This window comes from Streptomyces sp. WAC 04229 (assembly GCF_003947455.1).
In the GTDB taxonomy this organism is placed as follows: domain Bacteria; phylum Actinomycetota; class Actinomycetes; order Streptomycetales; family Streptomycetaceae; genus Streptomyces.
This window is the reverse complement of sequence record NZ_QHJH01000040.1, coordinates 1-47,361: the sequence shown is the minus strand read 5'-3', so window position 1 is coordinate 47,361 and position 47,361 is coordinate 1. Positions and strand designations below refer to the sequence as shown.

45 protein-coding genes, 2 tRNA genes and 1 riboswitch are annotated in these 47,361 nt (G+C 70.7%); of the genes, 19 read left to right on the top strand and 28 right to left on the bottom strand.

The window, feature by feature from the left end; translation table 11 throughout:
* A partial coding sequence (locus tag DMH12_RS14290; RefSeq protein WP_125491945.1) for a type III effector protein occupies nucleotides 1–558 on the bottom strand: 558 nt, incomplete at its 3' end.
* A 128-nt stretch (nucleotides 559–686) separates the two neighbouring features.
* Here DMH12_RS14290 and DMH12_RS14285 point away from each other — a divergent pair.
* The gene (locus DMH12_RS14285) at nucleotides 687–1,118 is read left to right on the top strand and encodes an Hsp20/alpha crystallin family protein (RefSeq protein ID WP_125491944.1); all 432 of its coding nucleotides are present in this window, start codon (nucleotides 687–689) and stop codon (nucleotides 1,116–1,118) included.
* 257 nt (nucleotides 1,119–1,375) lie between these two features.
* Nucleotides 1,376–1,819, top strand: a complete 444-nt coding sequence (locus tag DMH12_RS14280) for a DUF2267 domain-containing protein (RefSeq protein ID WP_125491943.1) — start codon at nucleotides 1,376–1,378, stop codon at nucleotides 1,817–1,819.
* Nucleotides 1,820–1,870: 51 nt separating this feature from the next.
* Here DMH12_RS14280 and DMH12_RS14275 read toward each other — a convergent pair whose 3' ends face one another.
* The 4 genes from DMH12_RS14275 to DMH12_RS14260 all read right to left on the bottom strand — a co-directional run bounded on the left by DMH12_RS14275 (nucleotide 1,871) and on the right by DMH12_RS14260 (nucleotide 6,549).
* The gene (locus DMH12_RS14275; RefSeq protein WP_125491942.1) at nucleotides 1,871–3,361 is read right to left on the bottom strand and encodes a glycoside hydrolase family 3 protein; all 1,491 of its coding nucleotides are present in this window, start codon (nucleotides 3,359–3,361) and stop codon (nucleotides 1,871–1,873) included.
* A 9-nt stretch (nucleotides 3,362–3,370) separates the two neighbouring features.
* The gene (locus tag DMH12_RS14270; protein ID WP_125491941.1) at nucleotides 3,371–4,201 is read right to left on the bottom strand and encodes a carbohydrate ABC transporter permease; all 831 of its coding nucleotides are present in this window, start codon (nucleotides 4,199–4,201) and stop codon (nucleotides 3,371–3,373) included.
* The gene (locus DMH12_RS14265) at nucleotides 4,198–5,184 is read right to left on the bottom strand and encodes a carbohydrate ABC transporter permease (protein WP_125491940.1); all 987 of its coding nucleotides are present in this window, start codon (nucleotides 5,182–5,184) and stop codon (nucleotides 4,198–4,200) included. The genes DMH12_RS14270 and DMH12_RS14265 overlap by 4 nt, the downstream gene beginning before the upstream one ends.
* A gap of 96 nt (nucleotides 5,185–5,280) precedes the next feature.
* A complete protein-coding gene (locus DMH12_RS14260) occupies nucleotides 5,281–6,549 on the bottom strand; it encodes an extracellular solute-binding protein (protein WP_125491939.1) in 1,269 nt (422 codons plus the stop codon).
* A 453-nt stretch (nucleotides 6,550–7,002) separates the two neighbouring features.
* Here DMH12_RS14260 and DMH12_RS14255 point away from each other — a divergent pair, with 453 nt between their 5' ends.
* The 7 genes from DMH12_RS14255 to DMH12_RS14220 all read left to right on the top strand — a co-directional run bounded on the left by DMH12_RS14255 (nucleotide 7,003) and on the right by DMH12_RS14220 (nucleotide 15,348).
* Nucleotides 7,003–7,767 (top strand): GntR family transcriptional regulator, encoded by a 765-nt coding sequence (locus tag DMH12_RS14255; protein WP_003973740.1) that lies wholly within the window; start codon nucleotides 7,003–7,005, stop codon nucleotides 7,765–7,767.
* Nucleotides 7,768–7,913: 146 nt separating this feature from the next.
* Nucleotides 7,914–8,171, top strand: coding sequence for a DUF3311 domain-containing protein (locus tag DMH12_RS14250; protein WP_122616150.1), 258 nt, complete (start codon nucleotides 7,914–7,916; stop codon nucleotides 8,169–8,171).
* Nucleotides 8,168–9,778, top strand: a complete 1,611-nt coding sequence (gene mctP / locus DMH12_RS14245; RefSeq protein ID WP_125491938.1) for a monocarboxylate uptake permease MctP — start codon at nucleotides 8,168–8,170, stop codon at nucleotides 9,776–9,778. The genes DMH12_RS14250 and mctP overlap by 4 nt, the downstream gene beginning before the upstream one ends.
* Nucleotides 9,779–9,889: 111 nt before the next feature.
* Entirely contained in the window at nucleotides 9,890–10,396 is a 507-nt protein-coding gene (locus DMH12_RS14240; RefSeq protein WP_125491937.1) for a GNAT family N-acetyltransferase, read from the top strand.
* Between the two features lie 47 nt (nucleotides 10,397–10,443).
* Nucleotides 10,444–10,605, top strand: a riboswitch (cobalamin riboswitch).
* A gap of 123 nt (nucleotides 10,606–10,728) precedes the next feature.
* The gene (locus DMH12_RS14235) at nucleotides 10,729–13,116 is read left to right on the top strand and encodes a ribonucleoside-diphosphate reductase subunit alpha (RefSeq protein WP_125491936.1); all 2,388 of its coding nucleotides are present in this window, start codon (nucleotides 10,729–10,731) and stop codon (nucleotides 13,114–13,116) included.
* Nucleotides 13,116–14,129 carry a ribonucleotide-diphosphate reductase subunit beta gene (locus tag DMH12_RS14230; RefSeq protein WP_125491935.1) on the top strand — a complete coding sequence of 338 codons (1,014 nt, stop codon included), beginning with the start codon at nucleotides 13,116–13,118 and terminating at the stop codon, nucleotides 14,127–14,129. The genes DMH12_RS14235 and DMH12_RS14230 overlap by 1 nt, the downstream gene beginning before the upstream one ends.
* Nucleotides 14,130–14,379: 250 nt before the next feature.
* Nucleotides 14,380–15,348, top strand: a complete 969-nt coding sequence (locus DMH12_RS14220) for a GlxA family transcriptional regulator (protein WP_125491933.1) — start codon at nucleotides 14,380–14,382, stop codon at nucleotides 15,346–15,348.
* A 3-nt stretch (nucleotides 15,349–15,351) separates the two neighbouring features.
* On the opposite strand, the gene DMH12_RS14215 is transcribed toward DMH12_RS14220, so the two are convergent.
* The 10 genes from DMH12_RS14215 to DMH12_RS14170 form a co-directional block, all read right to left on the bottom strand.
* On the bottom strand, nucleotides 15,352–16,728 hold the full coding sequence (locus tag DMH12_RS14215) for a cytochrome P450 (RefSeq protein WP_125491932.1): 1,377 nt from the start codon (nucleotides 16,726–16,728) through the stop codon (nucleotides 15,352–15,354).
* The gene (gene cyc1, locus DMH12_RS14210; protein ID WP_125491949.1) at nucleotides 16,725–17,810 is read right to left on the bottom strand and encodes an epi-isozizaene synthase; all 1,086 of its coding nucleotides are present in this window, start codon (nucleotides 17,808–17,810) and stop codon (nucleotides 16,725–16,727) included. The genes DMH12_RS14215 and cyc1 overlap by 4 nt, the downstream gene beginning before the upstream one ends.
* A 259-nt stretch (nucleotides 17,811–18,069) precedes the next feature.
* Nucleotides 18,070–18,720: a peptide deformylase gene (def, locus tag DMH12_RS14205; RefSeq protein ID WP_125491931.1), complete on the bottom strand. Its 651-nt coding sequence runs from the start codon at nucleotides 18,718–18,720 to the stop codon at nucleotides 18,070–18,072.
* A gap of 150 nt (nucleotides 18,721–18,870) precedes the next feature.
* Nucleotides 18,871–19,851, bottom strand: a complete 981-nt coding sequence (locus DMH12_RS14200) for a hypothetical protein (protein WP_122616143.1) — start codon at nucleotides 19,849–19,851, stop codon at nucleotides 18,871–18,873.
* 113 nt (nucleotides 19,852–19,964) lie between these two features.
* Nucleotides 19,965–21,284, bottom strand: a complete 1,320-nt coding sequence (locus DMH12_RS14195; protein ID WP_399187291.1) for an HD domain-containing protein — start codon at nucleotides 21,282–21,284, stop codon at nucleotides 19,965–19,967.
* Complete coding sequence (locus tag DMH12_RS14190; RefSeq protein ID WP_125491930.1) at nucleotides 21,281–22,615, bottom strand: HD-GYP domain-containing protein; 1,335 nt, start codon at nucleotides 22,613–22,615, stop codon at nucleotides 21,281–21,283. Before DMH12_RS14190 ends, DMH12_RS14195 begins: the two co-directional genes overlap by 4 nt.
* A gap of 107 nt (nucleotides 22,616–22,722) precedes the next feature.
* The gene (gene rsrA / locus DMH12_RS14185; protein WP_125491929.1) at nucleotides 22,723–23,034 is read right to left on the bottom strand and encodes a mycothiol system anti-sigma-R factor; all 312 of its coding nucleotides are present in this window, start codon (nucleotides 23,032–23,034) and stop codon (nucleotides 22,723–22,725) included.
* Nucleotides 23,031–23,714 carry an RNA polymerase sigma factor SigR gene (sigR, locus tag DMH12_RS14180; protein ID WP_003973756.1) on the bottom strand — a complete coding sequence of 228 codons (684 nt, stop codon included), beginning with the start codon at nucleotides 23,712–23,714 and terminating at the stop codon, nucleotides 23,031–23,033. The genes rsrA and sigR overlap by 4 nt, the downstream gene beginning before the upstream one ends.
* 257 nt (nucleotides 23,715–23,971) lie before the next feature.
* Entirely contained in the window at nucleotides 23,972–24,568 is a 597-nt protein-coding gene (locus DMH12_RS14175; RefSeq protein WP_125491947.1) for an alpha/beta family hydrolase, read from the bottom strand.
* Between the two features lie 79 nt (nucleotides 24,569–24,647).
* On the bottom strand, nucleotides 24,648–25,463 hold the full coding sequence (locus DMH12_RS14170; RefSeq protein ID WP_125491928.1) for an SOS response-associated peptidase: 816 nt from the start codon (nucleotides 25,461–25,463) through the stop codon (nucleotides 24,648–24,650).
* A gap of 50 nt (nucleotides 25,464–25,513) precedes the next feature.
* Here DMH12_RS14170 and DMH12_RS14165 point away from each other — a divergent pair, with 50 nt between their 5' ends.
* From DMH12_RS14165 to DMH12_RS14150, 4 genes are all read left to right on the top strand, one after another.
* Entirely contained in the window at nucleotides 25,514–26,236 is a 723-nt protein-coding gene (locus DMH12_RS14165; RefSeq protein WP_125491927.1) for a M50 family metallopeptidase, read from the top strand.
* Nucleotides 26,237–26,369: 133 nt separating this feature from the next.
* The gene (gene aroA / locus DMH12_RS14160; RefSeq protein WP_122616138.1) at nucleotides 26,370–27,686 is read left to right on the top strand and encodes a 3-phosphoshikimate 1-carboxyvinyltransferase; all 1,317 of its coding nucleotides are present in this window, start codon (nucleotides 26,370–26,372) and stop codon (nucleotides 27,684–27,686) included.
* Nucleotides 27,687–27,698: 12 nt separating this feature from the next.
* Complete coding sequence (rsgA, locus tag DMH12_RS14155) at nucleotides 27,699–28,712, top strand: ribosome small subunit-dependent GTPase A (protein ID WP_125491926.1); 1,014 nt, start codon at nucleotides 27,699–27,701, stop codon at nucleotides 28,710–28,712.
* A 160-nt stretch (nucleotides 28,713–28,872) separates the two neighbouring features.
* A complete protein-coding gene (locus tag DMH12_RS14150; RefSeq protein ID WP_064729742.1) occupies nucleotides 28,873–29,196 on the top strand; it encodes a multidrug efflux SMR transporter in 324 nt (107 codons plus the stop codon).
* Nucleotides 29,197–29,203: 7 nt separating this feature from the next.
* On the opposite strand, the gene DMH12_RS14145 is transcribed toward DMH12_RS14150, so the two are convergent.
* A complete protein-coding gene (locus DMH12_RS14145; RefSeq protein WP_125491925.1) occupies nucleotides 29,204–29,815 on the bottom strand; it encodes a TetR/AcrR family transcriptional regulator in 612 nt (203 codons plus the stop codon).
* A gap of 189 nt (nucleotides 29,816–30,004) precedes the next feature.
* On the opposite strand from DMH12_RS14145, the gene hisN reads away from it, so the two are divergent.
* Together hisN and DMH12_RS14135 are read left to right on the top strand one after the other, a co-directional pair.
* Nucleotides 30,005–30,805, top strand: coding sequence for a histidinol-phosphatase (gene hisN / locus DMH12_RS14140; protein WP_122616134.1), 801 nt, complete (start codon nucleotides 30,005–30,007; stop codon nucleotides 30,803–30,805).
* A 133-nt stretch (nucleotides 30,806–30,938) separates the two neighbouring features.
* Nucleotides 30,939–31,346 (top strand): cyclic nucleotide-binding/CBS domain-containing protein, encoded by a 408-nt coding sequence (locus DMH12_RS14135; RefSeq protein WP_125491924.1) that lies wholly within the window; start codon nucleotides 30,939–30,941, stop codon nucleotides 31,344–31,346.
* A gap of 113 nt (nucleotides 31,347–31,459) precedes the next feature.
* On the opposite strand, the gene DMH12_RS14130 is transcribed toward DMH12_RS14135, so the two are convergent.
* Entirely contained in the window at nucleotides 31,460–32,911 is a 1,452-nt protein-coding gene (locus DMH12_RS14130; RefSeq protein ID WP_125491923.1) for a catalase, read from the bottom strand.
* A gap of 143 nt (nucleotides 32,912–33,054) precedes the next feature.
* Between DMH12_RS14130 and DMH12_RS14125 the strand changes: the two genes are divergently transcribed.
* Complete coding sequence (locus DMH12_RS14125) at nucleotides 33,055–33,471, top strand: Fur family transcriptional regulator (protein WP_125491922.1); 417 nt, start codon at nucleotides 33,055–33,057, stop codon at nucleotides 33,469–33,471.
* A 136-nt stretch (nucleotides 33,472–33,607) separates the two neighbouring features.
* On the opposite strand, the gene DMH12_RS14120 is transcribed toward DMH12_RS14125, so the two are convergent.
* The 4 genes from DMH12_RS14120 to DMH12_RS14105 all read right to left on the bottom strand — a co-directional run bounded on the left by DMH12_RS14120 (nucleotide 33,608) and on the right by DMH12_RS14105 (nucleotide 38,935).
* Nucleotides 33,608–33,681, bottom strand: a tRNA-Met gene (locus tag DMH12_RS14120).
* A 76-nt stretch (nucleotides 33,682–33,757) separates the two neighbouring features.
* Entirely contained in the window at nucleotides 33,758–35,569 is a 1,812-nt protein-coding gene (locus DMH12_RS14115; protein ID WP_125491921.1) for a tetratricopeptide repeat protein, read from the bottom strand.
* Between the two features lie 240 nt (nucleotides 35,570–35,809).
* A tRNA-Met gene (locus DMH12_RS14110) sits at nucleotides 35,810–35,883 on the bottom strand.
* A gap of 82 nt (nucleotides 35,884–35,965) precedes the next feature.
* Nucleotides 35,966–38,935, bottom strand: coding sequence for a UPF0182 family protein (locus DMH12_RS14105; RefSeq protein ID WP_125491946.1), 2,970 nt, complete (start codon nucleotides 38,933–38,935; stop codon nucleotides 35,966–35,968).
* Nucleotides 38,936–39,099: 164 nt separating this feature from the next.
* On the opposite strand from DMH12_RS14105, the gene DMH12_RS14100 reads away from it, so the two are divergent.
* On the top strand, nucleotides 39,100–39,642 hold the full coding sequence (locus DMH12_RS14100) for a PPA1309 family protein (protein WP_125491920.1): 543 nt from the start codon (nucleotides 39,100–39,102) through the stop codon (nucleotides 39,640–39,642).
* A 29-nt stretch (nucleotides 39,643–39,671) separates the two neighbouring features.
* Here the strand turns inward: DMH12_RS14100 and DMH12_RS14095 are convergent, their stop codons facing one another.
* The 4 genes from DMH12_RS14095 to DMH12_RS14085 form a co-directional block, all read right to left on the bottom strand.
* Entirely contained in the window at nucleotides 39,672–40,766 is a 1,095-nt protein-coding gene (locus tag DMH12_RS14095) for a PDZ domain-containing protein (protein WP_125491919.1), read from the bottom strand.
* A 51-nt stretch (nucleotides 40,767–40,817) separates the two neighbouring features.
* Entirely contained in the window at nucleotides 40,818–40,982 is a 165-nt protein-coding gene (locus DMH12_RS39060) for a hypothetical protein (protein WP_007444545.1), read from the bottom strand.
* A 148-nt stretch (nucleotides 40,983–41,130) separates the two neighbouring features.
* The gene (locus DMH12_RS14090; RefSeq protein ID WP_125491918.1) at nucleotides 41,131–41,589 is read right to left on the bottom strand and encodes a molybdenum cofactor biosynthesis protein MoaE; all 459 of its coding nucleotides are present in this window, start codon (nucleotides 41,587–41,589) and stop codon (nucleotides 41,131–41,133) included.
* Nucleotides 41,590–41,730: 141 nt separating this feature from the next.
* Nucleotides 41,731–42,852 carry an SDR family oxidoreductase gene (locus tag DMH12_RS14085; RefSeq protein WP_125491917.1) on the bottom strand — a complete coding sequence of 374 codons (1,122 nt, stop codon included), beginning with the start codon at nucleotides 42,850–42,852 and terminating at the stop codon, nucleotides 41,731–41,733.
* Nucleotides 42,853–43,044: 192 nt separating this feature from the next.
* Here DMH12_RS14085 and DMH12_RS14080 point away from each other — a divergent pair, with 192 nt between their 5' ends.
* The gene (locus DMH12_RS14080) at nucleotides 43,045–44,517 is read left to right on the top strand and encodes a zinc-dependent metalloprotease (protein WP_125491916.1); all 1,473 of its coding nucleotides are present in this window, start codon (nucleotides 43,045–43,047) and stop codon (nucleotides 44,515–44,517) included.
* On the top strand, nucleotides 44,514–45,029 hold the full coding sequence (locus tag DMH12_RS14075; protein ID WP_125491915.1) for an NUDIX hydrolase: 516 nt from the start codon (nucleotides 44,514–44,516) through the stop codon (nucleotides 45,027–45,029). Before DMH12_RS14080 ends, DMH12_RS14075 begins: the two co-directional genes overlap by 4 nt.
* 111 nt (nucleotides 45,030–45,140) lie before the next feature.
* On the opposite strand, the gene DMH12_RS14070 is transcribed toward DMH12_RS14075, so the two are convergent.
* The 3 genes from DMH12_RS14070 to DMH12_RS14060 all read right to left on the bottom strand — a co-directional run.
* The gene (locus tag DMH12_RS14070; protein WP_125491914.1) at nucleotides 45,141–45,896 is read right to left on the bottom strand and encodes an AIM24 family protein; all 756 of its coding nucleotides are present in this window, start codon (nucleotides 45,894–45,896) and stop codon (nucleotides 45,141–45,143) included.
* A 15-nt stretch (nucleotides 45,897–45,911) separates the two neighbouring features.
* The gene (locus tag DMH12_RS14065) at nucleotides 45,912–46,592 is read right to left on the bottom strand and encodes an AIM24 family protein (RefSeq protein WP_122616121.1); all 681 of its coding nucleotides are present in this window, start codon (nucleotides 46,590–46,592) and stop codon (nucleotides 45,912–45,914) included.
* 13 nt (nucleotides 46,593–46,605) lie between these two features.
* A partial coding sequence (locus DMH12_RS14060) for an AIM24 family protein (RefSeq protein ID WP_148107524.1) occupies nucleotides 46,606–47,361 on the bottom strand: 756 nt, incomplete at its 5' end.

Sequence of the window (47,361 nt, the reverse complement as noted above, 5' to 3'; positions counted from 1 at the left end):
CAACGGGGCGATGAGGTCGACGGGGTCGTCGTGGGCGAGGGCCGCGTGGAGCTCGCCGAGCGGGCCGCGGGCGGCGGGGGAAAGATCGGTGAGTGCGGTGATCTGGCCGGCGAGACGGCGCAGGTCTGCCGCGTTGCTGCGGGCCCAGGTGGCGACGCTCCGTTCGGCGGCCCGGGCCTGGCGGGTGGCGGTCACACGCTCTTCGCCGGTGGTTCCGGCGGGGCCGGGGCGGCCGCGCAGGTAGCGGCGCTCGGCGGCCTGGCGGCTGGCGACGCCGAGGGGGTGGGCGAGGTCGGCCCAGCTGGCTCCCGCGTCGCGGGCCGTTTCGATCAGCCCGGTCTCCCATCCGGCGAGCCGCTCGCGTACCTGACCCAGCAGCATCAGGGAGGCCAGCGCCTGCTCCGGCCCGGGACCGGGGGTGTCTGGAACGTCCTCGGCCGCTCGCTGGGCGTCGCGCAGGACGGTGTCTATGGCATCAAGGGCCGCCGCGGCGGCAAGGAACGACGCCGGGCTGTGGGCGTCGGTGCGGGACGGGGACGGCTGGTCGGCCGAGGTCACGGGCACCTCCTCGGGTTTGTCATTGAGAAGATGACATCGCGTTTGTCATCCATTGGATGACATGCTACAACAGTGTCAGTGAAGCGCATTGGCAGCAACTGCCTGAACCTGCTGGAGGTGTACTCACGATGTTGATGCGCACTGACCCCTTCCGTGAGCTGGACCGGCTGACGCAGCAGCTGATGGGCCCGGGCACCTGGTCTAGGCCGTCGGCGATGCCGATGGACGCCTACCGCGAGGGCGACGAGTACGTGGTGGCCTTCGACCTGCCCGGCGTCAGCGCGGACGCGATCGACATCAACGTCGAGCGGAACATGCTGACGGTCAAGGCCGAGCGCCGACCGGTGGCGAAGGCCGACGACGTGCAGATGGAACTGTCCGAGCGGCCGCTGGGCGTCTTCTCCCGCCAGATCGTGCTCGCCGACACCCTCGACACCGAGCGCATCCAGGCCGACTACGACGCGGGCGTGCTCACCCTGCGCATCCCGATCGCCGAGCGCGCCAAGCCCCGCAAGATCTCCATCGGCGTCGGCTCCGGCCGCCGGGAGATCTCCGGCTGACACGGCCGGGCATGCGGAGGGCGGGCACCCGGTCTCCCCCCTTCATCCCGCCCTCCGCACCCCCTGCGCAGTCCGGCGTGCGCGAGCCGGGCGCGGACCTCGCCCCTGCGCTACCCGCTGCGGCGCGCCGAACCACCACCCGGACGGTCCGTCCGCCTCCCCGTCGGCCACGGCCTCCTCTTCGGCAGCCCCCAGCCCATCCGACCCTTACCTCGGTGCCACACACCCGCACCCCTCCACGAAAGGCATGCACCGCAGTGATCACCGACGTGCGCGTACCGTCCGAGCACCAGCAGCCGTACGGGGCGGCGTACGAGCAGATGCTGGAGAAGGTCCGCTACGAAGGGGCCTACCCCACCCTCGAGAGAGCCGACGAAGCCGTCCGCCTGGTCCTCTCGGGGCTGGGACGCCGACTGACCGGCGACGAACGCGTCGACCTGGCCGCCTGCCTGCCCCAGGAGGCCGCGCGTGTCCTGACCGCGCAGATCCCCGACACACGGCCGCTGACCGGATGGGCCTTCGTCAAGGACCTCGCCACCCGCGCCGGGGCCTCGCCGGCCACCACGCGCTGGGACACCGGCTCCGTCTTCGCCGCGGTCGCCGCCCATGCCGGCCCCGACCTCATCACCCGCATCCTGCACCAGCTCCCCACCGGCTACGCGCTGCTGTTCGGCCGAGCCGAGCTCAAGCGCGCCGCGTAGACCGGGAGGATTCTCCGAACCCCCGATCGCAACGCACACCGGCGGGTGTCGTCAGATTCCGGCGACCGCCTCCGCCGCCGCCCGGCCGCAGACGCGGGCCGCGCCGTAGGTGGCCAGGTGGAGGGAGCCGCGGGGTTCGGCTCGGGGGACGCCCATCTCGACGACGACCGTGTCGGGCCGGGCCGCCAGCAGGGTGTCGAGGGCCGCCGCCATCCAGGGGTGGCGGTGCTCGTCGCGGACGACGGCGACGACCCGGCGGGTGCCCGCCGCGGCCAGTGCCTCGTGCCCGGCGTCGGGTCCGGTGAAGCTGCCGGTCTCCGTGCCCGGGAGCAGACGGCGGAGTTCGGCGGCGACGCCCCAGGGGGTCTCGTCGCCGACCGCGATGTTCGCGACCGGGGTGAAGGCGGCCACGAACGGCGGCGCCGTGAGCGGACCGAAGCCCTCGGTCGCGGTGACGCGCAGGGCACGGCGGGCCGCGCGCAGGCCCACCTCCTCGTCCGGGGCACCGGCGGTGCGGGCATCCGGGCGGTTCGCCGCGGTCCAGCGGGACAGCGCGCGGACCCGGTCGGCCGCGTCGGCCAGCCGCTCCTCGGGCAGTTCGCCGGAGCGGACCGCCTCGACCAGGGCGTCGGACAGCCGCCGCACGGTGTCCTCGTCGCAGAGGCCCCCGCCCACGCAGATCGCGTCGGCGCCCGCCGCGATGGCCAGGGCGCTGCCGCGTTCGATGCCGTAGGTGCCGGAGATGGCCCGCATCTCGATGCCGTCGGTGACGATGAGGCCGTCGTAGCCCAGCTCTCCGCGGAGCAGGTCGGTCAGGATGCGGCGGGAGAGCGTGGCCGGGCGGTCCGGGTCCAGCGCCGGGGCCAGGATGTGGGCGCTCATCACCGCGCGGCTGCCTGCGGCGATGGCCGCGCGGAACGGGACCAGGTCGCGCTCGGCCAGCACCGACGCGTCCACGTCGATGCGCGGCACGGCGTGGTGGGAGTCGATACCCGTGTCCCCGTGGCCCGGGAAGTGCTTGGTGCAGGTGGCGACGCCCGCCGACTGCATGCCGGTGACGTAGGCGGCGGTGTGCCGGGCGACCAGGTCGGTGCCGGCGCCGAAGGAGCGGACGCCGATGACGGGGTTGTCCGGGTTGGAGTTCACGTCGGCGGACGGGGCCCAGTTGAAGTTGACGCCGCAGTCCGCGAGCCGGCGGCCCAGTTCGGCGGCGACCTCGCGCGTGAGGCCCACGTCGTCCACCGCACCGAGGGCGTGGTTGCCGGGGAAGGAGGAGCCGGTGCGCACCTCGAGGCGGGTGACGTCGCCGCCCTCCTCGTCGATGGCGACCAGCACGTCCTCGCGTTCGGCGCGGAGCTGCGCGGTCAGGGCGGCCACCTGGTCGGGCGTCCTGACGTTCCGCCCGAACAGGGCGACGGAGGCCAGCCCCTCCCCGAGGCGGCGCAGCAGCCAGTCGGGGGCGGTGGTGCCGGAGAAGCCGGGCTGGAGAACGGTGAGCGCGTTCTGCGTGAGTGTGTCGGTGCCGCTGGCGATGGTCGTCATCGGGTGGCGTTATCCCTTCACGGCGCCGGCGGTCAGGCCGCTGACGGCCTTGCGCTGGAGGAAGACGAAGAGGATCAGGATCGGGATGGCGAAGAGGGACGACGCGGCCATGGTCGCACCCCAGTCGTCGCCGAACTGGGTCTGGAAGCTGGACAGCCACAGCGGCAGCGTCTTGGCCTCGGTGTCCTTGTTGAGGACCAGGACGAGGGCGAACTCGTTCCAGGCGGTGATGAAGCCGAACAGCGAGGTGGACATCAGGCCCGGCGCGAGCAGCGGCAGGATGACCCGGCGGAAGGCCTGGGCGCGGGTGCAGCCGTCGACCATCGCGGACTCCTCCAGCTCCTTGGGCACCGCGGCGACGAAGCCGCGCAGCGTCAGGATGGTGAAGGGGAGGATCATCATCATGTAGAAGAGCGTCAGCGGCACGAGGCTGTTCAGCATCGACGCGTCCCGCACGATCATGTACATCGCGATGACCATGACTTCCCAGGGCGCCATCTGGGCCAGCATGAAGCCGATGATGAAGCCGCGCCGCCCCTTGAACCGCATCCGCGCCAGGGCGAAGGACCCGGCCAGCGCGAGGATCAGGGAGAAGACGACCGCGCAGATCGTCACCGTGAGCGAGTTGGTGACGTACGTCCAGAAGTGGTCGGCGCCCGTCGCGGTCTCGAAGTGCTCGAAGGTGATGTCGGTCGGGAACCAGACCGGGTTGTCGGCGAGGATGTCGCCCCGCGGCTTGAGGGCCGTGGCGAACATCCAGTACACGGGGAAGACGAAGCCGATGAACAGGACGACCGCCGTGGCGTTGGGCCAGACGCGGCCGAAGAGCGAGCGCTTCACAGCTCGTCCTCCTCTTGCTTGAGCACGATCCTGAGGTAGTAGGCGGTCAGGCCGAGCAGGATCAGGATGGTCAGGACGGCGATCGCCGCGCCCATGCCGTAGTGCTGGTTGCCGACGCCCTCGACGTAGGCGTACACGGGCAGGATCTCGGTGAGCCGGTCCGGGCCGCCCTCGTTGAAGGTGTAGACCTGCACGAACGCCTTGAAGACCCAGATGATCTCCAGGAAGGTCGTGGCGTAGAGGAACGGGCGCAGGAACGGCATGGTGACCGTGGTGAAGCTCCGCCAGACGCCGGCGCCGTCGAGCGACGCGGCCTCGTAGAGCTCGCCCGGAATGGTGGTGGTCGCCGCGTACAGGTTGATCGCGACGAACGGGATGGACATCCAGACGATCAGCAGGGTGACGACGAAGAACGTCGACATCTGGCTGCTGGTCCAGCTGTAGTCGGCCATGGAGTGCCAGCCGAGCTTGTCCAGGACCCAGTTGACGACGCCGTAGCGGGTGGCGAAGAGCCACTGGTAGACGGTGGTGGCGGCCACCACGGGCATCGCCCAGGCCAGCACCAGGCCGATCAGCAGGGTGAACCGCATCCGCTTGCCGAGGCGGGCGAGGAGCAGGCCGATCAGGGTGCCGAGGACCATGATCAGGACGACGTTGGCCGCCGTGAAGAGGATCGAGCGGAGCGTGACCCGCCAGAACTGCTCGCTGGTGAGGGTCTCCTTGTAGTTCTCGACGCCGTTCCACTCGGTGGCGTGCTGGATCAGCTGCGCCATGTTGAGGTTCTGGAAGGACAGCAGGACGTCCTTCAGCAGCGGCCAGCCGAGCAGCAGCACGGAGGCCGCGACGGCGGGCAGCAGCAACAGGTACGGGGCGAGGGCGCCGGCGCGCGACGCGGCTCTCGTTCTCGGTCCGCCGGATCCCCCGCCGTCCGCCTTGCGGACGTCCGCCGGGCCCGAGGGCGGCCGTTCGGTCTGCACGGTCATGCTCGCGTTCTCTCTTCTCGACCTGTGTACGTCGACCCGCGTACGGTCGCCGGGGCGGGGGCCGTCACCGGCCACTCCGCCCCGGCACACCCGGCGTTACTGCTGCTGCGACAGGCGCTTGTTGAACTCTTCCTCGACCTGCTCGGCCGCCTCGGCGGTGCTCTTGCCGTTGAGCACGGCGGTCATGTAGGTCTTGATCGGGTTGGGCGCGTTCTCGACCGCGGCCCACTCCGGGATCAGCGGCGTGGTGCCACCGCCCCCGGCGGCCGGCGCGGCGGCCTCGGCGGCGGCGTTGCCCTTCAGGTTGGACTGGAGCGCGTCCTTGTTCGGGATGACGCCGTTGGCCTTGGCCAGGGCGCCCTCGAACTCGTCGGAGAGCGTGACCTTCAGGAACTCCTTGGCCAGCTCCTGCTTCTTGCTGCCCGCGGCGACGGCCAGGTTGGAGCCGCCGAGGAAGACGCCCTCGGGCTTCTCCGCCGTCGCACCCGGGATGGTGAAGTAGCCGAGGTCCTTCTCGATCGCCGGGTTGGTCTCGATCGCGATGCCGGCTTCCCAGCCCATGCCGATGAAGGCGCCGGTCTTGCCCTTGGCGAAGACCTCACCCTGCTGCGGGGTGGCCTCGTCCTTGTCCTTGGGCGCCTTGGAGAGGGACTGGAACTTCTTGTACGTCTCCATGGCCGCGGCGACCTTCGGGTCTGCCAGGTTGGAGACGTACTTGTCGCCGTCCTTCTTGACCAGTTCGGCGCCTTCGCCGATCGCGAGGCCCACGAAGTGGTACCAGTTCTGGCCGGGCAGGTAGATCGGCTCGGCGTCGGTCTTGTCGCCGATGGTCTTGAGGTCGGCGTAGAACTCGTCGCGGGTCTTGGGGAGTTCCTTGATGCCCGCGTCCGCCCAGACCTTCTTGTTGTAGACCACCACGCGGTTGACCACGAACCACGGGGCGGCGTACTGCTTGCCGTCGAAGACGGCGGACTCGTTCAGCGACTCGGACCAGTCGGTGCCGATCGAGCTCTTCAGGTCGGCCAGGTCGGCGAGACCACCGGTCTTCGCGTAGGCCGGCGTCTGGGTGTTGCCGATCTCGAAGACGTCCGGCGGGTTCTCCTCGGACAGGGCGGTCGTCAGCTTCTGCTGAATACCGTTCCACGTCTGGACCTCGAACTTGACCTTCGCCTTCGTCTTCTTCTCGAAGGCGGCCGCCACGTCCTTCTGCCACTGGTCCGGCGAGGACCCGTCCATCACCCACACGGTGAGCGTCTCGCCGGCGTAACCGTCCGCCCCGGCCTTCTTGCCGTCGTCGCCCCCGCACGCCGCGATCGAGACCATCATGCCCGCGATACCGATCGCGGCTATCAGCTTGCGCTTCACGCCACCCTCCTCAGGGATGCCACAAAACCCCCCTGCCTCCCCGCGGTTGCTCGTCGACGCGGACCGCCCATGGGGCCGGGACCTGGACCAATGGTGTAGACCAGTACGGGGAGCTTGGCCCAGACCAATAGGGCTGTCAAGGGTGTTCAACCACGCCCCTCGCGTCCGTGATGCGACCGAGATATGCAGGGACCTTTCATTGCGCAAGCCCCAGATCGGGCGGACCGGGACCGGGTGTACCACCACCCGCCGGACGACGTGCCGGTACGGTTCCGAACGCGCGTACCAGCGACGTCCGACCCCGCTGTGGACTAGACCAAGGGGGGTCCCGGGGGTATACAGAAGGGATCACGGAGCGTGCGGGGCCATCCCGGCACGGAGCCGTGCCACGATGTGAGCCGTGACCGACAGGAATGCCGGTCACTTCGGCACCCGGAGCCGGGAAGGCAGAGCATGAGCACCGACGTCAGCAGTGCGGAGAACGAGGGTGGGGCGACCGTCCGTACCGCGCGCGTGCCCAAGTACTACCGTCTGAAGAAGCATCTGCTCGACATGACCCGGACACAGACACCGGGCACGCCGGTCCCGCCGGAGCGCACACTGGCCGCCGAGTTCGACACCTCGCGCACCACCGTGCGCCAGGCCCTCCAGGAGCTGGTGGTGGAGGGTCGCCTGGAGCGCATCCAGGGCAAGGGCACCTTCGTCGCCAAGCCCAAGGTGTCGCAGGCGCTGCAACTCACCTCCTACACGGAGGACATGCGGGCCCAGGGCCTGGAACCCACCTCGCAGCTGCTGGACATCGGCTACATCACCGCCGACGACCGGCTCGCCGGGCTGCTGGACATCACGGCCGGCGGACGGGTGCTGCGCATCGAGCGGCTGCGCATGGCCAACGGCGAGCCGATGGCCATCGAGACCACCCACCTGTCGGCGAAGCGCTTCCCCGCGCTGCGCCGGTCCCTGGTGAAGTACACGTCCCTGTACACCGCGCTCGCCGAGGTGTACGACGTCCATCTCGCCGAGGCCGAGGAGACCATCGAGACCTCGCTGGCCACCCCGCGCGAGGCAGGCCTGCTCGGCACCGACGTGGGCCTGCCGATGCTGATGCTCTCCCGGCACTCCCAGGACCGCACCGGTCAGCCGGTGGAGTGGGTGCGCTCGGTGTACCGGGGCGACCGCTACAAGTTCGTGGCCCGCCTGAAGCGCCCCCAGGACTAGCGCAAACCGGACAGAACATACCGCTCCCGACCGCGAAGTTGCAGTTCAGGACCGATATGCGGACGAGGGCTTCCGCTGTCCTGACGCCGTCACCTACATTTCGTGCGCACTGCACGAGGTGATCAGCGAGGGGACGGAGCCACCGCATGTCACAAGCCCCGGAAGTGAGCAGAGGCCCGGTGGTGACGCCTGTGCGCGTCGTCATCGGCCTCTGCCTAGTCGCACCGTTCGTCGCGATGCTGTGGGTGGGTTCGTTCGCGAAGACGGACCCGACCTTCATCGGCATCCCGTTCTTCTACTGGTACCAAATGGCGTGGGTACTCATCTCCACCGTGCTCACGGTGATCGCGTACCAGCTGTGGCAGCGTGACCAGCGCGCCCGCCGGGAAGGCGGAGCCAAATGAACGACGGCGTGAACGGCGTCGCGCTCGGCGTCTTCATCTTCTTCTTCGTCCTCGTCACCGCCATGGGCTTCCTGGCCGCCCGCTGGCGCCGGGCCGCGAACGAGCACAGCCTCGACGAGTGGGGCCTCGGCGGCCGCTCGTTCGGCACCTGGGTCACCTGGTTCCTGCTGGGCGGCGACCTGTACACCGCGTACACCTTCGTGGCCGTCCCGGCGGCGATCTACGCTGCGGGCGCGGCCGGCTTCTTCGCGGTGCCGTACACGATCCTGGTCTACCCGCTGATCTTCACCTTCCTGCCGCGCCTGTGGTCGGTCTCCCACAAGCACGGATACGTGACGACCTCGGACTTCGTGCGCGGCCGGTTCGGCTCGAAGGGGCTGTCGCTGGCGGTCGCCATCACCGGCATCCTCGCGACGATGCCGTACATCGCGCTCCAGCTGGTCGGCATCCAGGCCGTGCTCGACGTGATGGGCGTCGGCGGCGGCGAGGACACCAACTGGTTCATCAAGGACCTGCCGCTGCTGATCGCCTTCGGTGTGCTGGCGGCGTACACGTACTCGTCGGGGCTGCGCGCGCCCGCGCTGATCGCGTTCGTCAAGGACACGCTGATCTACATCGTGATCGCGGTGGCGATCATCTACATCCCGATCAAGCTGGGCGGCTTCGACGACATCTTCGCCGCGGCGAACGACAAGTTCACCGCGTCGGGCAACGGCGGCCTGGTGCCGAACCACGGCGGGCAGTGGACGTACGCCACGCTGGCGCTCGGCTCGGCCCTGGCGCTCTTCATGTACCCGCACTCGATCACCGCGACGCTGTCCTCGCGCAGCCGTGAGGTGATCCGGCGCAACACCACGATCCTGCCGCTCTACTCGCTGATGCTGGGTCTGCTCGCGCTGCTGGGCTTCATGGCGATCGCGGCGGGCGTCAAGGTTGAGAACGGGCAGCTGGCGATCCCGCAGCTGTTCGAGAACATGTTCCCGGACTGGTTCGCGGGCGTGGCCTTCGCGGCCATCGGCATCGGCGCGCTGGTGCCGGCGGCGATCATGTCGATCGCGGCGGCGAACCTCTTCACCCGCAACATCTACAAGGACTTCATCAAGCCGGACGCCACCCCGGCCCAGGAGACCAAGGTCTCCAAGCTGGTGTCGCTGCTGGTCAAGGTGGGTGCGCTGGTCTTCGTCCTCGGCATGGACAAGACGGTCGCGATCAACTTCCAGCTGCTCGGCGGCATCTGGATCCTGCAGACCTTCCCGGCGCTGGTGGGCGGCCTGTTCACCCGCTGGTTCCACCGCTGGGCGCTGCTCGGCGGCTGGGCGGTCGGCATGATCTACGGCACGGTCGCCGCGTACGGTGTGGCCTCGCCGACGCAGAAGCACTTCGGCGGCTCCTCCGACGAGATCCCCGGCATCGGCGAGATCGGCTACATCGGTCTCACCGCCTTCGTGCTGAACGTCCTGGTCACCGTGGTCCTGACCTTCGTCCTGCGGGCGGTCAAGGCGCCCGACGGCGTCGACGAGACCAAGCCGAGCGACTACACGGCGGACGCGGGCGACCCGGGCGTCGAGGTCGAACTGCCGCCGGCCACGGCGGGCACCTCGCACTAGGTCCTTCGTAGAGGTCCTTCCCAGAGGTCCTGGTGGAGGTCCTTCTTCCTCAGCGGGCCGCCGGAGAAATCCGGCGGCCCGTTGTCGTACCCGTCGGGCACACTCGGCGTCATGGACTTCGTGATCCGGCGGGCGACGGCCGAGGAGTACGACACCCTCGGTGAGATCACCGCACAGGCCTACCTGCGCGACGGCCTCCTCGACTTCGGGGAGGACGACGCGTACCTGCACGAGCTGCGCGCCGTGGCCAGGCGGGCGGCGGCCGCCGAGGTGCTGGTCGCCGCGGCGGACGGCGTGGTGCTCGGCGGCGTCACCTTCGTGCCCTCCGGCGGACCCATGGCGGACATCGCCCGGCCCGGTGAGGCCGAGATACGCATGCTCGCCGTCGCCCGCGAGGCACGCGGACGCGGGGCCGGCGAGGCGCTCGTGCGGGCCTGCATCGACCGCGCCCGGTCCGTGGAGGGCTGCGCGCGGGTCGTGCTGTCCACTCAGCGCACCATGCACAGCGCCCACCGCATCTACGCGCGCCTGGGATTCACGCGCACCCCGGACCGCGACTGGAACCCCCTGCCGGAGCTGGACGACCTCACTCTGCTCGCCTACGAACTGACGCTCTGACACCGCCCCGACACGCTCACGGACACAACATCTGGGGGTGCTGGCGGAGCCCGGCACAAGATGTATGCTCGTGCTCGCTGTCGCCGCAGGGGAATCCGGTGCGAATCCGGAACTGTCCCGCAACGGTGTACATGCGTGCATCCGTACGCCTCCGGGCGTCCGTGCCCGCGTGTCCAGTCCGAGGACCTGCCGACAGTGCGCCCGGCCTCCCGGCCCGGGTGCCATGACGTCCGGGCCTCGTGGAGTGGGCCGGTGGACGCGACGCCGCGTGCGCTCGTGTGCTGCCCCCTGCCCTCCGCCAGGCCCCGTGCCGAGCGAGGGAGTGCCCCCACGTGACCATCGCGCCAGCCGATCCGGCCGCAGCGAACCCGGTGACGACTTCAGCGATGCCGGTGACCGAGGAGGCCGACGGACCCGGTGCCGCCCTGCTACGGACCCTGACCGCGCTGACCGCCGACCTCCCCGACGCCGACCCCGGCCGGATCGCCGCCGCCGCGCTGCGCGGCCGGTCCGCCCACGCGGACGAGGCCGAGCTGCGCGAGCTGGCCACCGAGGCGGCGGCCGGTCTCATCTCCGAGGACCCGGTCTACTCCCGCCTCGCCGCCCGGCTGCTGACCATCGGCATCCGCGCGGAGGCCGCCTCCCAGGGCGTCACGTCCTTCACCGAGTCGGTCGCCACCGGCCACCGCGAGGGCCTGATCGCCGACCGCACCGCCGAGTTCGTGCGGCAGCACGCGGACCGGCTGGACGCGACGATCGACCGGGCCGCCGACGACCGCTTCGGCTACTTCGGACTGCGCACCCTGCACAGCCGCTACCTGCTGCGGCACCCGATCACCCGCAAGGTCGTCGAGACGCCCCAGCACTTCATGCTGCGGGTCGCCGCCGGCCTCGCCGAGGACGACACCCCACGCTCCGTGGACGAGGTCACCGCGCTCTACGGCCTGATGAGCCGCCTCGACTACCTGCCCTCCTCCCCCACCCTGTTCAACTCGGGCACCCGGCACGCCCAGATGTCGTCCTGCTACCTCCTCGACTCCCCCAAGGACGAGCTGGACTCCCTCTACGACCGCCTCCACCAGGTCGCCCGGCTCTCCAAGCACGCCGGCGGCATCGGCATCGCCTACTCCCGCGTCCGCTCCCGGGGTTCGCTGATCCGCGGCACCAACGGGCACTCCAACGGCATCGTCCCGTTCCTGAAGACGCTGGACGCCTCGGTGGCGGCCGTGAACCAGGGCGGACGGCGCAAGGGCGCGGCGGCGGTCTACCTGGAGACCTGGCACGCGGACATCGAGGAGTTCCTGGAGCTGCGGGACAACACCGGCGAGGACGCCCGCCGCACGCACAACCTGAACCTGGCGCACTGGATCCCGGACGAGTTCATGCGCCGCGTGGACGCCGACGGCCAGTGGTCGCTGTTCTCGCCCGCCGACGTGCCCGAGCTGACCGACCTGTACGGCGCCGAGTTCGACGCGGCCTACCGCAAGGCCGAGGCCGCCGGGCTCGCCCGCAGGACCCTGCCCGCCCGCGAGCTGTACGGCCGCATGATGCGCACCCTCGCGCAGACCGGCAACGGCTGGATGACCTTCAAGGACACCGCCAACCGCACCGCCAACCAGACGGCCGAGCCGGGCAGCGTCATCCACTCCTCCAACCTCTGCACGGAGATCCTGGAGGTCACGGACGACGGCGAGACGGCGGTCTGCAACCTGGGCTCGGTCAACCTCGGCGCCTTCGTCGACGTGGCGAAGGGCGACATCGACTGGGAGCGGCTGGACGCCACCGTCCGCACCGCCGTCACCTTCCTGGACCGCGTCGTCGACATCAACTTCTACCCGACCGAGCAGGCGGGCCGCTCCAACGCCCGCTGGCGCCCGGTGGGCCTCGGCGCGATGGGCCTCCAGGACGTCTTCTTCCAGCTGCGCCTGCCCTTCGACTCGCCCGAGGCGAAGGCCCTGTCCACCCGCATCGCCGAGCGGATCATGCTCGCCGCGTACGAGACGTCCACCGACCTCGCCGAGCGCAACGGCCCGCTGCCGGCCTGGGAGAAGACCCGTACCGCCCGGGGCGTGCTGCACCCCGACCACTACGGCGTCCTGACCACCTGGCCGGAGCGCTGGGCGGCGCTGCGCGAGCGCATGGCCACCACCGGGCTGCGCAACTCCCTGCTGCTCGCCATCGCGCCGACCGCCACCATCGCGTCCATCGCGGGCGTCTACGAGTGCATCGAGCCGCAGGTGTCCAACCTGTTCAAGCGCGAGACGCTGTCCGGCGAGTTCCTCCAGGTCAACTCGTACCTGGTGAACGACCTCAAGCGGCTCGGCGTGTGGGACGCCCGCACCCGCGAGGCGCTGCGCGAGGCCAACGGCTCGGTCCAGGAGTTCTCCTGGATCCCCGCGGACGTCCGCGCGCTGTACCGCACCGCCTGGGAGATCCCGCAGCGCGGCCTGATCGACATGGCCGCCGCCCGCACCCCGTACCTCGACCAGGCCCAGTCGCTGAACCTGTTCCTGGAGACGCCGACCATCGGGAAGCTCTCCTCGATGTACGCGTACGCCTGGAAGCAGGGCCTGAAGACCACCTACTACCTGCGTTCGCGCCCGGCGACCCGGATCGCCCGTGCCGCCGGCCGGGCCAGTGTCCCCGCCCAGGCCACCCCGGATCCCGAAGCGGTCGCCTGCTCCCTTGAAAACCCCGAGTCCTGCGAGGCCTGCCAGTAATGACCGAGAACACCAAGAACCTGCTCGACCCGGGCTTCGAGCTGACTCTGCGTCCCATGCGCTACCCCGACTTCTACGAGCGCTACCGGGACGCCATCAAGAACACCTGGCACGTCGAGGAGGTCGACCTCCACTCGGACGTCGCCGACCTCGCGAAGCTCAGCCCCGAGGAGCAGCACCTGATCGGCCGGCTGGTGGCCTTCTTCGCCACCGGTGACTCGATCGTCGCGAACAACCTGGTGCTGACCCTCTACAAGCACATCAACTCCCCCGAGGCGCGCCTGTACCTGTCGCGGCAGCTGTTCGAGGAGGCCGTCCACGTCCAGTTCTATCTGACGCTGCTGGACACCTATCTGCCCGACCCGGAGGACCGCAACGCCGCCTTCGCGGCCGTGGAGAACATCCCGTCCATCCGCGAGAAGGCCGAGTTCTGCTTCAGGTGGATGGACTCGGTCGAGTCGATCGACCGCCTGGAGAACCAGGCCGACCGCCGCCGTTTCCTGCTGAACCTCATCTGCTTCGCCGCCTGCATCGAGGGCCTGTTCTTCTACGGCGCCTTCGCGTACGTCTACTGGTTCCGCAGCCGGGGTCTGCTGCACGGTCTGGCCACCGGCACCAACTGGGTGTTCCGGGACGAGACGATGCACATGTCCTTCGCCTTCGACGTGGTCGACACCGTGCGCAAGGAGGAGCCGGAGCTGTTCGACGAGCGGCTCGAGCAGCAGGTCACCGACATGCTGCGGGAGGCCGTCGAGGCCGAGCTGCAGTTCGCGCGCGACCTGTGCGGTGACGGCCTCCCGGGCATGAACACCGACTCGATGCGGGAGTACCTGGAGTGCGTCGCCGACCAGCGCCTGACGCGCCTCGGCTTCGCCCCCGTGTACGGCTCGGAGAACCCCTTCTCCTTCATGGAGCTGCAGGGCGTTCAGGAGCTGACCAACTTCTTCGAGCGGCGTCCCTCGGCGTACCAGGTGGCGGTGGAGGGCACCGTCGACCTGGACGAGGACTTCTGAGGCACCTCCTCTCCCGTCCTCCCCTCCTGGGCCTCCCTGATCTGACGGTCGACGCGCCGGTCGCGCACGGCGCCGATCACCGAGGGGAGGACCATGAGGACCAGGAGTCCGAAGGTCACGAGCATTCCGATCAGGGCTTCGATCTGGTTTCCGTTCATGACACCACTGTCGCGCCGGATGCTCCTTACCGGGAGTGGCAGGACTGCCGTAGGGCCTCGATTTCCTGCCACTCCCGGTGCACACTGGGAGCATGCTCGAAAACGTGGCCGCCGTCCTGCTGGACGGTGTACATCCCTTCGAACTCGGCGTGGTCTGCGAGGTCTTCGGCATCGACCGGAGCGACGAGGGCCTGCCGGTGTACGACTTCGCGGTGGTCTCCGCGGAGGGCCCCTCACTCGGCACCCATGTCGGCGGGCTGACCGTCTCCACGCCGTACGGTCTCGACCGGCTGGCCGAGGCGGACCTGATCGCCGTGCCGGCCGGGAGCGACTTCGTGCGCCGGGAGTACCCGACCGAGCTGCTGAACGCCCTGCGGCAGGCGGTGGACCGGGGCGCACGTGTCCTGAGCGTGTGCTCCGGGGTCTTCGTGCTGGGCGCCGCCGGGTTGCTGGACGGTCGGCGGTGCGCGGTGCACTGGCACCACGCGGCCGAGCTGGGCCGCCAGTACCCGCGTGCCGTCGTCGCGCCCGACGTGCTCTACGTCGACGAGGACCCGGTGATCACCTCCGCCGGCACCGCCGCCGGGATCGACGCCTGCCTGCACATCGTGCGCAAGGAACAGGGCCCCGAGGTCGCCAACCGGATCGCCCGGCGCATGGTGGTGCCGCCGCACCGGGACGGCGGACAGGCGCAGTACATCGAACGCCCGCTGCCGCGCTCCTCCTGCGACACCGTCGGCGAGGTGCTGGCCTGGATGGAGCAGCACCTCGACGAGGAGGTCACCGTCGAGCAGCTCGCGGCGCGGGCGCACATGTCCCCACGCACCTTCGCCCGCCGCTTCCAGCAGGAGACGGGCACGACTCCCTACCGCTGGATCCTGCGCCAGCGCGTGCTGCTGGCCCAGCGCCTCCTTGAGGCGACGGACGAGACGATGGACACGATCGCCTGGCGTACCGGTTTCGGTACGGCGGCGGCCCTCAGGCACCAGTTCGTCAGGGCCCTGGACACCACCCCGCACGCCTACCGGCGCACCTTCCGGGGCCCGGAGGCCGCCGCCTGAGCGTCACCGGGCCACCGGCCTGACCAGCAGGTCGTGCGGGCGCAGGGTGATGCCGACCCGTACGGCGTCGTTCGAGCCGGCCACCTGCTCGAAGCGGTACTTCGTGGCGAGCGCGGCCGTGATCAGCGTCAGCTGTGCCATGGAGAAGTGGTCGCTGGGGCACTTGCGATTGCCCACGCTGAACGGCTTCATGGCGTATTTCGGCACATTCCGCGCCCGCTCCGGAAGCCAGCGGTCCGGGTCGAACTCCAGGTTGTCGGCGTACGACTTCGCATCGCGCTGGATTGCGTACGGACTGTAGATGATGTCCGAACCGGCCGGAATGCGATAGCCACCGAGTTCGGTCTCGGCCACCGAGCGGCGGGTCAATACCCATACGGCCGGGCGCAAACGCATGGCTTCCAGGATGACATTGCCGGTGTGCGTGAGCTTGCGGACGTCCCTGAATGCCACGGGGCGTCCGCCGGTCACCGCTTCGACTTCGTCGCGTATGCGGTCGGCATGTTCCGGGTGGTCGGCAAGTGCCTGCAGCAACCACATGATCGTGGAGGCGATGGTTTCACTGCCCGGGGTGAGTATCGCGACGACCTGGTCGTGGATCTCCTGTTCCCCGATCGGGTCGCCATTGTCGTCCTTCGCCTCCAGCAATGCCGTGAGCAAATCGTCCGGCTTTTGACCGGATGCGCGGCGCTCGGTGATGATCTCGTCCACCAGCAGATGCAGATCGGCCAACGCGCTGTTGAATTTGCGGTTGGCCGGAAGGGGCAGCCGGTAGAGCGGTCCGAGCGGGACGACCATGCGCCGGTACATGCCCCGGAAGACGGTGGCGAGCGCGACGCACAGCCGCTCGGCGCGCTCGTCCATGTACTGACCGCGCAGCAGGCAGCGGGCCGCGACGCGCACCGCCACCCGGAAGGACTCGGAGGTCGCGTCGACGGTCCGGCCCGATCGCCAGCGCTCGGTGAGCGCGTGCGCCTCCTCCTCCATGATCGGCCCGTACGCGGGGATCGCGTCGAGTTTGAAGGCCGGCTGGATGGTGCGCCGCTGACGCCGGTGGAGTGGGCCGTTGGCGGTCGCCACGCCCTCCTTGCCGAGCAGGCCCTCCAGCGACTCCCACAGCGGACCGGCTATGTGGTAGTCGGGGCTCAGCGCGAGGGCGCCGGTGAGTTCGGGGGCGGTGACCGCGTAGACGGTCTTCGGTCCCAGCCTGATGCGCACGATGTCGCCGTGGTCGCGCAGCTGGGACATGTAGGCCAGCGGGTCGCGGGCCAGCCGCCAGCCGTGGCCGAGCAGCGGGACGCCGCCACCCGCGAAGGGCGGCTCGCGCAGCTCCGGCGCCGCTTCCGCGCGGGTCTCGGGGTTGACGGACTCGACGGTCATTTCTCACCTGCCGCTTCGTTGTTGACGTACGGGGGTGTGGACCGGTCGTCCCAGCTGTCGACCATGTACCGGCCGGACTCGTGATGGAACCAGTAGACGGAACTGAACCAGTTCCGCATATTGCCGACGTTGGTCCGCACGGCGCCGCTCAGTTCCTTTCCACGTACGGTTCCGTCGGCGAGTGCGTCGGCGAACCGTAACGCGTCCTGCTCCACCTCGAGGAATTCGGTGATGGATTCCTCGACGCGTCGCCTGACTTCCACAATGGCCTCTTCCAGGGTGAGTCCCTGATGTGTGATGAGACTGATGCCGAGATTGTGGACCTCGTCTCCCGCGATTTCCTTGGGCAGGGAGCAGAGGTCGTTGTACCAGGCCGCGAATTCCTGACTCAGCAGCGCCGCCCTGCGATATGCGGGGTGTTTCCGTACCGCGTCCGGCAGTTCGCAGCCCGCGCTCGGCTCCAGCAGGTCGGTCCAGATCCAGTGGGCGAAGGTGAGCCGACGCAGTTCGAGATACTCCTCGACTCCGGGCACGATTCCGCGGGTGCGGTTGTGGAATTCCCGGTCGTACGCGTCGATCACCGCGTGGAAGTGCCGGGCGAACCGGGCGTTCCAGGTCGTCGGCAGGAAGGCGTACAGGCGCCGCACACTGTCGGCGAACCCGGCCACCAGGGTGTCCTCGTGTTGCAGGTGTTCCCCGGGTGAGTCGAGTGCCGTGTGCAGCAGGTCGCGCAGTCGCCGCCAGGCGCCCGCCCGGCCGTGGACGATGTCCCGGTCGTGCCGGTCGTCCCAGACGAAGAACCACGCACTGTAGTCCGCTATCGCCTGCAGGACCGGCTCGGGGGCGCCCAGGTAGTACCCCGCCATGAGGTCCGTGTAGCACAGGCCGTCGGCATATTCCTCGACCTTGTCCGCCGGCATGAGCCGTTTTTCGAGCAGCCAGGTACGCGTCTTCTGCTGGAGCCTTGGCCAATACGGGTGCAGTTGCCGGGGAAATGCCGCCTCGATCACCGGGAGTCGGAGCGATGGCGGTACTGCGGTCGCGGTCGGTGTCGCTGTGGTGCCGTGTGGGAAAGCATGCACGAACAAACCCCTCTCAGCCGCCGGTGGCGCACCCCTCTCGCTGAGCGGGGCGTGCGCCGTTGCGAATCCCCGCACTTCCCATTCAGCACCACAACTGACCGTTCTGGGAACGGATTTGCTCCATTCACTACCCCCCGGTGCCTGAATTCTCCTGTTGTGTGGCAGGTTTCGACGGACGAACGGCGCCTGCCCGGGGGGAGACCCGAACAGGCGCCGTGCGCAAGGGAGATGTGTGACCGGTGTGACCGGTGGGGCGGTGTCAGTCGTTCGCGACCACGGGGTAGCGGGGCTCGTTCTCGGCCATCTGCCGCAGCGCGTCCTTGCGTTCACGCTTGGAGAGCCGGTCGATGTACAGGTACCCGTACAGATGATCCGTCTCGTGCTGCAAACACCGTGCGAAGTAGCCGGTGCCCCGCACCTTGACCGGGTTGCCCTTCTCGTCCTGCCCGGTCACCTCGGCGTAGTCGGGGCGGGCCAGCGGCGCGTAGGCGGTCGGCACCGAGAGGCAGCCCTCGTTGCTGTCGTCGAGGCGGCGCCGGTCGGCGGGCAGTTCGACGAGGACCGGGTTGCAGACCACGCCGACGTGGCGGACGCCCTCGTCGTCGGGGCAGTCGTAGACGAAGACCTTCTGGGAGACGCCGATCTGGTTGGCGGCCAGGCCCACTCCCTCGGCGGTGCGCTGGCTGGCGAACATGTCCGCCACCAGCTGCTGGAACTCCTCGCCGAAGTCGGTGACGTCCGCGCACTCCGTGTGCAGCACCGGATTGCCGACCACCGTGATCGGACGCGAGGCGCCCCGCTCACGCCAGGCCGCCTCGCGCTCCTCGCAGTCCTCGGTGTCGACGACGAAGCCCTCGTCGTCCACGGGGAGCACGCCCACGTGCTGCTGATCGGTGTCCTGCTGGGCCATGACCGACGTATGCCTTCCTGGATGAACCTGGCTGAATGCTTGATACAGGGTACGGTGACGCGCGCCCTTGGGGGCGCGGGACTGTGTCGACATGCGGCTCCGCCGCGAGGGCGCGACCAGCCACGACGAATGCGCAGTCGGCCGCCAACCTCAGCAGACTTCTTCCAAATCCCGCCAGTCACGAGAATCCGGGCTGTCCGCGACCCACCCGTCCAGCAACCCCTTCACCAGCGCAGCCGGCGCAGCCACCCCGCACTCCCGCTCCGGCACCCACAGCTGCCCGTCCGTACGGTGCCCGAGGGGCCCCGGATGTCCCGGTTCGCTGTGGTCGTGCGGGTCGAGGTGCTCGCCCTCGCCCTCGTCGGACGGCATCCGGGACTCCGAGCACATCCGGCACAGCAGCCGGACCGAGGACGACCAGTCCTCGGCGGCGAACCCGGCGTCGGCCGCCAGCTGCTCCAGCGCGTCCCGGTCGGACTCGGTGGCCGCCTCCAGGAGGACGACCCAGGTGGGCACGGGCGACGGCGCCCACAGCTCGATCTCGTCGAAGACCGGGTAGGAGTGCCCGGCGGCGGTGGACCGCTCCCCGTGCGGCACCCCGTCGTGCAGGACGACCTCGCCCCAGCGTCGCCCGGAGGACGGCAGCGGGATGGACAGCACCTCCACGCGGGCGGGATCCAGGCGCCGCCCCCACACGACCTCGGCCTCCCCCTCGGGGGACAGCCGTACGGCCGCGCTGCCGAGTTCCATGCCGAGCGGCTCACCGGCGTCCGTCGCGTCCCCGGGGGTGCGCAGTCCGTAGGCCTGCCAGGCACGGCGGGCCAGCGGCCAGTCCTGCAGGGCGGTCGCCGCGATGCCGACGTTCCACCAGTCGGGGGCGCCGGTGTCCCGGTCGAGGAGTGCGACGGCCCGCAGCCCGGCCGCTCTGGCCTGCTCCCAGTCGTGCCGGAACTTGTGCAGCAGGGCGAGGTTGAACCACGACTCCGAGAGCCAGGGTTCCAGGTCGGCGGCCCGCGTCAGCAGCGCCCCCGCGTCCTCGTAGCGACCGTCGCCGATCAGCGTGAACGCGCGGTCGGTGGCCTGCCGCCAGGAGGCGGAGGGCCGGTGCCGTGCCTTGCCGAAGATCCTCACGATTCCCGCCTGCCAGTTCCGTTCTGTGGGCTGGCTGTGCCTTTCGCGCCCCCGGACACCCTTTCCTGCGCATCAAACCACGTACGGGTGTAGAGGCGCTCATTACCCATGGGTTACCCAGCCGAGGGCGAGGTAAGGCTGCCTCGCGAAAGCACTCGGGCCAGTGCTTCCACCACGTCCGGAGCGTAGTCGTCCGCGGTGGCCAGGCGCAGCTCCTCCAGGGCCGTGAGCCCGCCGCCGGGACCGGCGTCCCGCGCCTTCTCCTCGTAGGCGTTCACGACCCGTACGATCCGCGCGGCCGGCGGCTGCTCCCGGCAGGGGTCGGCCTGGCGCTCCACGACCACCGCGACGGCCGGGTCGACGCCGGTCTGGCGGACCACGGCGCCGCCGAGCAGCGCGATCCGCCGCTGCTCCGGGGCGGGCAGGCCGGCGGTGGCACCCGCCGGGACCGGGTCGACCAGGCTGAGCTGGCCGATGTCGTGCATCAGGGCCGCGTACTCCAGCACGGTCAGCTCGGCCCCCGACAGCCCCAGGTCGCGTCCCACGGCCCCGCTCAGTTCGGCGACGCGGCGCGCGTGCCCGGCCGGGGTGTACCCGGCGATCTCGGTGGCCCTGGCCAGGGACGCGATGGTCTGCCGGTAGGTGGCCCGGACGGCAGCGTAGCGGCGGTAGGACAGCTGGGCGAGCAGCAGTGGCACGCAGAAGACGGGGAGCGCCCAGAGGCCCGCGACGCCCACCGCGAGCGCCATCACCACCCCGGTCGCGCACACGGCGGAGGTGATCCCGACCATGCCGCGCAGCTCCTCGCGCAGCAGCGGGCCGAAGGGCCAGCCGGTGCGGGCGTGCGCGGGTGCCGCGGCGAGCACGGCGTCGCACAGCGTGGTCAGGGCGAGCAGCGCGATCAGCAGCAGCGCGTAGGCGGGGCCGCTCCAGTCGCGGAAGGTGCCCTGGCCGGAGAGCGGCTGGAAGCACACGGCGGCGAAGGCGACGGTGAGCACCCGCCGCGCCAGCTGGTCGAGGACGGGCCCGCTGCCGCGGGCTATGTAGGGCACGCTGCCGGCCAGCGAGGCGGCGAGGACGACGGTGACGGTCTGGGCGACGCCGTGCGGGGCGGGCCGCCCGGTGACCTCGCCGAGCAGCGCGTACGCCAGTGCCCCGGCGGCGCCGAGCGGAGCCGCTTCGCGGGCCTCGGCGTCGGCGCGGCGGGTCAGCTCACCGAGGGCGACCAGCACACCGAAGGCGAGCGCGACGGGCCGGTGGACGAGCCCCGACCACAGCACGGAGGTGAGGCAGAGCACGGCGACGAGTCCGGCGGCGGCGCGGATGAGGTGGGGCACCAGAGGAGGCCGGCCCCGTAACGGGGGGAGCAGCGGAGGCCGACCCCGCTGCCGGGGCACCAGGGGAAGCCGCCCCCGCCGCCGGGGCCCGCTCATACGGCACGCCTCCCGACGCTGTCGCGCGTGCCCTCGCCGCGGGGCCGGCCGGGGGACCCCGCGGCCGTCGGGGGCGCGGGGGTGCCGTCGGCCGTGACCGACGGGTGCCAGCCGTGCCGGCCCAGGGCGCGGACCAGCGCGCCCACCATCCGGGGGTCGAACTGCTTCCCGGCACACCGTTGCAGCTCCTCCACCGCCGCGGCGACGGGGCGGGCCCTGCGGTAGGAGCGGGTGGAGGTCATCGCGTCGAAGGCGTCGGCGACGGCCACCACGCGGGCCGACTCGGGGATGCGGTCGCCGGCCAGGCCGTAGGGGTAGCCGCTGCCGTCCAGCCGTTCGTGGTGGTGGAGGACGGCGGCCCGGGCCTCCCCCAGGAAGCGGATGCCGCGCACCATCTCGTGCCCGTACTCCGGGTGCAGTTCGATCACCCGCCGCTCCTCGGGCGTCAGCGCCCCCTCCTTGCGCAGCAGCCGGGTGGGTACGCCGAGCTTGCCCACGTCGTGCAGGATGCCGGCGAAGCGGAGCGTCTCGACCCGCTCGTCGTCCATGCCCAGCTCACGGGCGATCATCATGGTGGCGCGGCCGACGCGCTCGCTGTGTCCGCGGGTGTAGCCGTCCTTGATGTCGACGGCCTGCACCAGCGCGCGGATGGTCGCCTGGTGCGCGGCCCGCTCGCGGTGGTACTGGGCGAACGCCCACCACGCGACACACATCGGCAGCAGCACGAGCAGCGCGGCCACCGGTCCGTACGGGCTGCGCCACAGGACGGCCATCATCAGCCCGGCGAGCCCGTGCACGGCGACCGGTCCGAGCGTCCTGGTGAACAGCCCCCGCCACGTGCGGCTCGCCGGCACATGATCGGCGAGCGCCAGGATGCCGCCGTCCAGCAGGGTGAGCACCACGCAGAACGCCAGTACCGCGGCCCCGGCCGGCACGAGCGCGTACGGGAAGTCGGGCTCGACGAGCGCGTCCCGCCCGCCGAGCCGCCCGTGGGCGTACGCGGCGGCCCAGACGGCGAGCGTCAGCTGTGCGGCCCGCCAGACACGACGCAGCGCGAAGGGCCGCCTCGGCACCGGGGACAGCAGGGCTCCCGGCAGGGCGACGAGCGCCGCGGCGGACGGCGGGAGCAGGAAGGCCCCCGCCAGCAGGACGGGGTAGCAGGTACCGACGGAGCGGAACCGCGCGACCAGCTCGGAGCCCGCGTAGAGCCCGGCGAGCAGCAGCACCGCGCGCCAGGGCGTGGGTGTCGCGGGAAGTGGCCGCAGACAGAGCAGTGCGGCCAGGACGACACCGGCGACGTACACGCGCGCCCGAGCCGGTACCGCGTCCATGATCTCCTCCCCCGACCACGTCTGTCAGGCTCCGGAGCCTAGGACGGCGGTGGGGAGGCGCGGGCAGATAACCCGCGGATTAGCACGTACGAGTGACTCGTGAGGGCTCAGGACTCCTGGGGAGTCGGCGGTGCGGCCGTGACGTCGTGCTCGGGCACGGACTGTCCCGACCGGATCAGGTCGAGCCTGCCCATGACCTTGGCACGCAGGTCACCCGGCACGTCGTCCTGTCCGCAGCACCGCTTGACCAGCTTCTTCACGGCCTGCTCCAGCCCGTACTTCTCCAGGCAGGGCGAGCACTCCTCGAAGTGGTGCTCGAACTTGACGCAGTCCGAGTCCGGCATCTCCTTGTCGAGGAACTCGTAGAGATGATCGAGGATTTCGCTGCAATCCGTCTCGTGCGGCTCTCCGCAGCTCATGACCCCGAGCCTTTCGCTTCGTTCGACTCTCCGGCGCCGGCCGGGACCAGACCGCGGTCGCGGGCGTAGTCCTCCAGCATGCCGCGCAGCTGACGGCGTCCACGGTGCAGCCGGGACATCACCGTACCGATGGGTGTCCCCATGATGTCGGCGATCTCCTTGTAGGCAAACCCCTCGACGTCCGCCAGATAGACGGCGATGCGGAACTCCTCGGGGATGGCCTGGAGCGCCTGCTTCACGTCCGAGTCGGGCAGGTGGTCCAGCGCCTGCGACTCGGCGGAGCGCAGGCCGGTCGACATGTGCGACTCGGCACGCGCGAGCTGCCAGTCCTCGATCTCCTCGGCCGCGCTGCGCTGGGGCTCGCGCTGCTTCTTGCGGTACGAGTTGATGAAGGTGTTGGTGAGGATGCGGTACAGCCACGCCTTGAGGTTGGTGCCCTCGCGGAACTGGTGGAAGGACGCGTACGCCTTGGCGTAGGTCTCCTGCACCAGGTCCTCGGCGTCGGCCGGATTACGCGTCATGCGCAACGCGGCCGAGTACATCTGGTCGAGGAACTCCAGCGCGTCCCGCTCGAAGCGCGCGCTGCGCTCGGCGGTCGACTCCGCGCCAGTGCCCCGGCCCTCGGGCTGCTCCGCCTGGCCGTGTTCGGTCCCTGCGTCGGTCCCAGTGACCGGACCCACCTCCTCCAGTGACGTCGTGAAACCGAGACCGGCCCCACTCGAATCGGAGGATAGACGACGATCCGGTCCGCCCGCCGCCCGAATAGGGGCGGTCTTCGCCGCGTGCAGCACAGTCCAGTCCAGGTCGGATCGGCTGCTGCGACTCGGGCAGAAGGCTGAACCCATGCGGCGGACTTCCTTTCCTACGGCGTCGGTGCTGATTCTCAGCAACGTACGTCCGCCACAACAGTGGGCGCACGCCGGTCATTCCCAGGCGTTCACCCGAGTGAGCCGACCCACTTCGCGACCCCCTCGGTGATCAGCTCCAGGGCCCCCTCCTGGGTGATCCCGGCCCGCTTGGGCACGGCGAAGCCGTGATCGCCGTACGGCACCTCGACGAGGTCGTACGTCCCCTCCGGGGCCTCGGGGAACTCCCCCGGCCTCCCGAAGGGGTCGTTGCCGCCCTGCACGACGAGGGTGGGGACGCCCGCCCCCAGCAGCTCGCCGGCGCGGGACTTCTCGGGCTTGCCCGGCGGGTGCAGGGGGAAGCTCAGGGCGAGGACGGCGCGGGCGCCGAGTTCGCGGGCGGTGCGGCAGGCGACGCGGGCACCGGCGCTGCGGCCGCCCGCGATCACGGGCAGTCCCGGTGCGGTCAGCGCGGGCCAGACGCCGCGCCAGCCGGTGTCGAGGGTCTTCGGCGCGGGCGCCAGCTTCTTGCCGGCCACCCGCCAGGGCTGCTCGACCAGGGCCACGCTGACGCCGTGGGCGGGCAGCGCGGCCGCCAGCGCCCGCAGGTCGCGCGCCTCGATGCCGCCGCCGGCGCCGTGGCTCGCGGCGAGGACGAGACGGGGCTTCCCCGCCCGGTGCCAGGTCATGCGGGCGGGTCCGGCGTCGGTCTCGACGGTCTCAACTGCCTCGGGCGTCTCGGGCGTCTCCTTGGTCACGTGCGTCACGTCAGAAGAGTGTGCCCTCTTCCGGCGCCTCCAGCTCCTCGAGCAGCTCCGGCCCGTTGTTGCGCACGTTGCTCACCGCGGTGGAGACCGGGAACGCCCGCATCATTCCGGCGGGCGGGGGCGCCAGCAGGGAGGTCAGCTCGTCGGGGTCGGTGCGTGCCGGGTCGAGCCAGTCGTCCCAGCGGTCCGGCGTCAGCATCAGCGGCATCCGGGGGTGGATGTCGGAGAGCGCGTGCGGCCCCTCGGCCGGGGCGACCGCCAGGGGGGTGGTCTCGGCCTCGGTCGTGATCACCGAGCACGTCACCCACCAGGCCTGCGGGTGGTCGTCCGGCAGCGTCCTGTCCCGCCAGAACTCGTACAGCCCGGCCATGGCGAAGACGGACCCGTCGGCGGGCGTCACGAAGTACGGCTGCTTGCGGGGCCGCTTCTTGCGTCCCTCGACCTCGAGGTCCCGCTCCTGCTTGCCCGTGACCCACTCGTAGTAGCCGTCGGCGGGCAGGATGCACCGCCTGCTGCCGAAGGCGCGCCGGTAGGAGGGCTTCTCGTGGACGGTCTCCGCACGGGCGTTGATCATCCGCGCCCCGCCCTCGGGCGTCTTGGACCAGGACGGGACGAGGCCCCACTTCAGTTTCCGCAGCTGCCGAACCGGCTTCGGGTCCTCGGCGTCCTTGAGAGGACGGTCCAGGACCGCGTAGACCTCCTTGGTGGGCGCCACGTTGTAGTCGGGCTCCAAGCTCTCCTTGGGCTCCCACTTCTCGATCTCGAAGATTCCCGCGAGATCCTCGGGTCGACGACTCGCCGCATACCGTCCGCACATACGTGCCACACTGCCAGACCCCGCGCAGACACGAGGAGCCCTCACCGAACATGGACCACCTCGCAACGGCCTCGCTCCCTTCTCTGTGGGACGAGGTATCCGGCACCCAGCCCGACCCCGACCTGTGGGTGGTGATCGCGACCCTGGTGGCCGCGCTGGTCGTCGTCGTACCGCACCGCCCGTGGCGGATAGCCCGCAACGCGATCACCATCGCGCACGAGGGCGGTCACGGGCTCGTGGCGCTGCTCACCGGCCGCACCCTGACCGGGATCACCCTGCACTCGGACACCAGCGGCCTGACGGTGAGCCGCGGCAAGCCGACCGGCGTCGGGATGATCCTGACGGCGGTGGCCGGCTACACCGCTCCCCCGCTGCTCGGCCTCGGCGGCGCCGCGCTGCTGGCCGCGGGGCGCATCACCCTGCTGCTGTGGCTGGCGACGGCGCTGCTCGTCGCCCTGCTGGTGATGGTCCGCAACGCGTACGGGATGCTGACGGTGGTGCTCACCGGCGGCACGTTCGTCCTGGTCTCCTGGCTGGCCGGACCGCAGGTGCAGGCGGCGTTCGCGTACGCGGTGGTCTGGTTCCTGCTGCTCGGCGGGGTGCGTCCGGCCTTCGAGCTCCAGGCCAAGCGGGCCCGGGGCGGCGCGGGCGACTCGGACGCGGACCAGCTGGCCCGGCTGACCCACGCGCCGGCCGGGGTCTGGTTCTTCCTGTTCCACGCGGTGTCGCTGTGCTCACTGGTCGGCGGGGGGCGCTGGCTGCTGCAGCTGTGACGCACGGGTGCCCGCACGCGCCCGGACAGACGCGCCCGCTATATGCACGGCATGTGCACTGTCTCGATTTCGGTCAGGTTTCGCCGTCTTTGATCAAGATTTCCGGTCGGCTTCAGCCATTAAAGTGGGGCCCATGACCGTGAACCCCACGCACACCGCCCTCTGGCCCGCACCGCACGCGAGCGGAGCCGTCGACGCGACCGTCCAGGTGCCCGGGTCCAAGTCGGTCACCAACCGCGCCCTGGTGCTGGCCGCCCTCGCCTCCGAGCCCGGCTGGCTGCGCCGTCCGCTGCGCTCGCGCGACACCCTGCTGATGGCCGAGGCGCTGCGCGCGATGGGCGTCGAGATCGAGGAGGGCGTCGGCCCGGAGGGCAGCGGTGAGTTCTGGCGGGTCATCCCGGCGGGACTGCGCGGCCCGGCCACGGTCGACGTCGGCAACGCGGGCACGGTCATGCGTTTCCTGCCGCCGGTCGCCACGCTCGTGGACGGCCCCGTCCGCTTCGACGGCGATCCGCGGTCCTACGAGCGTCCGCTGCACGGCGTGATCGACGCGCTGCGCGTCCTGGGTGCCCGCGTCGACGACGACGGGCGCGGCGCGCTGCCGCTGACCGTGCACGGCGGGGGCGCGCTGGAGGGCGGCCCGGTCGAGATCGACGCGTCGTCGTCCTCGCAGTTCGTCAGCGCCCTGCTGCTGTCCGGCCCGCGCTTCAACCAGGGCGTCGAGGTCCGCCACACCGGCTCCGCGCTGCCGTCCATGCCGCACATCCGGATGACCGTCGACATGCTGCGCTCGGTGGGCGCCCAGGTCGACACCCCGGAGTCGGGCGGCGAGCCGAACGTCTGGCGGGTCACGCCGGGCGCGCTCCTCGGCCGGGACCTGACGGTCGAGCCGGACCTCTCCAACGCCCAGCCGTTCCTGGCCGCGGCCCTGATCACCGGCGGCAAGGTCGTGATCCCCGACTGGCCGGCCCAGACCACCCAGCCCGGCGACCGGCTGCGGGAGATCTTCACCGAGATGGGCGGTTCCTGCGAACTGACCGACTACGGGCTGGTCTTCACCGGATCGGGCGCCGTTCACGGCATCGACGTCGACCTCGGCGAGGTCGGCGAGCTGACCCCGGGCATCGCGGCCGTCGCCGCCCTCGCGGACTCCCCCTCGACCCTGCGCGGGGTGGCGCACCTGCGGCTGCACGAGACGGACCGCCTGGCCGCGCTCACCAAGGAGATCAACGAACTCGGCGGCGACGTCACCGAGACCGCCGACGGTCTGCACATCCGCCCGCGCCCCCTGCACGGCGGCGTCTTCCACACGTACGAGGACCACCGCATGGCCACCGCCGGCGCGATCCTCGGCCTCGCGGTCGAGGGAGTACGCATCGAGAACGTGGCGACCACCGCCAAGACCCTGCCCGACTTCCCCGACCTGTGGACCGGGATGCTCGGGGCGTAGGGACTGTTCGCCATGCGCCGCTACGGCAAGCACACCGACGAGGACGACATCCGCTCCCGCCCCAACCGCAAGGGCAACCGGCCGCGCACCCACATCCGGCCCAAGCACGAGGACGCCGCCGAGGGCCTGATCCTCACCGTGGACCGCGGCCGGCTGACCTGCCTGGTCGAGGACCGGGTCGTGATGGCGATGAAGGCCAGGGAACTGGGCCGCAAGGCGGCGGTGGTCGGCGACCGGGTGGCACTGGTCGGCGATCTCTCCGGCAAGAAGGACACCCTCGCGCGCATCGTCCGCATCGAGGAGCGCGCGTCCCTGCTGCGCCGCACCGCGGACGACGACGACCCCTACGAGCGCGTGGTCGTCGCCAACGCGGACCAGCTCGCCATCGTCACCGCCCTGGCCGACCCGGAACCGCGCCCCCGCCTGATCGACCGCTGCCTGGTCGCGGCGTTCGACGGCGGTCTCACCCCGCTGCTGGTCATGACCAAGTCGGACCTGGCGCCGCCGGACGAACTCCTGGAGCTGTACGGCGCGTTGGACATCCCGTACGTCGTCACCAGTCGCGAGGAGCTGGAGAACGGCGCCGCGGCCGGCCTCGTGCGGGAGCACCTGGACGGGAAGATCACCGCCTTCGTCGGCCACTCCGGCGTCGGCAAGACGACGCTCGTCAACACCCTGGTGCCGGAGGACCGCCGCCGGGTGACGGGCCACGTGAACGCGGTGACGGGCCGCGGCCGGCACACCACGACCTCGGCGCTCGCCCTGCCGCTGTCGTCCGGGGCGGGCGGCTGGGTCGTCGACACCCCGGGCGTACGGTCGTTCGGGCTGGCGCACATCGATCCGTCGCGGGTCATCAACGCCTTCCCCGACCTGGTGCCCGGCACGGAGGGGTGCCCCCGCGCGTGCAGCCACGACGAGCAGGACTGCGCGCTGGACGCGTGGGTCGCCGAGGGCCACGCCGACCCGGCACGGCTGTACTCGCTGCGCCGGCTGCTGTCGACGCGCGAACGGAAGGAAGGCGACTGACCTCCGCGTTGTTTGCCGTGCCGTGGCACCGGTAAGTGCATAATCGCACCAAGCCGGAACCAAGCCCGTGCACATCCGGACGAAGCGACCCAGTGACGACCACCGGACACAGCACCGGACGACGCAGCAGTCACGGTACGGGACTACGGGAGGACAAGACATGGCGTGGCTGCTGGTCATAGTGGCCGGGTTGCTCGAGACCGGCTTCGCCGTCTGCCTGAAGCTGTCGCACGGCTTCACCCGGCTCTGGCCCACGGTCGCCTTCTGCGCCTTCGCCCTGGGCAGTTTCGGACTGCTGACCCTGGCTCTGAAGAGGCTGGACGTCGGCCCCGCCTACGCGGTGTGGACCGGCATCGGCGCCGCGGGCACCGCCATCTACGGCATGGTCTTCCTCGGCGACCTGGTCTCGACCCTGAAGATCGTCTCGATCAGCTTCGTCATCATCGGCGTGATCGGGCTCCAGTTGTCGGGCTCCGCGCACTGAGCCGCCCCTACGCCGTCGACCGGCGCGGCAGGGCGGTGCGCACGAGGTCGGCCACGCCGCCCTCGCCGGGCGGTGCCGCGACGCAGGACAGGGCGAGCCGCACCGCCAGTTCGCAGGAACGGGCCAGTGCGACGGCGTCCGGCGGGGCGAGCGGGTCGGCGCCGTACAGGACGGCCACGGCACGGTCGCGGACCAGGGCCACGAAGTCGCCGGGCGAGGGCAGCGGACCGTCGGCCCGGCGCTGTGCGGGCGCGGCGGAGGAGGACGGCACGGCCGTCAGCTCCGGTGCCGGCAGCCGCTCGCTCCAGCAGCCGGTGAGCAGCGCCCGGACCAGCGCGTTCTCGTGGGCGGCGGACATCATCCACTCGGCGGTCGCGGTGAGCCGTTCCCACGGGTCGCTGGGCCCGGAGAGCGCGCGGTCCACGCCCGCGAGATAGCCGTCGGCCTCCCGCCGCACGAGCGCCCGCGCGAGGCCCTCCTTGCTGCCGAACTCGTTGTACAGCGTCTGCCGGGACACCCCGGCAGACGCCGCGACGTCCACCATCCGCACGGCGGACCACGGCCGGCGCGCCAACGCCTGGTAAGCGGCGTCGAGCAGGGACTCCCGGGCTGCGGGCACCGTCGCCTCCCTCGGGCCGAGCGGCTTCGTGCCCAGATTTGACGGGTATGGGGTCACTGTCAAGGGTCCTCGCGCCGGGTCGGGCACGGCCGGCGGGGCCCATCCGCCCCGCGACTTCCCCTCCGTGATCCGCCACGCCCGCCAAACCCCTGGTGGCTCCCGCCCGTCCTGGGCCGATACGGTTGCCGCATGCCCGACTACCTCGACGACCTCCGCCTCGCCCACGTGCTCGCCGACGCCGCCGACGCCGCGACGATGGACCGCTTCAAGGCCCTCGACCTCAAGGTCGAGACGAAGCCGGACATGACCCCGGTGAGCGAGGCGGACAAGGCCGCCGAGGAACTCATCCGCGGCCACCTCGCCCGCGCCCGCCCCCGCGACTCGGTCCAGGGCGAGGAGTTCGGCACCACGGGCGCCGGCACCCGCCGCTGGGTGATCGACCCGATCGACGGCACCAAGAACTACGTCCGGGGTGTCCCCGTCTGGGCCACCCTGATCGCGCTCATGGAGGCCGGCGAGGGCGGCTACCAGCCCGTGGTCGGACTGGTCTCCGCCCCGGCCCTCGGGCGCCGTTGGTGGGCGGTCAAGGACCACGGCGCGTTCACCGGCCGCAGCCTGACCTCCGCCTCCAGGCTCCAGGTCTCCCAGGTGTCCACGCTCTCGGACGCCTCGTTCGCGTACTCGTCGCTCAGCGGCTGGGAGGAGCAGGGGCGGCTGGACGGCTTCCTCGACCTCACCCGCGAGGTGTGGCGCACGCGCGCGTACGGCGACTTCTGGCCGTACATGATGGTCGCCGAGGGCTCGGTGGACATCTGCGCCGAACCCGAGCTGTCCCTCTGGGACATGGCCGCGAACGCCATCATCGTCACGGAGGCCGGCGGCACCTTCACCGGCCTCGACGGACGCCACGGCCCGCACAGCGGCAACGCGGCGGCGTCGAACGGCCGTCTGCACGACGAACTCCTCGGCTATCTGAACCAGCGCTACTGAGCGCCCGCCGACTCCCCCTTCACGCCCCCTTGTTGACCCCCGCTTTACCTGCCACCCTGAGAGTCCCCCCACTTGTGAACTTGTGAATCCGTGAACTAACTCATGGATCACCGGCAGGAGGTGGCTCCACCCCATGCTCGTCCGCGAAATCATGAGCAAGGTAGTCCTCACCATCGGCCCCGCCCACACACTCCGTCAGTCCGCCGCCCTGATGTCCGCACGGGGCGTCGGCGCGGCCGTGGTGCACGACCCCGACGCCGACGGCATCGGCATCCTCACCGAACGCGACGTCCTGGTCTCCGTGGGCCGGGGCCAGGACCCGGACATCGAGCGCGCCCACGCCCACACCACCACCGACGTCGTCTTCGCCGCACCGTCGTGGACCGTGGAGGAGGCGGCCGCGGCCATGGCGCACGGCGGCTTCCGGCACCTCATCGTGCTCGAGGGCGGCGAGCCGGCCGGCATCGTCTCGGTGCGCGACATCATCCGCTGCTGGGCTCCGGCGCGTTCGCGGCCGGGTGCCCCGGCGGTGACGGCCTGAAGGGCTGACGGGCCGACGGGCCGACGGGCCGACGGGCCGAACGACGAAACGGGCCGGACCCCCGTACCCGGGGATCCGGCCCGCCGCCGCGACAAGCGGTCCAGTGCTGGACGTCAGCCGCGCAGGGCCTGGACCGCGGCCTCCAGCCGCTTGCCGAAGTCACCGTCGGCCTGACGGAAGTTGTTCACCGCGCGCTCGACGATGTCGTCGCGCGAGACATCGGAGAGGGCGCCGGCCAGGTTGTCGATCAGCCGCCCCTTCTCCTCCTCCGTCATCAGCCGGTAGAGGTTGCCCGCCTGGACGAAGTCGTCGTCCTCGGCGTGCGACGGAGCCTCGGTCTCGCCGGTGACACCGGAGACCGCGACCGGCTGCCACAGCGCGCGGTCCGTCTGGAACGGGCCGCCGAAGCTGTTCGGCTCGTAGTTCTTCGCACCCTTGTGGCGGCCGTCGTACAGGAAGCCGTCACGGGAGTTGGTGCGCGCCTCGGTGGCGTGCGGGCGGTTCACCGGAAGGTGGTCGGCGTTGATGCCGACGCGGTAGCGGTGGGCGTCGCCGTAGGCGAAGAGGCGACCCTGGAGCATCTTGTCCGGGGACGGGCCGATGCCGGGCACGAAGTGCGCCGGCGAGAAGATCGACTGCTCGACCTCGGCGAAGACGTTCTCCGGGTTGCGGTTGAGCTCCAGCTTGCCGAACTCGATGACCGGGTAGTCCGCGTGCGGCCACACCTTGGTCAGGTCGAACGGGTTGAAGCGGTACTTCGCCGCCTCGGCGACGGGCATGATCTGCACGCCGACGGTCCAGGACGGGAACTCGCCCCGCTCGATCGCCTGACGCAGGTCGCGCTGGTGCGAGTCGGGGTCCGCACCGGCGAGCTTGTCGGCCTCTGCCTGGGTGAGGGTCTTGATGCCCTGGTCCGTCTTGAAGTGGTACTTCACCCAGAAGGCCTCGCCGGCCTCGTTGCTCCACTGGTAGGTGTGCGAGCCGAAGCCGTCCATGTGACGGTACGACGCCGGGATGCCGCGGTCGCCGAAGAGCCAGGTCACCTGGTGCGTCGACTCCGGCGACAGGCTCCAGAAGTCCCAGACGTTGTCCATCTCGGTCGAGCCCGTGTACGGGTCGCGCTTCTGGGTGTGGATGAAGTCGGGGAACTTGATGGCGTCCTTGATGAAGAACACCGGGGTGTTGTTGCCGACGAGGTCGTAGTTGCCCTCTTCGGTGTAGAACTTCAGCGCGAAGCCGCGCGGGTCCCGGACGGCGTCCGGCGCGCCCAGGTTGCCGGCCACGGTGGAGAAGCGGAGGAAGGTCTCCGTCTCCTTGCCCACCTCGGAGAGGAACTTCGCGCGTGTGTACTGGGTGACGTCGGCGGTGACGGTGAAGGTGCCGTACGCGCCGGCGCCGCGGGCGTGCACGACGCGCTCCGGGATGCGCTCCCGATTGAAGTGGGCCAGCTTCTCCAGCAGGAGCTGGTCCTGGACGAGCACGGGGCCGCCGACGCCCGCGGTCTCGCTGTTCTGGTTGTCGGCCACCGGTGCACCGGCTTCCGTAGTGAGCGGTCCCTGAGTCACGTACGCCTCCTGCGCCAATCCTGCAAAACCTGTCCCTTGGCTAATGCCGTTCTCGATCCTACAATGGACAATGTCTAAGTCAAGCACGGCTCCAAAGTCACACCTGTTCGGGACCTGGTCCCCCTAGCTGCTAGGCTGGTCGTATGAGTGACCTACTGGAACGACTGCGCGGTCGTGGCTGGCGCATGACCGCGCAACGGCGCGTCGTGGCCGAGGTCCTCGACGGCGAACACGTCCATCTGACGGCCGACGAGGTGCACGCCAGGGCCGTGGGCAGGCTCCCGGAGATCTCCCGGGCGACGGTCTACAACACCCTGGGCGAGCTGGTCTCGCTCGGTGAGGTGCTGGAGGTCGCGACGGACAAGCGCGCCAAGCGCTACGACCCGAACGCGCACACGCCGCACCACCACCTGGTCTGCGCCCAGTGCGGCGCGATCCGCGACGTCCACCCGACGGGCAACCCGATGGCCGACCTCCCCGACTCGGAGCGCTTCGGCTTCACCGTCTCGGACGTCGAGGTGACCTACCGCGGCACCTGCCCGAACTGCGCGGCGGCATAGGGTCCACCGGCACGCACGAAGCCCCGGCGCCATCGGTGCCGGGGCTTCGTCATGACCGCGACCGGGGCTTCCCCCGCGCTCGCCGTAAACGCACCGAGGGCCGGAACCCTTTCGGATTCCGGCCCTCGGCCTTCAGTAGCGGGGACAGGATTTGAACCTGCGACCTCTGGGTTATGAGCCCAGCGAGCTACCGAGCTGCTCCACCCCGCGTCGATGAATGGAACATTACGTCACCCCCACGACGAGAAGCAAATCGCTTCCGCCCCGGCGTCCCGCCGGACAGGTTTCAGGCCGACAGCTCCTGCCGCAGGGCGTCCCGCAGCCGGGCCGCCCGTTCGCCCACCTCCGCCGGGCCCAGCGACACCGCCCGGTCCGCCCAGCGCTGCCCCTCCGCCAGATCCCCCCGTCGCGCGCAGACCAGCGCCAGCCGCAGCGCGGCCCGTCCGTGACCGGCGTCGGCCGCGCGGCGCCACCACACGACGGCCTCGGGCTCGCTGCCCTCGCGGGCCAGCAGCAGCCCCAGGTTGAACGCGCCGTTGCGGGACCCGGCCTCGGCCGCCTCCCGGTACCACCGCGCCGCCTCCACCACGTCACCCCGTGCGGCGGCGAGCATCCCGACCCGCACCTGGGCCCGGCGGTGGCCCTGCGAGGCCGCCCGCTCGTACCACTCCTCGCACTCCGACTTCTCCTGCGCCGGCTCGCCCAGCTCGTGCGCGGGCGCGGGCGGCCGGCGCGCGTCCAGCACCGTCGCCAGCCGGTACGCGGCCTCCGCGCTGCCGCCCCCCGCCGCACACCGCAGGAACCGCTCCGCCTCGCGCTCGTCCCCTGCGCGCAGGCGGGCCATGCCGACCTGCAGCGCGGCCTCCGTGTGCCCGGCGGCCGCGGCCCGCTCGTACCAGCGCAGCGCCGTCGGCTCCGCACCCCGACCCGCGTGCAGGATCCCGAGGTTGAAGGCGGCGTCCACGCTGCCCGCCTCGGCCGCCTTGGAGAACCACGGCTCGGCGCCGGTCTCGTCCCCGCCGCGCAGCAGCAGGATGGCGAGCGCGTTGGACGCCTCCCGGTGCCCGGCGTACGCGGCCCGGCGGTACCACTGCTCGGCCTGCGCGGTGCGGCCCTGTTCGGCGCAGAGCAGGCCGAGGTTGTACGCCCCGTTGTCGTCCCCGGCGTCCATCGCGGCCCGGTACCAGCGTTCGGCGGTCTGGGTCTCGCCGCGCTCGGCGTGCAGCGCACCCAGGGCGTTGGCGGCGTTGCCGTCGCCGTCCTGGGCGGCGCGCAGCCACCACACGGCGGCGCTCTCGGTGTCCCCGGCGTCGCGCAGCAGGAAGCCCAGCGCGCAGGCCGCGCGGGCCTCGCCTTCCTTGGCGGACGTGAGGTACCAGCGGCCGGCCTCCTTCAGCTCGCCCCGCTTCTCCAGGATCGTCCCGAGGTGCAGCGCGGCCCGCCGGTGACCGCGTGCGGCGGCCTGCCGGTACCACTGCTCGACCTCCTCGCCGGCGGCGGCCGCGTCCTCGCCGTCGCGGTCCGGCCCGGCGCCGCGGTCCAGCGTCCGCGCCAGCCGGTACGCCGCCTCCCGGTGCCCGCGTTCGGCCGCGGCCCGCATCCAGCGCCCGGCCCCGGCGTCGTCGCCACGGTGCTCCAGGAGGTCGGCGAGGGCATAGGCGCCCAGCACGTGCCCCTGCTCGGCGGACTGGCACAGCCAGTACTCCGCGGCGGGCTCGTCCCCGCGCTCGCGGAAATGCCGCCCCAGCGCGTGTGCGGCGGCCGCGGATCCGGCGACCGCGGCGATCCGCCACCAGCCCGCGGCCTCGTCGGCGTATCCACGCTGGTGCAGCAGAACGCCGAGGTTGTTCGCGGCCGCCCGGTCACCGGCTGCCGTGGCGGCCCGCAGCTGCGACTCGGCTCCGTCGAAGTCGCCCCGGCGCAGCAGCATCGCGCCGAGCATGCTCATCGCCTCGACGTCACCGCCGTCGACGGCCAGCCGCAGGCGCACTTCCTCCGCGGCCTCGTCGGCGGCCTCCTGAGCCTCGTCCGTGGCCTCCTCCTGACCGGACGGAAGCGCAAAACGCCCTGTCCCGAACAGATTTGCCATGTCCCCCATAACGTTCATAGTCGCACCACCCGCAACCTTGGCACACCCGGTATACCGCAGCCAGTGAGGTCACTTCAGCGTTTTGTCGACATGCCCACAGGACGACAAGTCAAACACAGATCGGCCCAACTCCCCCTGGCGGCGCGGCCGTCGCGCTCACCGGCACATGCGTTCGCACACCAGAGAAGGCCCGGATCCCTTGTGGGATCCGGGCCTTCGAGGTCGTGTGCGCATGGCCCACGATTTCAGTAGCGGGGACAGGATTTGAACCTGCGACCTCTGGGTTATGAGCCCAGCGAGCTACCGAGCTGCTCCACCCCGCGCCGTTGTGTTCACAACCCTAGCACGGCGCGGGATGGGCTTTGACCAGCTCGAACGCCGGTCGGCAGCGACCGCCACCGGGTGTCAGCCGGTGTCCGAGCCTCCGCCGGCCTCCTTGCTCGGGGAGGCGCTGGGACTGGCCTTGTCGTCCCCGTTCTTGTCCCCGGCGCCCTGGTCCGCCTTGGCCTGTGCGTCCTCGGCGCGCTGCAGCGCCTTCTCCAGGTCCTTCTGCGCCTCGGCGTACCCGGTCAGGTCCTTCTGCTCCAGCGCCTTCTGGCCGGCGTCGAAGGCCTCCTGCGCGTCAGCGAGCGCTTCCCGGACCGTCGGGTTGGTGGACGTCGGCGGTGGCTCCGTCGTGTCCTGGCCGGGGTCCTCGCCGGTGTCCTCCGGTGGCTCCGGTTCGGCCGCCTGCGCTCCGAAGACCTTGTTGAGCGCTTCGTCGAGCGTGTTCTCGAAGGCCGTGTTGCCGCCGTAGCTCACCAACACCTTGCGCAACAAGGGGTACTTGAGGTCGCCACCGCGGACGTAGACCGGCTCGACGTACAGGAGTCCGCCGTCGAGCGGGACGGTCAGCAGGTTGCCGTACTCGACCTCCGAGTCGCCGCCTCTCAGCAGCCTGATGGACTCGGCGATGTCCTGTTCGGAGTTGAACTGGCTCTGCACCTGTTTGGGTCCGTCGACGGTGGTGCTGGTCGGCAGTTTCAGGATTCTGATCTTGCCGTAGTCGCCCGTGCCCGCCTCGGCGTCGACCGACATGAACGCGCTGAGGTTGTCACGTCCGTTGGGCGTGAACGTCGTCGTCAGCGAGAACGCCTGCTGCTTCTGGTCGGGCATCTTCATGCTCAGGTAGTACGGCGGTACCGCGTCCCCCGACTTGTTGGTCGGGTCGTCCGGGACCTGCCACACCTCGCTGCCGCTGAGGAACGTGTTGGCGTCCTTCACGTGGTAGCGCGTGAGCAGCTCGCGCTGGACCTTGAACAGGTCCTGCGGATAGCGCAGATGCGCCATCAGCTCGCTGGAGATCTCGCTCTTGTCCTTCACCGTGTCCGGGAACGCCTTCATCCAGGTCTTCAGGACCGGATCCTTGGTGTCCCACTGGTAGAGCTTCACGTCACCGCTGTACGCGTCGACGGTCGCCTTCACGGAGTTGCGGATGTAGTTGACCTGGTTCTGCTGGGCCACCACCGCGCGCTGGTCGTTGGCCGCGGTCAGGGAGTCCGCTGTGGTGTCGCCGAGCGTTGTACGGGAGGCGTACGGATAGCCGTTCGTCGTGGTGTACGCGTCGACGATCCACTGGATGCGGCCGTCCACCACCGCCGGGTAGGCGTCGCCGTCGATGGTCAGCCACGGGGCGACCGCCTCGACGCGCTCCTTGGGCGTGCGATTGTAGAGGATCTTCGAACCCTCGCCGATCGCACCGGAGTAGAGGATCTGCGGCTCGCTGAACGCCGCGGCGTACGCCGCGCGGTTGATCGGGTTGGACAGGTCGACCCCGCCGTCCCCCTTGTAGCTGAAGGTCTTCTCCCCGGTGTCGTCGGAGTAGTCGATCTCCTTCTGGGGACCGCCGACGATCGAGTAGGTGGTGGTCTTCTCGCCGTAGTAGATCCGCTGCTCGTACTTTCCGAGATCCCCCTCGGAGGGCAGGTCGGACTCGGTGAAGACCGGGCGGCCCTCCGGGTCGACCTGGGTGCCCTTGGCCGCGACCGCGCCGTAGCCGTGGGTGTAGCGGAAGTGGTTGTTGATCCAGTTCTTCTTCGGGATGCCGGCCAGGTTCAGCTCGCGCAGACCGATGACCGTGTCCTGGTCCTTGCCGTCCTTGGCGTAGCGGTCGACGTCCAGGTTGGTCGGGAACGCGTAGTAGTTACGCATCTGCTGGAGCTGCTGGAAGGTCGGCGAGATGATGTTCGGGTCCATGATCCGGATGGACGCGGCGGTGTCCACGTCGTCCCGGAGCTTGGTCTTGTCCTTCGTCTCGCTCCTGCCGGGGTACTCGGAGACCTGGGTCCCCTCGATCCCGTACGCGTCGCGCGTGGCCGCCAGGTTCTTCTCGACGTACGGCGCTTCCTTGGCCTGCTCGTTCGGCTGGACCTGGAACTTCTGGACCAGCGCCGGGTACAGGCCGCCGATGAGGATGGCGGAGAGGACCATCAGGCCGAAGCCGATCACGGACAGCTGCCAGGTGCGCCGCCACAGGGTGGCGAAGAACAGCAGCGCGCAGATGACGGCGATGCAGAACAGGATCGTCTTGGCCGGCAGGTAGGCGTTGGCGTCTACGTACCTGAGGCCGGTCCAGTTGTCGGTCGCCTTGAAGTCGCTGGACTTCACCGCCAGCCCGTACCGGTCCAGCCAGTAGGCGACCGCCTTGAAGGCGACGAAGACGCCGAGGAGCACCGACAGGTGCCCGGTGGCGGCGGCCGTGGCGCGCGCGCCCGGGCTGGTGACGCGGAGCCCGCCGTACAGGTAGTGGGTGAGCGCGGCGGCGATCACCGAGATGATCACGGCGGCGAAGCCGAAGCCGAGCAGGAACCGGTACCAGGGCAGGTCGAACGCGTAGAAGGAGACGTCCAGCTTGAACTGGGGGTCCTTCTGGCCGAAGGGCACGCCGTTGACCCACATCAGCCAGGTCCGCCACTGGCCCGACGCCGAGGCGCCGGCGATCAGGCCGACCAGCGCGGTGATGCCGAGCAGCAGCCACTTCTTGTACGGGGCGATGCCCATCCGGTACCGGTCGAGGTTCTGCTGCTCCATCGACATGGCGCTGAGCGGCGGGCGCAGGCGGTGGGCCAACCAGATGTTGAACCCGACGGCGAGCGCCATCAGCAAGCCGAAGACGAAGAAGAGCCCGATCTTGGTCCACAGGGTCGTCGTGAACACCGACGAGTAGTTGACCGACCGGTACCAGAGCCAGTCCGTCCAGAACCCCGCGAACATGGTGAACGCCATGAGGAGCACGGCGAGGACACCAAGTGTCAGCAGCAGGGTTCGGACACGCCGGGACGGGCGGCCCACTCTGATCCGCGGCCCCGACGGGGGGCCTCCGCCGCGGTCCGGCATCTGGAAAGCCAAGGTGCGCACCTCGAAGTTCGCTGTTGATCCGTCAGGCCCTCGGGTTCGCGGGCCCCCCGTGCGCCCCCGTGACCGCGGGCCCACACTTATGCAACTTACTCATCGTTTACTCGGTTCCCGATTCGGGCCAGTAACGAGGCAGGATTGTGACCATGTCCAACACCCCCATGGCTGCGAGCCCCCTCACCCGGGCCGTACTCGAGATCGACGAGTACGTCTCCGGGCTCGGCTGGGACCAGCCCGCACGCCTCTTTGCACTTGTCGACACCGCGCGGCTGAGGACCGATCAGCCCTCACTCGCGGACCGGCTCGGTCTTCAGGACGAGCCGGACACTTCCGGCCTGACCCCGATCGAGCAGGACGAAATTCCAACGGACCAGCCGCTCGACGAGTTCCTGGGCACCATCGCCTGGCCCGACGCGGTGGTCGGCTGTGCGCTCGCCGTGGAACGCCTGATGCTGCCGCCGTCCGCCGAGGCCCAGGTTCCGGAGGGCCTGGACGAGGCGAGGCTGGCGCGGTGGGTGGCGGAGCACCCGGACCGTCAGGAGGTCCGCATGACGGTCGCGGTCCTGCGCGACGGTGCCCGCGACTCGGCCCTGCGGCTGCGCGAGAAGGACACCGCCACCGAGGTACTCACCGGTTCCGACCTGGTGCCGGGGCTGGCCCAGGCGCTGACGGCGACCTTCGCCGAGTAGTCCCGGGCGTCCCGCGGCCGCCCCGCCGGCTACCCCTTCGCGCACTCGGGCAGGTCGGAGGTCTTCCCGGAGCGGATGTCGCTCAGCGCGCCGAGGGCGTCGTCGATGGTGTCCACCTTCACCAGGGTGAGCCCGTCGGGGACGTCCGCGGCGGCGGTCGCGCAGTTGTCGGCGGGCGTCAGGAAGTACTGGGCGCCCTTGTCGCGCGCGCCGATGGTCTTCATGCTGATGCCGCCGATCGGACCGACCTTGCCGGTGTCGTCGATCGTCCCGGTGCCGGCGACGAAGCTGCCGCCGGTGAGGTCGCCGGGCGTGAGCTTGTCGTAGATGCCGAGGGCGAACATCAGGCCGGCGCTCGGACCGCCGACGTCGGCCAGCTTGATGTCGATGGAGAACGGGAACGTGTGGTCGGTCCCGGCGGAGATCCCGACGATGGCCCGCCTCTCCCCCTTGTCGTCGGACGCCTCGGTGGTGATCTTGACCTGCTCCGTCTTCGTGGGCGTCCGGCGCTCCTTCTCCGCGTCGGCCTGCTCGTCGGCGGGCACGATCGTGAAGACGACGTCCTCCCCGGGCTTGTGCTTGGTCACCAGCTCGGAGACGTCGGTGGGCTTCTTGACCGTCGTACCGTCCACGGCCTTGATCACGTCCCCGGCGTGCAGCCTGCCCTGCGACGGGGAGTCCTTGACGACCGTGGAGACGACCACCCAGGACTTCACCGGGATGTCGAGCGCCTCCAGGGCGGCGACCTTCGCGCTCTCCTGGGACTGGCTGAACTCCTCGGCGTTCTCCTGGGTGGCCTCTTCCTCGGTCTTGCCGTCCGGGTAGATCGTGTCGTGGGGCACCACACTGTTGTCGTGCGCCAGCCAGCCGTAGACCGCCTCCACGAGGTTCATCTTGTACTCGGCGCTGGTGACCCGGACGGTGGTCATGTTCAGGTGGCCGCTCGCCTCGTAGGTCTTGCGGCCGGAGATCTGCAGCACCGGCTCGCCGTCGTGGTCCCCGAGGGTGTTCACCGTCGGCCCGGGTGACATCTCCGAGTAGGGCACGGGGATGAACACACCCGCGCACAGGATCGCGATCAGCATCAGGGTGGAGGCGAGCATCGTCGCGGTGCGGCGTGGCATGGCACGACAGTACGGGACGCGGCTGTCGGAACACCGTCAGGGCGGGGTCCGTCAGGCGCCGGTGCGGGGCTTCTCCATGGCCTCGCGGAACCGGGCGTACCCGTCCAGTTCGGGGCCGTCGCTGCGGGCCTTGCGGGTCCGGTTGGCCCAACTGCCCCACAGCCCGGCGCCGACGGCGGCCACAAGCGGAATCAGCAACCAGGCAAGCGCTGCCATGCCCGACCTCCCAGCCCCATGAACATCCGCTACTGACTGATCAGCAGATTAACCATCCGCAGTGACAACGCTCACGCCGGGGGGCGGGTTACGCAACCGGAGCCATGAGAGGAGAAGGGCAGGGCCGGCGAGGGGTCGGCGGTGCCCCTCAGCAGGCGCCCACCCACTCCTCGGTGCCGTCGGAGAACGTCTGGTGCTTCCAGATCGGCACCTCGTGCTTCAGGTCGTCGATCAGCTTCCGGCAGGCGTCGAAGGCTTCACCCCGGTGCGGGCAGGAGACGGCGACGACCACGGCGAGATCCCCGACCTCCAGGTCCCCCACGCGGTGGACGGCCGCGAGCGCCCGAACGGGGTACTCGGCGACGACCTTCTCGGCGATCCGGCGCATCTCTGCCTCGGCGCTGGGGTGGCACGAGTACCCGAGCCGGTCGACGTCGGTGCCCCCGTCGTGGTTGCGGACGGTCCCCACGAACAGTGCGGTACCGCCGGCCGCGTCGTCCCCGACGGCCCGGAAGACCTCGTCCACGGACAGGGGCGTCTCCCGGACACCGATCAGCTTGACGGGGTCCGCTGCGGCCAGCTCACCGGGGTGGTCGTTGGTTGCCATACGACCATCGTGCCGCACTCCGCGGACGGCGCGGAATAGCGTGATCGCCCGGCACGCGCGCGTACCGCGTTGGAGCGTCCTACAGAGGGTGGCGTCCACCGCGGGTGCCGGATGCGGCCGCCCGCGCGGGGTCCGGGTACGTCAGATGCGGCGCCGGGCCTTGCGGGCCCGCCGTACCACCGCCGCCGCGCCCAGCAGCGCCACTGTCGCCCCCGCGGCCCCCGCGGCCGTCGCGTCCTTGCGGCCGAGCCGCCGCCCCGCGACGGTGTGCCGTCCGGAGACCTCGTCCAGCAGCTCCGAGAGCACCTCCTCGTTGGTGTACTTCGGCCGCCACCCGGCGTCGTGCAGCCGGCTGCCGCTCACCACCCAGGGGTACATCGTGTACGCCAGGTCACCGGCCGGGGAGGGCGTCAGTCCGATCCGGTGCAGCCGCGCCGCCGCGCCGAGGGCGACCGCGGACGGCAGCTCCATGCGCCGGATGCCGCTCAGCTCCTCGACCTCCTCCTGCTCCAGCCACCCGTCGCACCCCACGGCCAGCTCGCCGTCGGCCTTCTCCAGGACGGCGTACTCCAGGGCGCTGCAGAGGTCGTCGACGTGGCAGAACTGCCAGGCAGGCCGCGAACCGGCCACGACAAGGAGACGGGGCGACTCGAAGTACCTGGTCAGCGCGGTGTCCATGCCTCCGACCAGCACCGCGGGCCGGACGACGGTCACGTTGAGTCCGGGGTGGGCGCGCGGGGCGCGCCGGGCCAGCCGTTCGATCTCCAGCAGGTCCCCCACGCCCGTGGCCTCGGCCGTGGCGCGCAGCTCGGCGTCCTCCGACAGCGGCAGCTCGTTGTCGGGGAGGGCGCCGTAGACCATCGCCGAGGTGCAGAGCACGACCCGGTGCACACCGGCCGCCGCGGCGGCGGTCAGGACGGTCTGCGTCCCCCGGACGTTGTAAGCCGTCCGGGCGGCCGCGTCGGTCTCCAGGTCGAGGTCGAGCGCCAGGTGCACCACGACGTCCGCACCACGGAGTTTCTCCGCGATGGCGGGATCCCGCACGTCCAGGATCTGCCACCGCGCCGCCTCGCACTCGCCGCGTCGTTCGTCGATGGCCACGACCTGTCTGACCTCGTCGGACGCGGCCAGCCGCGCGGTGAGCAGCGCCCCGACCCCGGATGCGGCACCGGTGACCGCGACCACGGGTCCGCGCGCGCCGGAGCGGGGGGAACTGGTTGACTGGTTTCGCGCTGCGCGAACCTGCGGATCTGGGGAACTCACCGGGCGTCTCCAGCGGTTGTCTTCAGTACGAGCGCGAGCGACGCGTGCGTACCAGGTGGCATCCATCCTGCCGCAGGCCGTCAGTCGGCGAAGCACCGAGGCCCGAACCGCCCCGGGTGTCTACGCTGGGTGGTGAAGTCGGGCAGCCGTGCCGCCGGAAAGAACCGGCGGCCCTACCAGCCGAGGAACCCCGTGAGTGACACCCCATTCGGATTCGGCCTTCCGCCGGAGGAGCCGGACGACGGCGACGAGGGCAAGAAGAAGGACCAGCAGAGCGGCGGTGGTCAGGGACCGGCCAACCCGTTCGGATTCGGGATGCCCGGAGCCGGTGGCCTGGGTGGCCCCGGTGCGGACAACCCGTTCGCTGCCATGTTCGGTTCCATGAACCCCAACGACCTGGGCGCCGCCTTCCAGCAGCTGGGCCAGATGCTCTCCTACGAGGGCGGCCCGGTGAACTGGGACATGGCCAAGCAGATCGCCCGCCAGACGGTCTCCCAGGGCACGCCGGACGGCCGCAAGGACGCCAGCGTCGGTCCCGCCGAGCGCAATGCCGTCCAGGAGGCCGTGCGCCTGGCCGACCTGTGGCTGGACGACGCGACGGCCCTGCCGTCCGGCTCGGGCACCGCGGTGGCCTGGAGCCGTGCGGAGTGGGTCGAGGCGACCCTGCCGGCCTGGCGTGAGCTGGTCGACCCGGTCGCCGAGCGCGTCGGCAACGCCATGGGCGACGTGCTGCCCGAGGAGATGCAGGCCATGGCCGGCCCGCTGATCGGCATGATGCGGTCCATGGGCGGCGCCATGTTCGGCACGCAGATCGGTCAGGCCGTCGGCGTACTCGCCGGCGAGGTCGTCGGCTCAACCGACGTGGGCCTGCCCCTCGGCCCGGCCGGCAAGGCCGCGCTGCTGCCGGCCAACATCGAGGCCTTCGGACAGGACCTCGGCGTGCCCCAGGAGGAGGTGCGGCTGTATCTCGCCCTGCGCGAGGCCGCCCACCAGCGCCTCTTCGCGCACGTGCCGTGGCTGCGCTCGCACCTGTTCGGCGCCGTCGACGGTTACGCCCGGGGCATCAAGGTCGACACGGCCAAGCTGGAGGACGTGGTCGGCCAGTTCGACCCGCAGAACCCCGAGCAGCTGCAGGAGGCGCTCCAGCAGGGCATGTTCCAGCCGGAGGACACGCCGGAGCAGAAGGCGGCCCTGGCCCGGCTGGAGACGGCCCTGGCGCTCGTCGAGGGCTGGGTGGACGCGGTGGTGCACGCCGCCGCCAAACCCAGGCTGTCCTCGGCCGACGCGCTGCGCGAGACGCTGCGCCGCCGTCGCGCCTCGGGCGGCCCTGCGGAGCAGACCTTCGCCACGCTGATCGGTCTGGAGCTGCGCCCGCGCCGGCTGCGGGACGCGTCCCGCCTGTGGGCCTCCCTGACGGACGCGCACGGCGTCGACGGCCGGGACGGCCTGTGGGCCCACCCGGACATGCTGCCGACCGCCGACGACCTGAACGACCCGGACGGCTTCGTGCACCGCGAGCAGCTCGACTTCTCCGAGCTGGACAAGATGCTCGGCGAGGCGGCCGGCAAGCCCGACCTGGAGAAGAAGGACGCGCCGGGCCAGGACGAGAAGGGCCGGGACGAGGCCGACGGGAAGGCCGAGGGCAAGGGCGACGACACCGAGTGAGCCTCCATGACGACGCGGTCCTGGTCCTGAAGGACCACCAGGGCCAGGACGAGCTGCGTCAGGTCTACCTGGACCATCTGGCCGCCCACCCGGACGGCGTGTGGAAGGCCTGCGGGGACGGGCACATCACCGCGAGCGCTCTCGTGATCGACCCCTCGCGCGGGCGGGTCCTGCTCACCCTGCACAAGAAGATGCGGATGTGGCTCCAGATGGGCGGCCACTGCGAACCCGTCGACGCGACCCTGGCGCGGGCGGCCCTGCGCGAGGCCACCGAGGAGTCGGGCATCGACGGCCTGGCCCTGGCCCCCGGCGGCCCGGTGCGGCTGGACCGGCACCAGACCCCCTGCGCATGGCACCTCGACGTCCAGTACGCGGCGGTGGCCCCGGCCGGGGCCGTGGAGGCGATCAGCGACGAGTCGCTCGATCTGCGCTGGTTCCCGTACGCGGAGGTCGCGGAGGTCGCCGACGACTCGGTGGTACGTCTGCTGGAGGCGACGCTCGCGCGGATCTGAGCCGTGCGGGGCGTACGGGAGCGACCGCCACGGCCGCGTCGCCTCAGCAGTAAGGGGTGACCGCCGGGCGATCACCCCTTACCGAGGCTCCTCACCGCACGCGCCGCGCACTCAGCTCCAGACGTTTCCCTGGTTCTGCCCTCGCGCCCCCTGCTGGCCCATGCCGTACTGTGCCGCGACACCGGAGCCGACCTGGGCGTTCTGCGGCGGCAGCAGCTCACTGGGCTGGACGAGCGCGAAACCGCTGCCCATGAAGCTCAGCTCCCAGCCCTCGCCGGTGTTGCCGCGGCGCCGCCACACCCCGGAGGAGTGCGTCTGGGCCTGCATCTGCACCCGCAGGCCGGTGGACCAGGCGACGATCGCGTCGGCGTCGCAGTTGACGTACTTGTCCGGCGTCACCTGCATGAACAGCGGCACGCCCGACGTCATCAGGGCGACCTTGCCGCGGCCCGTGATGTTGAGCTGGTACTTCCCCGAGCCGGAGATGCCGTAGAGGCTGTCCACGGCGATGACCTCGTGGTGCAGGGACGAGTCCATCGCCAGCACGTAGCTGCTGTCGACGGTGAGACCGTCCTGGTCGACGTCGACCACGTGGACGCACTGGGCGAGGTTGGCGAAGAACACCGTGCCCTGCCCGTGGCAGCGCATCAGGTCCAGGCCCTCACCGGTGTGCGCACGCGCGCGTGACTGGTTGTTGCTCTGGTACTCGGCGTCGAACTCGACGAGGCCCTGGTAGGCGACCATCGTGCCCTTGCGGGCGAGCACGTCGTCGTGGCCCCCCAGGGCGACGCGGAGCATGTGCTTGTTCTGCAGGCTCCAGGCTTCCTGGGTCTGCTGGTCGTTGTAGGCGAAAATCGGGCTCTGCATGATGGTGGCTCCCCCTCAGCCCCGGGCCCGGAGGCGGTCGGTGCTGTCCTCGCTGGGCTGGACGACGACGATGCCCTGACCGGAGAAGGCCATCTGGAAGGCCTCGCCGCTGCCGCGGCCGATCAGCGACTGCGCCTTGAAGCTGCGCTTGCCCTTCACCTTGAGGTTCGGGGACCAGGCGACCAGGGCGTCCGGGTCGACGTACGTCTCGTCCTCGCCGCCGCCGCAGTCGACCACGATCGGCTTGCCCCGTGAGGTGAGCGCGACCCAGCCCTGCCCGGAGATCTTGGTGTTCCACAGGCCCTGCCCGGCGAACTTCGCCAGTCCCTTGACCCGCTCCACGCCCCACGTCAGATGGGCGTCGAAGGCGAGGAGGTTGGTGGCGTTGACGGAGATCCCGTCGCCGTTGAGGTTGATCACGACGACGTTGGCGCCGTAGTCGGCGAGGTAGAGCAGTCCGTCGCCGGAGCACTTCATGAGGGGCGCGCCCTCGCCGGTCATCCAGTCCTTGGCGATCTGGCGGACGGCCGGCGGGTTGGGCTCGTACTGGACGAAGCCCTCGTAGGCGACCATCGAGCCCACGCGCGCGAGGAGGTCGCTGCCGGTCTGCATGGCGACCTTCAGCATGTGGTTGCCGTGGTTCTCCATGCGGGCGGTGACGGGTGCGGGGGCGTAGCCCGCGAGCGGCTGGTTCATCTCGGGCTCTCCCTCAGATCTCGTACGGCTGGACGACGACGAAGCTGCCGGGCGCCGCCCGGAACTGGAGGTTGACGCTCTCGCCGGTGTCGCCCGCGTAGGAGTTGCGGCGCATCCGCACCTGGCTGGAGACGACCACCTGGGCGGCGGCGGACCACGCGACCACCGCGTTGCAGTCGGCGAACGTCGTGGGCGTGACCGGCAGGACGACGGGCACACCGCGCGTCTTGACGACGATCGTGCCGGTGCCCTGGAACTGCATGGTGAACAGCGCGCCGCCGGGAATGCCGTGCCCCTCGATGCGGCGGACCTCGTACTGGAGGCTCTCGTCGAAGGCCAGGACGTTCTCCGCGGAGACGCACACGGCGTCGCCCTGGAGCTCGATGGGGTGCAGCATCGCGGAGTTGTCCGCGAGGAACACCTGTCCCTTGCCGGTACAGCGCATGAGCTGCATCTCCTGGCCGGTCGCGTTGCCCACGACCCGCCCGGCGAACCCGGCGCCCTTGTAGCTGAAGTCGACCTTGCCCTGGTAGAGCACCATGCTGCCCTGCCGCGCCAGCACCGGCTGGCCCTCGGCGCCGAGATCGACGCGGACCAGCTTCTTGTTCTGCTGGGTCCAGCGCTGCCCGGTCGCCGTCTCGCGGAACTGCTGGAGCGCCGCGGTGACGCCGGCGCCCTGGGGCGCGCCCGAGGGCACTCCCTGGGGCACTCCCTGGGGGGCCTGCTGGCCGTAACCCGGAGGCGGGGTGGGCTGACCGTAGCCCGGAGG

What these genes read in the sequence shown, in the direction of transcription:
- DMH12_RS14285 (WP_125491944.1), top strand. Translation starts at nt 687, where the DNA reads ATGTTGATGCGCACTGACCCCTTCCGTGAGCTGGACCGGCTGACGCAG.
- DMH12_RS14275 (WP_125491942.1), bottom strand. Translation starts at nt 3,361, where the DNA reads ATGACGACCATCGCCAGCGGCACCGACACACTCACGCAGAACGCGCTC.
- DMH12_RS14265 (WP_125491940.1), bottom strand. Translation starts at nt 5,184, where the DNA reads ATGACCGTGCAGACCGAACGGCCGCCCTCGGGCCCGGCGGACGTCCGC.
- DMH12_RS14255 (WP_003973740.1), top strand. Translation starts at nt 7,003, where the DNA reads ATGAGCACCGACGTCAGCAGTGCGGAGAACGAGGGTGGGGCGACCGTC.
- DMH12_RS14250 (WP_122616150.1), top strand. Translation starts at nt 7,914, where the DNA reads ATGTCACAAGCCCCGGAAGTGAGCAGAGGCCCGGTGGTGACGCCTGTG.
- mctP (WP_125491938.1), top strand. Translation starts at nt 8,168, where the DNA reads ATGAACGACGGCGTGAACGGCGTCGCGCTCGGCGTCTTCATCTTCTTC.
- DMH12_RS14240 (WP_125491937.1), top strand. Translation starts at nt 9,890, where the DNA reads ATGGACTTCGTGATCCGGCGGGCGACGGCCGAGGAGTACGACACCCTC.
- DMH12_RS14230 (WP_125491935.1), top strand. Translation starts at nt 13,116, where the DNA reads ATGACCGAGAACACCAAGAACCTGCTCGACCCGGGCTTCGAGCTGACT.
- DMH12_RS14220 (WP_125491933.1), top strand. Translation starts at nt 14,380, where the DNA reads ATGCTCGAAAACGTGGCCGCCGTCCTGCTGGACGGTGTACATCCCTTC.
- DMH12_RS14215 (WP_125491932.1), bottom strand. Translation starts at nt 16,728, where the DNA reads ATGACCGTCGAGTCCGTCAACCCCGAGACCCGCGCGGAAGCGGCGCCG.
- def (WP_125491931.1), bottom strand. Translation starts at nt 18,720, where the DNA reads ATGGCCCAGCAGGACACCGATCAGCAGCACGTGGGCGTGCTCCCCGTG.
- DMH12_RS14195 (WP_399187291.1), bottom strand. Translation starts at nt 21,284, where the DNA reads ATGAGCGGGCCCCGGCGGCGGGGGCGGCTTCCCCTGGTGCCCCGGCAG.
- DMH12_RS14190 (WP_125491930.1), bottom strand. Translation starts at nt 22,615, where the DNA reads ATGGACGCGGTACCGGCTCGGGCGCGCGTGTACGTCGCCGGTGTCGTC.
- rsrA (WP_125491929.1), bottom strand. Translation starts at nt 23,034, where the DNA reads ATGAGCTGCGGAGAGCCGCACGAGACGGATTGCAGCGAAATCCTCGAT.
- DMH12_RS14175 (WP_125491947.1), bottom strand. Translation starts at nt 24,568, where the DNA reads ATGACCTGGCACCGGGCGGGGAAGCCCCGTCTCGTCCTCGCCGCGAGC.
- DMH12_RS14170 (WP_125491928.1), bottom strand. Translation starts at nt 25,463, where the DNA reads ATGTGCGGACGGTATGCGGCGAGTCGTCGACCCGAGGATCTCGCGGGA.
- DMH12_RS14165 (WP_125491927.1), top strand. Translation starts at nt 25,514, where the DNA reads ATGGACCACCTCGCAACGGCCTCGCTCCCTTCTCTGTGGGACGAGGTA.
- aroA (WP_122616138.1), top strand. Translation starts at nt 26,370, where the DNA reads ATGACCGTGAACCCCACGCACACCGCCCTCTGGCCCGCACCGCACGCG.
- rsgA (WP_125491926.1), top strand. Translation starts at nt 27,699, where the DNA reads ATGCGCCGCTACGGCAAGCACACCGACGAGGACGACATCCGCTCCCGC.
- DMH12_RS14150 (WP_064729742.1), top strand. Translation starts at nt 28,873, where the DNA reads ATGGCGTGGCTGCTGGTCATAGTGGCCGGGTTGCTCGAGACCGGCTTC.
- hisN (WP_122616134.1), top strand. Translation starts at nt 30,005, where the DNA reads ATGCCCGACTACCTCGACGACCTCCGCCTCGCCCACGTGCTCGCCGAC.
- DMH12_RS14135 (WP_125491924.1), top strand. Translation starts at nt 30,939, where the DNA reads ATGCTCGTCCGCGAAATCATGAGCAAGGTAGTCCTCACCATCGGCCCC.
- DMH12_RS14125 (WP_125491922.1), top strand. Translation starts at nt 33,055, where the DNA reads ATGAGTGACCTACTGGAACGACTGCGCGGTCGTGGCTGGCGCATGACC.
- DMH12_RS14115 (WP_125491921.1), bottom strand. Translation starts at nt 35,569, where the DNA reads ATGGGGGACATGGCAAATCTGTTCGGGACAGGGCGTTTTGCGCTTCCG.
- DMH12_RS14105 (WP_125491946.1), bottom strand. Translation starts at nt 38,935, where the DNA reads ATGCCGGACCGCGGCGGAGGCCCCCCGTCGGGGCCGCGGATCAGAGTG.
- DMH12_RS14100 (WP_125491920.1), top strand. Translation starts at nt 39,100, where the DNA reads ATGTCCAACACCCCCATGGCTGCGAGCCCCCTCACCCGGGCCGTACTC.
- DMH12_RS14095 (WP_125491919.1), bottom strand. Translation starts at nt 40,766, where the DNA reads ATGCCACGCCGCACCGCGACGATGCTCGCCTCCACCCTGATGCTGATC.
- DMH12_RS39060 (WP_007444545.1), bottom strand. Translation starts at nt 40,982, where the DNA reads ATGGCAGCGCTTGCCTGGTTGCTGATTCCGCTTGTGGCCGCCGTCGGC.
- DMH12_RS14090 (WP_125491918.1), bottom strand. Translation starts at nt 41,589, where the DNA reads ATGGCAACCAACGACCACCCCGGTGAGCTGGCCGCAGCGGACCCCGTC.
- DMH12_RS14070 (WP_125491914.1), bottom strand. Translation starts at nt 45,896, where the DNA reads ATGCAGAGCCCGATTTTCGCCTACAACGACCAGCAGACCCAGGAAGCC.
- DMH12_RS14065 (WP_122616121.1), bottom strand. Translation starts at nt 46,592, where the DNA reads ATGAACCAGCCGCTCGCGGGCTACGCCCCCGCACCCGTCACCGCCCGC.